At 68.7% G+C, this 56,438-nt stretch carries 55 protein-coding genes and 1 tRNA gene (1 of these 56 running past the window's edge); 20 read left to right on the top strand and 36 right to left on the bottom strand.

What is annotated here, in order from left to right; genetic code table 11:
* The first annotated feature begins 30 nt into the window (after window positions 1-30).
* Entirely contained in the window at window positions 31-303 is a 273-nt protein-coding gene (locus ASE34_RS06665) for a hypothetical protein (protein WP_056279005.1), read from the top strand.
* 63 nt (window positions 304-366) lie between these two features.
* Here ASE34_RS06665 and ychF read toward each other — a convergent pair whose 3' ends face one another.
* Both ychF and ASE34_RS06655 read right to left on the bottom strand, forming a co-directional pair.
* Window positions 367-1,440, bottom strand: coding sequence for a redox-regulated ATPase YchF (gene ychF / locus ASE34_RS06660; RefSeq protein WP_056277996.1), 1,074 nt, complete (start codon window positions 1,438-1,440; stop codon window positions 367-369).
* 50 nt (window positions 1,441-1,490) lie between these two features.
* A complete protein-coding gene (locus ASE34_RS06655) occupies window positions 1,491-2,240 on the bottom strand; it encodes a class I SAM-dependent methyltransferase (protein ID WP_056277992.1) in 750 nt (249 codons plus the stop codon).
* A gap of 59 nt (window positions 2,241-2,299) precedes the next feature.
* Here ASE34_RS06655 and ASE34_RS06650 point away from each other — a divergent pair, with 59 nt between their 5' ends.
* Both ASE34_RS06650 and ASE34_RS06645 read left to right on the top strand, forming a co-directional pair.
* Window positions 2,300-2,893: an exonuclease domain-containing protein gene (locus ASE34_RS06650; RefSeq protein WP_056277988.1), complete on the top strand. Its 594-nt coding sequence runs from the start codon at window positions 2,300-2,302 to the stop codon at window positions 2,891-2,893.
* A gap of 44 nt (window positions 2,894-2,937) precedes the next feature.
* Window positions 2,938-4,290, top strand: a complete 1,353-nt coding sequence (locus ASE34_RS06645; RefSeq protein ID WP_157538224.1) for a DNA recombination protein RmuC — start codon at window positions 2,938-2,940, stop codon at window positions 4,288-4,290.
* A 2-nt stretch (window positions 4,291-4,292) separates the two neighbouring features.
* Here ASE34_RS06645 and ASE34_RS06640 read toward each other — a convergent pair whose 3' ends face one another.
* Both ASE34_RS06640 and glpX read right to left on the bottom strand, forming a co-directional pair.
* Window positions 4,293-4,589 (bottom strand): hypothetical protein, encoded by a 297-nt coding sequence (locus ASE34_RS06640; RefSeq protein WP_056277984.1) that lies wholly within the window; start codon window positions 4,587-4,589, stop codon window positions 4,293-4,295.
* Between the two features lie 170 nt (window positions 4,590-4,759).
* Window positions 4,760-5,746, bottom strand: a complete 987-nt coding sequence (glpX, locus tag ASE34_RS06635) for a class II fructose-bisphosphatase (RefSeq protein ID WP_053095530.1) — start codon at window positions 5,744-5,746, stop codon at window positions 4,760-4,762.
* A 183-nt stretch (window positions 5,747-5,929) separates the two neighbouring features.
* Between glpX and fbaA the strand changes: the two genes are divergently transcribed.
* Entirely contained in the window at window positions 5,930-6,958 is a 1,029-nt protein-coding gene (gene fbaA, locus ASE34_RS06630) for a class II fructose-bisphosphate aldolase (RefSeq protein ID WP_056277981.1), read from the top strand.
* Window positions 6,959-7,020: 62 nt separating this feature from the next.
* On the opposite strand, the gene ASE34_RS06625 is transcribed toward fbaA, so the two are convergent.
* From ASE34_RS06625 to ASE34_RS06615, 3 genes are all read right to left on the bottom strand, one after another.
* Window positions 7,021-7,554 carry a DUF6264 family protein gene (locus ASE34_RS06625; RefSeq protein ID WP_056277979.1) on the bottom strand — a complete coding sequence of 178 codons (534 nt, stop codon included), beginning with the start codon at window positions 7,552-7,554 and terminating at the stop codon, window positions 7,021-7,023.
* Between the two features lie 276 nt (window positions 7,555-7,830).
* Complete coding sequence (locus tag ASE34_RS06620) at window positions 7,831-8,622, bottom strand: IclR family transcriptional regulator (RefSeq protein WP_056277976.1); 792 nt, start codon at window positions 8,620-8,622, stop codon at window positions 7,831-7,833.
* A gap of 2 nt (window positions 8,623-8,624) precedes the next feature.
* A complete protein-coding gene (locus ASE34_RS06615; protein ID WP_053099044.1) occupies window positions 8,625-9,668 on the bottom strand; it encodes a 4-hydroxy-3-methylbut-2-enyl diphosphate reductase in 1,044 nt (347 codons plus the stop codon).
* Between the two features lie 90 nt (window positions 9,669-9,758).
* On the opposite strand from ASE34_RS06615, the gene xseA reads away from it, so the two are divergent.
* From xseA to ASE34_RS06590, 5 genes are read left to right on the top strand one after another with little or no spacing between them, the layout of a single operon-like run.
* Window positions 9,759-11,051 carry an exodeoxyribonuclease VII large subunit gene (xseA, locus tag ASE34_RS06610; RefSeq protein WP_056277973.1) on the top strand — a complete coding sequence of 431 codons (1,293 nt, stop codon included), beginning with the start codon at window positions 9,759-9,761 and terminating at the stop codon, window positions 11,049-11,051.
* A gap of 31 nt (window positions 11,052-11,082) precedes the next feature.
* A complete protein-coding gene (locus ASE34_RS06605) occupies window positions 11,083-11,322 on the top strand; it encodes an exodeoxyribonuclease VII small subunit (protein WP_053095525.1) in 240 nt (79 codons plus the stop codon).
* Window positions 11,319-11,957, top strand: coding sequence for a DUF4245 family protein (locus tag ASE34_RS06600; protein WP_053095524.1), 639 nt, complete (start codon window positions 11,319-11,321; stop codon window positions 11,955-11,957). The genes ASE34_RS06605 and ASE34_RS06600 overlap by 4 nt, the downstream gene beginning before the upstream one ends.
* Before the next feature lie 5 nt (window positions 11,958-11,962).
* On the top strand, window positions 11,963-12,652 hold the full coding sequence (locus ASE34_RS06595; RefSeq protein WP_053095523.1) for a carbonic anhydrase: 690 nt from the start codon (window positions 11,963-11,965) through the stop codon (window positions 12,650-12,652).
* A complete protein-coding gene (locus ASE34_RS06590) occupies window positions 12,649-14,064 on the top strand; it encodes a class II fumarate hydratase (RefSeq protein ID WP_053095522.1) in 1,416 nt (471 codons plus the stop codon). Before ASE34_RS06595 ends, ASE34_RS06590 begins: the two co-directional genes overlap by 4 nt.
* 65 nt (window positions 14,065-14,129) lie before the next feature.
* Here ASE34_RS06590 and ASE34_RS06585 read toward each other — a convergent pair whose 3' ends face one another.
* From ASE34_RS06585 to ASE34_RS06570, 4 genes are all read right to left on the bottom strand, one after another.
* Complete coding sequence (locus ASE34_RS06585) at window positions 14,130-14,336, bottom strand: YbdD/YjiX family protein (protein WP_056277971.1); 207 nt, start codon at window positions 14,334-14,336, stop codon at window positions 14,130-14,132.
* A complete protein-coding gene (locus ASE34_RS06580; protein WP_056277969.1) occupies window positions 14,336-16,567 on the bottom strand; it encodes a carbon starvation CstA family protein in 2,232 nt (743 codons plus the stop codon). Before ASE34_RS06580 ends, ASE34_RS06585 begins: the two co-directional genes overlap by 1 nt.
* A 143-nt stretch (window positions 16,568-16,710) precedes the next feature.
* Complete coding sequence (locus ASE34_RS06575) at window positions 16,711-18,030, bottom strand: PhoH family protein (RefSeq protein WP_053095519.1); 1,320 nt, start codon at window positions 18,028-18,030, stop codon at window positions 16,711-16,713.
* A 260-nt stretch (window positions 18,031-18,290) separates the two neighbouring features.
* On the bottom strand, window positions 18,291-19,070 hold the full coding sequence (locus tag ASE34_RS06570) for an isoprenyl transferase (protein ID WP_056277965.1): 780 nt from the start codon (window positions 19,068-19,070) through the stop codon (window positions 18,291-18,293).
* A 96-nt stretch (window positions 19,071-19,166) separates the two neighbouring features.
* On the opposite strand from ASE34_RS06570, the gene trhA reads away from it, so the two are divergent.
* Window positions 19,167-19,895 carry a PAQR family membrane homeostasis protein TrhA gene (gene trhA / locus ASE34_RS06565; RefSeq protein ID WP_056277963.1) on the top strand — a complete coding sequence of 243 codons (729 nt, stop codon included), beginning with the start codon at window positions 19,167-19,169 and terminating at the stop codon, window positions 19,893-19,895.
* 16 nt (window positions 19,896-19,911) lie between these two features.
* Here the strand turns inward: trhA and ASE34_RS06560 are convergent, their stop codons facing one another.
* On the bottom strand, window positions 19,912-20,196 hold the full coding sequence (locus ASE34_RS06560; protein WP_053095516.1) for a hypothetical protein: 285 nt from the start codon (window positions 20,194-20,196) through the stop codon (window positions 19,912-19,914).
* 69 nt (window positions 20,197-20,265) lie between these two features.
* On the opposite strand from ASE34_RS06560, the gene ASE34_RS06555 reads away from it, so the two are divergent.
* Window positions 20,266-20,652, top strand: coding sequence for a DUF4307 domain-containing protein (locus tag ASE34_RS06555; RefSeq protein ID WP_053095515.1), 387 nt, complete (start codon window positions 20,266-20,268; stop codon window positions 20,650-20,652).
* A gap of 96 nt (window positions 20,653-20,748) precedes the next feature.
* Window positions 20,749-21,237, top strand: coding sequence for a transcription elongation factor GreA (gene greA / locus ASE34_RS06550; RefSeq protein ID WP_053095514.1), 489 nt, complete (start codon window positions 20,749-20,751; stop codon window positions 21,235-21,237).
* 76 nt (window positions 21,238-21,313) lie between these two features.
* Here the strand turns inward: greA and ilvA are convergent, their stop codons facing one another.
* Both ilvA and ASE34_RS06540 read right to left on the bottom strand, forming a co-directional pair.
* Window positions 21,314-22,543: a threonine ammonia-lyase gene (gene ilvA, locus ASE34_RS06545; RefSeq protein ID WP_056277960.1), complete on the bottom strand. Its 1,230-nt coding sequence runs from the start codon at window positions 22,541-22,543 to the stop codon at window positions 21,314-21,316.
* Window positions 22,540-23,736, bottom strand: coding sequence for an AI-2E family transporter (locus ASE34_RS06540; RefSeq protein WP_082297766.1), 1,197 nt, complete (start codon window positions 23,734-23,736; stop codon window positions 22,540-22,542). The genes ilvA and ASE34_RS06540 overlap by 4 nt, the downstream gene beginning before the upstream one ends.
* A 79-nt stretch (window positions 23,737-23,815) precedes the next feature.
* On the opposite strand from ASE34_RS06540, the gene ASE34_RS06535 reads away from it, so the two are divergent.
* Together ASE34_RS06535 and ASE34_RS06530 are read left to right on the top strand one after the other, a co-directional pair.
* Window positions 23,816-25,078: a winged helix-turn-helix domain-containing protein gene (locus ASE34_RS06535; RefSeq protein ID WP_056277957.1), complete on the top strand. Its 1,263-nt coding sequence runs from the start codon at window positions 23,816-23,818 to the stop codon at window positions 25,076-25,078.
* Window positions 25,075-25,560 carry a hypothetical protein gene (locus ASE34_RS06530; RefSeq protein ID WP_056277954.1) on the top strand — a complete coding sequence of 162 codons (486 nt, stop codon included), beginning with the start codon at window positions 25,075-25,077 and terminating at the stop codon, window positions 25,558-25,560. The genes ASE34_RS06535 and ASE34_RS06530 overlap by 4 nt, the downstream gene beginning before the upstream one ends.
* 90 nt (window positions 25,561-25,650) lie before the next feature.
* Here ASE34_RS06530 and ASE34_RS06525 read toward each other — a convergent pair whose 3' ends face one another.
* The 3 genes from ASE34_RS06525 to ASE34_RS06515 form a co-directional block, all read right to left on the bottom strand.
* Window positions 25,651-26,217, bottom strand: coding sequence for a LemA family protein (locus tag ASE34_RS06525; protein ID WP_042542063.1), 567 nt, complete (start codon window positions 26,215-26,217; stop codon window positions 25,651-25,653).
* An 87-nt stretch (window positions 26,218-26,304) separates the two neighbouring features.
* Window positions 26,305-27,618 (bottom strand): D-arabinono-1,4-lactone oxidase, encoded by a 1,314-nt coding sequence (locus tag ASE34_RS06520; RefSeq protein ID WP_056277951.1) that lies wholly within the window; start codon window positions 27,616-27,618, stop codon window positions 26,305-26,307.
* A complete protein-coding gene (locus tag ASE34_RS06515; protein WP_056277950.1) occupies window positions 27,615-28,862 on the bottom strand; it encodes an alanine racemase in 1,248 nt (415 codons plus the stop codon). Before ASE34_RS06515 ends, ASE34_RS06520 begins: the two co-directional genes overlap by 4 nt.
* A gap of 324 nt (window positions 28,863-29,186) precedes the next feature.
* On the opposite strand from ASE34_RS06515, the gene ASE34_RS06510 reads away from it, so the two are divergent.
* Window positions 29,187-29,259 (top strand) — tRNA-Leu (locus ASE34_RS06510).
* Window positions 29,260-29,270: 11 nt separating this feature from the next.
* Here ASE34_RS06510 and ASE34_RS06505 read toward each other — a convergent pair.
* The 11 genes from ASE34_RS06505 to ASE34_RS06455 all read right to left on the bottom strand — a co-directional run bounded on the left by ASE34_RS06505 (window position 29,271) and on the right by ASE34_RS06455 (window position 39,585).
* Window positions 29,271-29,981 (bottom strand): DedA family protein, encoded by a 711-nt coding sequence (locus ASE34_RS06505; RefSeq protein WP_056277947.1) that lies wholly within the window; start codon window positions 29,979-29,981, stop codon window positions 29,271-29,273.
* Window positions 29,978-30,793: a hypothetical protein gene (locus ASE34_RS06500; protein ID WP_056277944.1), complete on the bottom strand. Its 816-nt coding sequence runs from the start codon at window positions 30,791-30,793 to the stop codon at window positions 29,978-29,980. The genes ASE34_RS06505 and ASE34_RS06500 overlap by 4 nt, the downstream gene beginning before the upstream one ends.
* 286 nt (window positions 30,794-31,079) lie before the next feature.
* Window positions 31,080-32,549: an NAD(P)/FAD-dependent oxidoreductase gene (locus tag ASE34_RS06495; protein ID WP_053099042.1), complete on the bottom strand. Its 1,470-nt coding sequence runs from the start codon at window positions 32,547-32,549 to the stop codon at window positions 31,080-31,082.
* A 39-nt stretch (window positions 32,550-32,588) separates the two neighbouring features.
* Complete coding sequence (locus tag ASE34_RS06490) at window positions 32,589-33,881, bottom strand: S8 family serine peptidase (RefSeq protein ID WP_053095506.1); 1,293 nt, start codon at window positions 33,879-33,881, stop codon at window positions 32,589-32,591.
* Entirely contained in the window at window positions 33,878-34,420 is a 543-nt protein-coding gene (locus ASE34_RS06485) for a DUF501 domain-containing protein (protein ID WP_053095505.1), read from the bottom strand. Before ASE34_RS06485 ends, ASE34_RS06490 begins: the two co-directional genes overlap by 4 nt.
* A gap of 68 nt (window positions 34,421-34,488) precedes the next feature.
* Window positions 34,489-35,052 carry an FtsB family cell division protein gene (locus tag ASE34_RS06480; protein WP_082586546.1) on the bottom strand — a complete coding sequence of 188 codons (564 nt, stop codon included), beginning with the start codon at window positions 35,050-35,052 and terminating at the stop codon, window positions 34,489-34,491.
* A 53-nt stretch (window positions 35,053-35,105) separates the two neighbouring features.
* Window positions 35,106-36,386, bottom strand: coding sequence for a phosphopyruvate hydratase (eno, locus tag ASE34_RS06475; protein ID WP_053095504.1), 1,281 nt, complete (start codon window positions 36,384-36,386; stop codon window positions 35,106-35,108).
* A 99-nt stretch (window positions 36,387-36,485) separates the two neighbouring features.
* Window positions 36,486-37,145: an O-methyltransferase gene (locus tag ASE34_RS06470; protein ID WP_053095503.1), complete on the bottom strand. Its 660-nt coding sequence runs from the start codon at window positions 37,143-37,145 to the stop codon at window positions 36,486-36,488.
* 31 nt (window positions 37,146-37,176) lie between these two features.
* Window positions 37,177-38,127: a CPBP family intramembrane glutamic endopeptidase gene (locus tag ASE34_RS06465; protein WP_056277941.1), complete on the bottom strand. Its 951-nt coding sequence runs from the start codon at window positions 38,125-38,127 to the stop codon at window positions 37,177-37,179.
* A gap of 91 nt (window positions 38,128-38,218) precedes the next feature.
* On the bottom strand, window positions 38,219-39,238 hold the full coding sequence (locus ASE34_RS06460; RefSeq protein WP_056277938.1) for a DUF1648 domain-containing protein: 1,020 nt from the start codon (window positions 39,236-39,238) through the stop codon (window positions 38,219-38,221).
* Window positions 39,235-39,585, bottom strand: coding sequence for a GntR family transcriptional regulator (locus ASE34_RS06455; RefSeq protein WP_056277934.1), 351 nt, complete (start codon window positions 39,583-39,585; stop codon window positions 39,235-39,237). The genes ASE34_RS06460 and ASE34_RS06455 overlap by 4 nt, the downstream gene beginning before the upstream one ends.
* A gap of 100 nt (window positions 39,586-39,685) precedes the next feature.
* Here ASE34_RS06455 and ASE34_RS06450 point away from each other — a divergent pair, with 100 nt between their 5' ends.
* Together ASE34_RS06450 and ASE34_RS06445 are read left to right on the top strand one after the other, a co-directional pair.
* Window positions 39,686-40,156 (top strand): PaaI family thioesterase, encoded by a 471-nt coding sequence (locus tag ASE34_RS06450; RefSeq protein WP_056277931.1) that lies wholly within the window; start codon window positions 39,686-39,688, stop codon window positions 40,154-40,156.
* A gap of 48 nt (window positions 40,157-40,204) precedes the next feature.
* Window positions 40,205-41,431: an APC family permease gene (locus ASE34_RS06445; protein ID WP_056277928.1), complete on the top strand. Its 1,227-nt coding sequence runs from the start codon at window positions 40,205-40,207 to the stop codon at window positions 41,429-41,431.
* Here ASE34_RS06445 and ASE34_RS06440 read toward each other — a convergent pair whose 3' ends face one another.
* Window positions 41,432-42,235: an AraC family transcriptional regulator gene (locus ASE34_RS06440; RefSeq protein ID WP_056277925.1), complete on the bottom strand. Its 804-nt coding sequence runs from the start codon at window positions 42,233-42,235 to the stop codon at window positions 41,432-41,434.
* 154 nt (window positions 42,236-42,389) lie between these two features.
* On the opposite strand from ASE34_RS06440, the gene ASE34_RS06435 reads away from it, so the two are divergent.
* The gene (locus ASE34_RS06435; RefSeq protein ID WP_056279003.1) at window positions 42,390-42,914 is read left to right on the top strand and encodes a VOC family protein; all 525 of its coding nucleotides are present in this window, start codon (window positions 42,390-42,392) and stop codon (window positions 42,912-42,914) included.
* On the opposite strand, the gene ASE34_RS06430 is transcribed toward ASE34_RS06435, so the two are convergent.
* The 4 genes from ASE34_RS06430 to ASE34_RS06415 all read right to left on the bottom strand — a co-directional run bounded on the left by ASE34_RS06430 (window position 42,883) and on the right by ASE34_RS06415 (window position 46,931).
* A complete protein-coding gene (locus tag ASE34_RS06430; RefSeq protein WP_082586545.1) occupies window positions 42,883-43,695 on the bottom strand; it encodes an SGNH/GDSL hydrolase family protein in 813 nt (270 codons plus the stop codon). The genes ASE34_RS06435 and ASE34_RS06430 overlap by 32 nt on opposite strands.
* A 53-nt stretch (window positions 43,696-43,748) precedes the next feature.
* Window positions 43,749-44,999 carry a histidine--tRNA ligase gene (locus tag ASE34_RS06425; protein ID WP_056277920.1) on the bottom strand — a complete coding sequence of 417 codons (1,251 nt, stop codon included), beginning with the start codon at window positions 44,997-44,999 and terminating at the stop codon, window positions 43,749-43,751.
* A 65-nt stretch (window positions 45,000-45,064) separates the two neighbouring features.
* The gene (locus ASE34_RS06420; protein WP_053099038.1) at window positions 45,065-45,679 is read right to left on the bottom strand and encodes a MazG family protein; all 615 of its coding nucleotides are present in this window, start codon (window positions 45,677-45,679) and stop codon (window positions 45,065-45,067) included.
* Between the two features lie 85 nt (window positions 45,680-45,764).
* On the bottom strand, window positions 45,765-46,931 hold the full coding sequence (locus tag ASE34_RS06415; RefSeq protein WP_056279001.1) for a Na+/H+ antiporter NhaA: 1,167 nt from the start codon (window positions 46,929-46,931) through the stop codon (window positions 45,765-45,767).
* 86 nt (window positions 46,932-47,017) lie between these two features.
* Here ASE34_RS06415 and ASE34_RS06410 point away from each other — a divergent pair, with 86 nt between their 5' ends.
* Window positions 47,018-49,705, top strand: a complete 2,688-nt coding sequence (locus ASE34_RS06410) for a phosphoenolpyruvate carboxylase (protein WP_056277912.1) — start codon at window positions 47,018-47,020, stop codon at window positions 49,703-49,705.
* 151 nt (window positions 49,706-49,856) lie between these two features.
* On the top strand, window positions 49,857-51,227 hold the full coding sequence (gdhA, locus tag ASE34_RS06405) for an NADP-specific glutamate dehydrogenase (RefSeq protein ID WP_056277909.1): 1,371 nt from the start codon (window positions 49,857-49,859) through the stop codon (window positions 51,225-51,227).
* Window positions 51,228-51,311: 84 nt separating this feature from the next.
* Here gdhA and ASE34_RS06400 read toward each other — a convergent pair whose 3' ends face one another.
* The 3 genes from ASE34_RS06400 to ASE34_RS06390 all read right to left on the bottom strand — a co-directional run.
* Entirely contained in the window at window positions 51,312-52,745 is a 1,434-nt protein-coding gene (locus ASE34_RS06400) for an APC family permease (protein ID WP_082297762.1), read from the bottom strand.
* A 157-nt stretch (window positions 52,746-52,902) separates the two neighbouring features.
* The gene (locus tag ASE34_RS06395; RefSeq protein WP_056277905.1) at window positions 52,903-55,983 is read right to left on the bottom strand and encodes an aminotransferase; all 3,081 of its coding nucleotides are present in this window, start codon (window positions 55,981-55,983) and stop codon (window positions 52,903-52,905) included.
* Window positions 55,980-56,438 carry the 3' portion of a gamma carbonic anhydrase family protein gene (locus tag ASE34_RS06390; RefSeq protein ID WP_056277903.1) on the bottom strand. The gene runs 168 nt beyond the window's last position, so 459 of the gene's 627 nt are visible here — the last part of the coding sequence; the start codon falls outside the window, past its right edge; its stop codon occupies window positions 55,980-55,982. The genes ASE34_RS06395 and ASE34_RS06390 overlap by 4 nt, the downstream gene beginning before the upstream one ends.

The following is a 56,438-nucleotide window of genomic DNA, read 5'->3' as shown; positions in this document are numbered from 1 at the left end:
GCGATTTTCGCCGTCACCCTCGTGGTGGACATGCCGATCACCAAGCTCCATGCGCTGGACGTCATCGCTTTCGCGGCGGACAGCGCCATCCGAGACGCCCGCACCGCGTCCCCTCGGGTACCGCTGTCGCCCGACGCCTGGGCAGAGGTGCAGATCCCACGCTTCGCCGATCCGCCGCCGATCGCCATCGACGTCTGCTCTGACGCAAGCGTCGAAGTCGCGAGCGCTGCCGCCGACCGCCTCACGGAGGCACTGATGCAGGTCGGCTGGACCGTGCGTGCTCGACGTAGCGACGAGATCTGATTCGCACCCCGCGGCTTCGTACGCGCCGGTGCCGATCTCCTCAGCACTCGGGCAGAACCTCGCTCAGTTGTTGAAACGGAACTCCACGACGTCGCCGTCCTGCATGACGTAGTCCTTGCCCTCGAGGCGCGCCTTGCCCTTGGAGCGGGCTTCGACGACGGACCCGGTCTCGACGAGGTCGTCGAACGAGACGATCTCAGCCTTGATGAAGCCCTTCTCGAAGTCGGTGTGGATGACTCCGGCGGCCTGCGGCGCCTTGGATCCCTTGGGGATCGTCCACGCGCGCGCCTCTTTCGGGCCAGCCGTGAGGTAGGTCTGCAGTCCGAGAGTGTCGAAGCCGATGCGGGCGAGCTGGTCGAGACCGGACTCGTCCTGCCCGGTCGACGCGAGCAGCTCTGCGGCATCCTCGGGGTCGAGGTCGATCAGCTCGGACTCGATCTTGGCGTCGAGGAAGATGGCCTTCGCCGGGGCGACCAGCGCGGCGAGCTCCGCCTTGCGGGCGTCGTCGGTGAGCACGCCCTCGTCGACGTTGAAGACGAAGATGACCGGCTTGGCGGTGAGGAGTCCGAGCTCGCGGATCGGCGTCAGATCGATGCCCGCGACGGACAGCAGCACACCACGCTCGAGCGCATCCTTCGCCGCGTTGGCGGTCTCGAGGACGACGGGCTCGATCTTCTTGCCGCGCACCTCCTTCTCGTACCGCGTGATCGCCTTGTCGACGGTCTCGAGGTCGGCCAGCATGAGCTCGGCGTTGATGGTCTCCATGTCGGATGCCGGATTGACCGCACCGTCCACGTGCACGACATCGTCATCTGCGAACCCGCGCACGACCTGGGCGATGGCATCCGCCTCGCGGATGTTCGCGAGGAACTTGTTGCCGAGTCCCTCTCCCTCGCTCGCGCCGCGCACGATGCCGGCGATGTCGACGAACGACACCGCGGCGGGCAGGATGCGCTCGCTGCCGAAGATCTCGGCGAGCTTGTCGAGACGAGGATCGGGCAGGTTCACCACCCCGACGTTCGGCTCGATCGTCGCGAACGGATAGTTCGCCGCGAGCACGTCGTTCTTGGTCAGAGCGTTGAAGAGGGTGGACTTGCCGACATTGGGCAGGCCGACGATTCCGATAGTGAGAGCCACGGGGGTCGAGTCTACCGGTCGCAGATGCGCAGCCCCTGCGGGTGTCGGCGTCAGGCTCGCACGGCGCGGAATGCGTGCGTCACGTAGGGCAGGTCGATCGTCCCCTCACCGTCAAGTCCGAGCTCGTCGAACAGCACGTCCATCTGCCGTGTGATCTCTGAGCGTTCGTCGTTCGACGCCGCGATCAGGTAGCTGCGCGAGCGCGCCATCTGATGCAACTGCGTCCGGTTCATCGCCCGGGTCCACTCCCACTGCTGCTTCTCGATCCCCGTGAAGGGGGCCTCGATGCGCGGGCCGTCGGAGCCGGGTCCGTTGACCATGTCCTCCGCCGGACTGCTGTGCATGATGTCAGTGAGACGGCGCACCCAGTCCGCGCGTTCGTCGCGGATGTTCCAGATCAGCCCCAGCACTCCCCCGGTGCGGACGACTCGTCCGAGTTCGAGGGACGCCGCAGACGGCTCGACCCAGTGCCAGGCCTGACCCAGCACGGCGGCGTCGAGGCTGGCGTCGGGCAGCGGCATCCGTTCGGCTGTTCCCTGGAAAGTCGGAACACCGGGAACGCTGCGCCGCAGTGTCGCGAGCATGGCGGCGTCCGGATCCACGGCGACGACCTCGGCATCCGCGGCCTGCGCGAGCACACGTGTGAGCTTTCCGGTGCCCGCGCCCACGTCGGCGATGCGACGGGAGCCGTGAGGCATCGGATCGAGCATCCACGACACGGCCTCGAAGGGATACTCGGGTCTTCCCGCCTCGTAGTTCGCGGCCTCGGCGCCGAAGGATGTCGCTCGGTCGGTACTCATGTCGCCAGCCTACGGCGCGTCATCCTGGAGCGTCTCGGATGCCGGGAGAGAGTGGGGATGTGCCACTGGATTTCACCGCAATCGACTTCGAGACGGCGAACTCCAGCCCCGCCTCGGCCTGCTCCGTCGGCCTCGTGCGGGTGCGCGACGGCAGGATCGTCGCCACCGCCGGATGGTTGATCCGCCCGCCCGCCGGTCACGACGAGTTCCAGGAGTGGAACACCAAGATCCACGGCATCCGCGCCCACGACGTGATCGACGCGGCCACCTGGGCCGATCAGTTCGACCGCCTGTGCGCCTTCGCCGGCGCCGACGTGCTCGTGGCGCACAACGCGGGCTTCGACCTCAACGTGCTCCGCCGGGCGTCCGAGGCCACCGGCGGCGACTGCCCGCCGTATCGCTCGCTGTGCAGCCTGCAGGTGGCTCGCAAGACCTACGACATCGAGTCGTACCGACTCCCGAAGGCCGCAGAGGCTGCGGGCTTCACCGGCTTCTCGCACCATGACGCGCTTGCGGACGCGCTCGCGTGCGCCCACATCATCATCGACGCCGCTCGCCGACACGGCGCGTCCGACGTCTTCTCCCTGGCGGATGCATTGTCGCTGCGAGTGACCGAGCCGGTCCTCGCCACCCCGGAGCGCGCGGTCGCCTGAGTCGCACCGGACGAATGTCCGTGGCCGAGCGCATCATGGAGCACATGGATGCTCTCACGCTCGTTCTTCTCCTGGTCGCGCTCGCGGCCGGCGCCGCCGTGGGGTGGTTCCTCCGCGGATCGCGCGGAGCAGCAGACCTCGCTCGCGCCGAGGCCGAGCTCGCCGCAGCTCGAGACGATCGCGACCGACAGTACGACCTGTATCGGGATGCCGTCGAGCACGCGAGGCTCGAGCAGCGCGCCGAGGCGCAGCGGGTGCAGCAGCAGAATGCGGTGCTCACCGCTCTCGCTCCCGTGCGCGAGAGTCTCCAGCAGATGCAGCAGAAGGTCTCGGCGATCGAGCAGGAGCGTCATGCGCAGTTCGGATCGCTCGCGGAGCAGCTCAGGCGCGCGCAGGAGTCCGACGAGGCGTTGCGCTCGACGACCGAGTCGCTCGCCGGAGCACTGCGCTCGACCGCCACACGAGGGGTCTGGGGTGAGACGCAGCTGCGACGGGTCGTCGAGGCCGCAGGGCTGATCCGACACGTCGACTTCGATCTGCAGTCCAGCATCTCGTCAGACCGGGGTCAGGGACGGCCCGACATGGTGATCCGTCTCGCCGGCGGCACATCGATCGCGGTCGACGCCAAGGTTCCGCTCGATGCATACCTCGAGGCATCGGCACTGCCGATCGGGGACGCGCATGAGACACAGCGTCGCTCCCACATGCAGAAGCACGTGAAGGCCGTTCGCGCGCACGTGGACGCACTCGCGAAGAAGGCGTACTGGACGGGCCTCGACGCCAGTCCTGAGTTCGTCATCTGCTTCCTGCCGAGCGAGTCGCTGCTCGCCGCAGCCATCGACGAAGACCCGACGCTGCTGGACTACGCATTCACGAAGAAGGTGGCGCTCGCGTCCCCGGTGAATCTGTGGGCCGTGCTCAAGACCGTGGCCTACAGCTGGACGCAGCAAGAGGTGTCGACCGAGGCGCGCGCGCTGCTGAATCTCGGCACCCAGCTCTACGACCGACTCGGCGTCCTCGCGGGGCATGCCGACGATCTGCGCCGCGCACTCGAGCGCACGGTCGACAGCTACAACAGATTCGCGGGTTCGCTCGAGAGCCGTGTGCTCGTGACGGCCAGGCAGTTCCCCGGAATCAGCGCGTCGACGCTCGACTCCGCCCCACCGGCGATCACCGCGCAGACGCGACGCTTCACCTCGGCAGAGCTCATGAGCGGCTCCGGTGCGGAGATCGGCTCCGAGCTCCGCATCCCCCATGCTGCTGACGATGCGTCCGCTGCGCCGGGTACGTCGATCCAGGCCGATGTCGGAAACGTTCGCGGCCGGGTCAGCGACGACGAATCGGCGAACTTGGATTCGGCATCCCGACAGGTCGAGGCGGAAGAGCCCCGCCGCTGAGATCAGGCGACGCCCGGTACGCCGCTGAGCAGCAGGATCACGAGGCCACTGGTCACGACGAAAGCTCCGACCATCCACCAGGAGCTGATCTCGTGCCCCTCGTCGAGGCGCTTGCGGAACAGCACGTCCGCACGTCGAGCGGGATCTGAGACAGCCGTCTTGACGACAGGCGCCGCCGGAGTCGCGATCGGCAGAGGCACTCCGGCCTCGTCGACGTTGATCCGCATGATCCGGCCGGTCGGCGTCGTCACGATCTTGGTCGGCGTGGCCTGGGAACCATTCGTGTGCTGCGTTGTCATCGGTCTGCCCTCCTGTGCCTGCGGTGCCTGGCGGCTCCGTCGACGGCGACAAATCCAGTGTCAATTGTCACACGAACGCACGAGAAAGCTCGGCTCAGCACCGCACAGGCGGTACCGGGTCGGTAACGATGAGGGGCCCGTTCCCGACTCGCGCTCTCAGGTCACGGCAGTCAGAGCCACTTCGAGACGAGGTGCTCCGAGGCGATCCGGCGAAGGGTTCCCGAGGCACCGCGCAGCACGACGCTCTCGGTGTAGATGTAGCCGCCCTCGCGTCGGACGCCGGCCACCAGCTGGCCGTCCGTGACGCCAGTGGCGACGAAGATCGTGTTGTCCCCGCGCACGAGATCGTCGGCCTCGTAGACCTTGTCCATGTCGAGGCCGGCGTCGATTCCGCGCTGGCGCTCATCGTCGTCGCGAGGCCAGAGACGCCCCTGGATGTGACCGCCGAGAGCCTTGATCGCACACGCCGTCACGATTCCCTCGGGGCTGCCGCCCACCCCGACGCACATGTCGGTTCGGGCCGCGTGACGCGCCGCGTTGATCCCGCCGGCGACGTCGCCGTCGCTCATGAGTCGCGTCCCGGCACCGGCATCCCGGATCTCCTGGATCAGCTGCTCGTGACGCGGACGGTTCAGCACCGAGACGACGATCTCGTCCACCGGCTTGCCGAGAGCCCCCGCGAGCTTGCGGATGTTCTCGCCGATCGGCAGGCGGATGTCGACCACTCCGACACCGGCAGGGCCCGTGACGAGCTTGTCCATATAGAAGACGCTGGACGCGTCGAGCATCGATCCGCGATCGGAGACGGCGATGACGGAGAGCGCATTCTGACGTCCTGCTGCGGTCAGCGAGGTGCCATCGATCGGGTCGACCGCGATGTCGCACTCCGGGCCGCTGCCGGTGCCGACCTCTTCGCCGTTGAAGAGCATCGGAGCATTGTCCTTCTCGCCCTCACCGATGACCACTCGCCCCTGAAAGGCCACTGTCCCGAGGAAGGCACGCATCGCATCGACGGCGGCGCCGTCCGCCGCCTCCTTCGCGCCACGACCGATGAACGGAACGGCGCGGATGGCGGCTGCTTCAGTGGCCCGCACCAGCTCCATCGCGAGGTTTCGATCGGGACGAAGGGGGCTGAGATCCGCTGTAAGACTAACCATGCGGTCAGCCTAACCAGTGTGAACGTCTGAAACGGCAGTTTTCGGTCGAGCGACGACGAAGGAATCCCGATTCTTAACACACGGGTAGGAGGGCGTGCTCGCCCGGTCACCGCCGACAGCATCGGGCAGTCAGCCCCGATAGAGTGACTGCTGTCCCGGCTTCCCCAAATCGCAGGAGTTCTCATGCCCGTCGCCACCCCGGATCAGTACGCCGAAATGCTCGACCGCGCGAAGGCCGGCGGCTTCGCGTACCCGGCTTTCAACGTCTCGAGCTCGCAGACCATCAACTCGGTCCTCCAGGGCCTGACCGAGGCAGGTTCCGACGGAATCATCCAGGTCACCACCGGCGGCGCCGACTACTTCGCCGGCCACACGGTCAAGGCCCGCGCGACCGGCGCACTCGCCTTCGCGCGCTTCGCGACCGAGGTCGCGAAGAACTACCCGATCACCGTCGCGCTGCACACCGACCACTGCCCGAAGGATGCTCTCGCCGGCTTCGTCGAGCCGCTGATCTCCGCCTCCGAAGACGAGGTCAAGGCGGGACGCAACCCGATCTTCCAGTCCCACATGTGGGACGGCTCGGCCGTGCCGCTCGCGGAGAACATCGAGATCGCCAAGGATCTCCTGCCCCGCATGAAGAACATCAACGCCATCCTCGAGGTCGAGATCGGCGTCGTCGGCGGCGAGGAAGACGGTGTGGCGCACGAGGGATCCAACGATGCCCTCTACACGACGTTCGCGGACGTCGACCAGGCCGTACAGGCGCTCGGTCTCGGCGAGCAGGGGCGCTACATCGCAGCCCTCACGTTCGGCAACGTCCACGGCGTCTACAAGCCGGGCGGAGTGAAGCTGCGTCCCGAGCTCCTCGGAGAGATCCAGCAGCAGGTCGCCGAGAAGTACAACACCGGCGCGAAGCCGCTCGACCTCGTCTTCCACGGCGGTTCTGGTTCGACCGATGAGGAGATCGCCCTCGCGGTGGCCAACGGCGTCATCAAGATGAACATCGACACCGACACGCAGTACGCCTACACGCGCGCCATCGCGGACTACATGTTCAAGAACTACGACGGTGTGCTCAAGGTCGACGGCGAGGTCGGCAACAAGAAGCAGTATGACCCGCGCGCCTGGGGCAAGATCGCGGAGACGGCCATGGCCGCTCGCGTCGTCGAGTCCACGCGCCAGCTCGGCTCGTACGGCCAGTCCCAGAGCTGATCCAGCCTGACAACGCAGATGCCCCCGACCGAACGGCCGGGGGCATCTCCTGTTTCACGGGGTCATCCACCCGCCGTCTTGGCGACGAAGTCGATGAACGCCGGGTCGTTCATCAGCGGAATCGCGGCGCATACAGACGCCACGAGCAGGGTCACGGCCGCACCGACCAGCGGAACCCACCACGAGAGCTTGCCGGCGCGCAGGCGTCGGATCGACAGGAAAGCGGTGAGCGACCAGCCCACGGCGAGCACTATCGCCGCGACGGTGCCCCAGATCCGGCCCTCAGCGAAGTTGGTGAACTCGCCGTCCACGCCGAGCACCGTCATCATCTGATTCATCGCGGTGGAGAAGTCGAGGTATGACAGTCCTGTCATCACGACATTGATCAGCCCGTAGGCGAGCAGTGCGATGGTCACGAAGCGATCGACGGGACGCGGACGAGCCGCTGCCGATGCGGACGGGACTCGGTCACCGGGAGCGTTCTCGGTCCCGCTCACATCCACAGCCGGCACCTCGCCCAGCGGCGGCAGCCCTGCTGCCCTCCGCTGCTCTTCGAGGGTCGCGATTTCGCCGTACTGAGGACGCTGATCGGTCATTCGGCCATGGTATCCGCCCGGTCTCTGCACGACTCACAGACTGCGGGCGTCAAAAGAATGGCGGCCCCGGAGGAGTGGGGACTCCTCGGGGCCGCGGACTCGGAACGCTGGGGACGCTCGTCATCCAAGTGGGGTGAGGAACGCTGGGGACATTCCTCCACCTGTAGCGCCGATTGCACAGACGACTACACCTCACATGTTAGGAAAGCGCGTGCCCGAGCACCAGAGGCACTTCTTCAGATAGTGAAGAGCATCAGACGGGCGACACATGCTGCGTCAGATCGGCGTCGCCAGACGGGCTGCGCCGCCGCCCAGAGCGTCCGCCCCCAACTGCATGGACAACCGCCTCGCCACGAGCTTGAGCTTCCCGAGCAGGCCGCGATCGAAGCGCGGGTGTCCCACAGGAAGCGAGACGGCGAGTGAGGCTCTGACGCTCGGGGCGATCACGGGAACGGCGATGCAGGTGTTGCCGATGGCATACTCCTCGCGGTCCACGGCGAATCCCGGAGAGCGGTCGAGCTCCGCGATCAGCGCACGCCGGTCACTGATCGTGCGAGACGTGAGTTCCTCCAGCGGATGCCGCGAGAGATAGTCGTCACGCTCCTCTCCGCTCAGATCGCTGAGGATCTGCTTGCCGAGCGCCGTGGCATGCGCGCTCGAATCCAGACCCACCCACAGATCGAGCCGAGGACTGCGCGGGGCATCCACGATGTCGATGAGGTGCACTTCGCCGTCCTGATAGCGGGACAGGTATGCGGAAGCACCCACCTCGTCGGCGGTCTGACGCAGGGCCATGCGGACGTGCGCGAAGAATACGCCCCCGGCGTCGGACTGCAGCCGGAAGGCGGGGAAGTTCTCACCGAGGACCAGACCGTCGGGCTCGCTCACGAGATACCCCTCATGCACCAGTGTGCGCACGAGGTTGTAGGTCGTGCCCGGGGTGAGGCCGGTTCGCATGGCGAGAGTCTTGACCGGCACCGGGCGCGGAGAGTTCGCGACCATGTCGACGAGTCGGAGCGCGCGCTGCACCGAGCCGATCAGCGTCGGCGCCGCCTCTGTGGCGGCCACCGTCAGGCGTTCCCGCTGGAGGAACGGCCTCCCAGCGCACGCGCGTCTCGCTGACCCGCGGCATCCTGTCGCAGCTCCTTGGGCAGGGAGAACATGAGGTCCTCCTCCGCCGTCTTGACCTCTTCGACGTCGCGGTAACCCGCTCCGTCGAGTGCGTCGAGGACCTCACGAACCAGCACCTCGGGCACGGAGGCGCCGGAGGTGACACCGACCGTCGCAACGCCGTCGAGCCACTCCTGCTTGACCTCTTCGGCGTAGTCCACGCGATAGGCGGCCTTCGCGCCGTATTCGAGCGCGACCTCGACGAGGCGCACCGAATTCGACGAGTTCGAGGAACCGACGACGATCACGAGGTCGGCGTTCGCCGCGACCTTCTTGATGGCGACCTGGCGGTTCTGCGTGGCGTAACAGATGTCATCGGACGGCGGATTGTGCATCTCGGGGAACCGGGCCCGCAGTCGGTTCACGGTCTCCATGGTCTCGTCGACCGAGAGCGTGGTCTGCGAGAGCCAGACCACCTTCGAGGGGTCCTTCACCTGCACGGTGTCGGCTTCGGCGGGCGAGTTCACGATGGTCACATGCTCGGGAGCCTCTCCCGCAGTGCCCTCGACCTCCTCGTGCCCCTCGTGGCCGATGAGCAGGATCTCGAAATCGTCGCGGGCGAAACGCACTGCCTCGCGGTGAACCTTGGTGACCAGCGGGCAGGTCGCGTCGATGGCGTGCAGGCCGCGGTCCGACGCCGCCTCGACGACCGCGGGCGAGACTCCGTGCGCACTGAAGACGACGTGAGCGCCCTCGGGAACCTCGTCGACCTCCTCGACGAAGATCGCGCCCTTCTCCTCGAGCTCGGTGACGACGTGGATGTTGTGCACGATCTGCTTGCGCACGTAGACCGGCGCGCCGTAGCGCTCGAGCGCCTTCTCGACGGCGACCACAGCCCGGTCGACGCCGGCGCAGTATCCGCGCGGAGCGGCGAGCAGAACACGCTTGTTGCCGACGACCGGGTTATCCTGAAGCCGCCCGGCCGCCCCACGTACTCGGGGGATGCGCGGCAGAGGCAGATGAACGGCAGTCGAGGTCACCCTTGAATTCTACCGCCGAGAACCTGAGCAGGAGCGGGAAGGGGCACCGAGCGCATGACGGTCTTCGAAGCATCGACGCGTCCTGGCGAGACTCCGCCGGCGGATGCGGTCGCCCCGCGCGACTCCTCGGCCGACGCACCGACCTCGGTCGCACGCCTGAACGCGACGATCCGCGACTTCGTGGCGCGCTGGAACACGGTGTGGGTCGAAGGCGAGATCACCTCCTGGAACGTGCGCGGGGGCAACATCTTCGCCCGGCTCAAGGACACCCGCTCCGACGCGCAGATCTCCATCAGGATCTGGTCGAGTGTGCGCCCGCGGATCCCCGGCGATCTGGCTGTCGGCGACCATGTCGTCGCCGCCGTCAAGGCCGACTACTTCGTCAAGGCCGGCGATTTCAGCTTCGCCGTCTCGGCGATGAAGCACGTGGGCCTCGGCGATCAGCTGGAGAAGCTGGAGAAGCTGCGACTGCAGCTGCGCCAGGAGGGCCTGTTCGACGCCTCGCGCAAGAAGCGCCTCCCGTTCCTCCCCCATGTGATCGGCCTGATCACGGGAGAGAAGTCGGATGCCGAGAAGGACGTGCACCGCAACGCCGAGTTGCGTTGGCCCCAGGTGCGCTTCCGCACGGAGTATGCGGCTGTTCAGGGCGACCGGTGCGTCCCCGAGACCCTCGCCGCTCTGGCACGACTGGACGCCGACCCGGATGTCGACGTGATCGTCATCGCCCGCGGCGGCGGCGATCCGCAAACGCTGCTCGGATTCAGTGACGAACGACTCGTCCGGGCTGTGGCCGCGGCAACGACTCCGATCGTCAGCGCGATCGGACACGAGAACGATCATCCGCTTCTGGACGACGTGGCCGACCTGCGCGCATCGACTCCGACGGATGCCGCGAAGCGCGTCGTACCCGACGTCAGCGAGCAGCGGGCGCTGATCGCGCAGCTGCGATCCCGAGCCACGACCCGACTGACGCAGCGGCTGTCGCACGACATCGCACAGCTCGAGCAGCTGCGGTCCCGTCCCTCGCTGCGCTCCCCCGACCCGATCATCGAGTCGCGTTCTCAGGACGTGTGGCTGCTGCTTTCGCGGGGACGCGACACGATCACCCGTCAGCACGATGCGGCCGGCCGTGCGACGAGCGAGCTGCGAGCCTCACTGCGGGCGCTCTCCCCCGCGGCCACGCTGTCGCGCGGCTATGCGATCGCCCATCTCGAGGGCGGAGTGATCCTCCGCGACGCCGCCGACGCTCCGGCCGGCAGCAGCCTGACGATCACGGTCGACCGCGGCTCCGTCGCGGCCCGTTCCGAGGGCGAGATCGCGGAAGCACCGGTGCCCCGCTCCGGATGAGCGGGTCCCGCGTACCGCGTAGGATGGAGGCGTGAGTGCGCCGAACGACACCCCTGTGGACACGCTGTCATTCGAGGCCGCTCGCGATGAGCTCGTGAAGGTCGTCTCCGAGCTCGAACAGGGCGCTCCGACCCTCGAGCAGTCGCTCGCTCTCTGGGAGCGCGGCGAGGCCCTGGCGGCCCGCTGTGAGGAATGGCTGCTCGGCGCCAAGCGTCGCCTCGAGGCCGCCCGTGCGACGTCGACCGGTGCCGCCGACGGAGACGACTCATGAGCAAGCCCGCTCCCATCGTCGCCGAACTGGGCCGGCCGGAGACCCCCGAAGAGACGGCGGCCCGCAAGGCCGCGTCGAGCAAGGCCTATCGCTCGAGCCAGACGGTGCGCAGCCTGGTGGCCGCTCTGATCGTCACGCTGGCCATCGTCACGGTGATCGTGCTCGCAGTTCCCCGTGGCGAACCCGCGACCGCCCAGAAGATCGACGTGGTCGGCGTAGCCGCGGACGTGGAGTCCACCATGGATCGCCCGGTGATCGTGCCCGACCTGGCCGACTTCTGGAGAGTCAACACGGCCGAGCTCACGAGCGGCGCGACGACGGTCTGGGATGTCACCCTCGCCCCGTCAGCCGAGGATGAGCGCGGATTCATCAAGCTGGCACAGGCCTTCGATGCTGACGCAGCCTGGGCCCCGCAGCGCCTCAACGGAACCGCGCCGACGGACACGACGTCGATCGGCGGGCTGGAGTGGGACGTCTACGACCTCGGCGATGCCGGTGCGAAGCAGAACATCACCTATGCGATCGGCACCCAGGCGGGTGACGACTACCTGCTGCTCTACGGCTCACGCTCCGCCGACTCCACCGCCGAGCTCGCCGAGTCCCTCGTCCCCCAGATCCGCGACCTCTCGGAGTAGCCCTCATGACAGACACGCTCACGCCCGCCGCCGCCTGGAAGCAGATGCAGGAGGGCAACCAGCGATTCGTCGATGACGCCCCGCGGCACCCGAATCAGGATGTCGCCCGACGCAAGCACCTGGCTGCGGCGCAGCATCCTGTCGCCACCCTGTTCGGATGCTCCGACTCCCGGCTGGCCGCGGAGATCATCTTCGACCTGGGGCTCGGCGACCTGTTCGTCGTCCGCAATGCCGGTCAGGTGATCGGCGAGTCGATCGTCGCGAGCCTCGAGTACGCGGTCGCGGTGCTGAACGTCCCCCTGATCGTCGTGCTCGCACACGACTCGTGCGGTGCTGTGCGCGCCGCCATCGACGGCACCGCGATCGACGCGGCGCCGCTGCCGCCGCACATCTGGAAGCTCATCGCACCGATCGTGCCTGCGGCCCGGAAGGTGCTCGTCGAGAGTGGCGGGACCACGGTCGCCGAGATCGACGCCGACCTGGTCGGCCAGGAGCACCTGCGCAACACGGTCCGCGACCTGCTGCAGTCGTCCGAGGTGATCTCCCACGCCGTCGCCGAGGGTCGTCTGGGCATCGTCGGCGCCAACTACCGTCTGGCCGAGGGAACCGCGATTCCCGTCATCACGGTCGGACTCGACACAGACGGAAACGACACCGAGGGGCACAGCCCCGCAACCAAGGAGGGTTCGGAATGACCGACCAGCACAGCGGCGCAGACGCGCAGGGCTACCGCATCGAGCACGACACGATGGGCGAGGTGCGTGTTCCCGTGAACGCCCTCTACGGCGCACAGACGCAGCGCGCCGTCGAGAACTTCCCGATCTCGGGCAAGGGCCTCGAATCCACGCAGATCGCCGCCCTCGCGCGCATCAAGAAGGCCGCCGCGCTCGCGAACAAGGAGCTGGGCACGCTCGATGGGGCCATCGCGGACGCGATCGCCCAGGCCGCCGACGAGGTCGCATCCGGTGCACATGACGGCGAGTTCCCCGTCGACACCTACCAGACGGGCTCCGGCACGTCGTCGAACATGAACATGAACGAGGTGCTCGCGACGCTCGCGACGCGCATCCTCGGTGCGGATGTGCACCCGAACGACCATGTGAACGCCTCGCAGTCGTCGAACGACGTGTTCCCGACCTCGGTGCACATCGCTGTCACGCAGGCGCTCATCGACACCCTCATCCCCGCGCTCGACCACCTCGCCGTCGCCTTCGAGGCGAAGGCCGAGCTGTGGAAGGACGCGGTGAAATCGGGTCGCACGCACCTCATGGACGCCACGCCCGTCACCCTGGGCCAGGAGTTCGGCGGCTACGCCCGTCAGATGCGCCTCGGCATCGAGCGCGTGCAGTCGGCGCTCCCCCGCGTCGCCGAGGTCCCGCTCGGCGGCACCGCCACCGGCACCGGCATCAACACCCCGCTCGGATTCCCGCAGAAGGTCATCGAGCTCCTCGCGGCCGAGACCGAGCTTCCGATCACCGAGGCCAAGGATCACTTCGAGGCACAGGCCAACCGCGACGGTCTCGTCGAGGCGTCCGGCGCGCTGCGCACGATCGCCGTCTCGCTGACCAAGATCAACAACGACCTGCGCTGGATGGGCTCCGGCCCCAACACCGGACTCGGCGAACTGCACATCCCCGACCTGCAGCCGGGTTCCTCGATCATGCCCGGAAAGGTGAACCCGGTCGTCCCCGAGGCCGTGCTGATGGTGTGCGCACGAGTGATCGGCAACGACGCGACCGTCGCCTGGGCCGGAGCATCCGGCTCGTTCGAGCTCAACGTCGCGATCCCGGTCATGGGCACCGCCGTTCTCGAGTCGATCCGTCTGCTCGCCAACGCCTCGCGCGTGCTCGCCGACAAGACCGTCGACGGACTGCAGGCGAACCTCGACCGCGCCGCGGCTTTCGCCGGAATGAGCCCGTCGATCGTCACCCCGCTCAACAAGCTCATCGGCTACGAGGCTGCGGCGAAGATCGCCAAGCACTCGGTCGCGAAGGGCATCACGGTGCGCGACGCCGTGATCGACCTCGGCTATGTCGAGCGCGGGGACCTGACGCTCGAGCAGCTCGACGAGAAGCTCGACCTGCTGTCGATGACCCACCCGGGTTGATCACCGGATACTGACACGACGGATGCCGCAGGGACTCGTTCCCTGCGGCATCCGTCGTCTGCCCCTCAGCAGCACCGGGCTCCGGGGTCGGCATCCTGCTGGGCGTAGTGCGCCCGCCAGAACTCGCGCTCGGTGAGCGGCTCTCGCTCGGGATGCCGCTCCCGTTCGTGCGCGACGTAGGCCGTGTACCGCGACTGCCCTGTCACGCCGTTCATGTACCAGGCGACGGAGTGCCAGATCCTGCGCGCCGCGTCGGTCACCGCCACAGACATCAGTGCCCCCTCGTCGGCTGGGCGGACGAGGGCAGCGCGTTCCACTCCTTCTCGACCGCGCGCTCCTCCGGTGAGGCGATGAGGCCTGCCGGAGCGAACCGACGCGACGGCACCTCCGGGTCCTCGTGGTCGATGATCGGCCCGGGTCGCACCGCCTGGATGACCTTGACGATCGAGATCGTGATGACGATCACAGACAGCACCAGGAAAGTCACCGACAGGATGCCCTGGATCATCGTGTTGCGCACCACCGCCTCCATCGCGGCGACGCTGGTCGCCGTGCCGAACGACGTCTCGCCCGCAGCCAGCGCGTTGCGGAAGGCGACGTGATTGGCGAAGTAGCCGACCTGCGGCACGCTCGAGAAGATCTTCTGCAGCGACGCCGTGACGGTGACGACCGTCACGAATGCCAGCGGCAGAGCGACCACCCAGAGAACCGTGAACGTGCGCCTGCGGGCGACGATGGTGAGCACCACGGCGAGCGCGATGGCCGCCAGCAGCTGGTTGGCGATGCCGAACAACGGGAACAGGGTGTTGATGCCGCCGAGAGGGTCCGTGACGCCCATGATCAGCACCGCGCCCCAGCCCGCGACCATCACCGCCGTGCAGATCCAGGCCCCGACCCGCCACGACGTGTCCTTGAAACGGGGGATGACGTTGCCGACCGAGTCTTGCAGCATGAATCGCGCGACACGGGTGCCGGCATCCACCGCGGTCAGGATGAACAGCGCCTCGAACATGATCGCGAAGTGATACCAGAACGCCATCATCCCGGTGCCGCCGATCCACTGCTGCATGATGTGCGCGAGGCCGAGAGCGAGGGTCGGCGCACCGCCGGTGCGGGAGACGATCGACTCCTCCCCCACAGCCTCCGCCGTGCTCGTGAGCATCTCGGGCGTCAGGTTCACACCCGTCAGCCCGAGGCTGTTGACGAACTGCACGGCGCCTTCGACGGTGCCGAGGGTCGCGGCCGGCGAGGAGTTCATCGCGAAGTACAGACCACGGTCGATCGAGATCGCGGCGACGAGCGCCATGATCGCGACGAACGACTCCATGAGCATGCCGCCGTAGCCGATGAAGCGGGTCTGCTTCTCCTTCTCGATCATCTTCGGCGTGGTTCCCGACGCGATGAGCGCATGGAATCCGCTCAGCGCCCCGCAGGCGATCGTCACGAACAGGAACGGGAAGAGGGATCCTGCCCAGACGGGCCCCGTCTCCCCCGCAGCGAATTCACTGAAGGCCGGGACGGTGATCTCGGGCCGCACGAAGAGAATCGCGACGGCGAGTGCCACGATCACGCCGATCTTCATGAAGGTCGAGAGGTAGTCGCGCGGAGCGAGCAGCATCCACACCGGCAGCACCGCGGCGATGAAGCCGTAGATGATGATCCCCCACGCGATCGTCGTGCGGTCGAGGGTGAAGACCGCCTGACCCCAGTCGGTCTCGGCGACCATCCCGCCGCCGATGATCGCCGCCATCAGCAGCACGAACCCGATGAGCGACACCTCGGTGATCTTGCCTGGTCGGATCCACCGGAGGTACGCGCCCATGAATAGGGCGATCGGGATCGTCATGGCCACGGAGAACACGCCCCAGGGGCTCTCGCCGAGGGCGTTCACCACGACGAGAGCGAGGATCGCCGTGATGATGATCATGATGAGGAGTGTGGCGACGATGGCCGCCGTGCCGCCGAATCGACCGAGCTCATCGCGGGCCATCTGGCCGAGAGAGCGCCCGCCCCGGCGCATCGAGAAGAACATCACGAGGTAGTCCTGCACGGCACCTGCCAGGACGACTCCGACGATGATCCAGATCGTGCCCGGCAGGTAGCCCATCTGCGCGGCGAGCACGGGTCCCACGAGAGGGCCGGCACCCGCGATCGCGGCGAAGTGGTGTCCGAACAGCACTCGACGGTCGGTCGCGACGTAGTCCTTGCCGTCCGCCTTGTACTCGGCGGGTGTCGCGCGCCGGTCGTTCGGCTTGACGAGGTTGCGCTCGATGAACTTCGAGTAGAAACGGTAGAAGACGAGATAGGTGCAGACCGCCGCGAACACGAACCAGATCGCGTTCACCGTCTCGCCTCTGACGATGGCGAGCATCGTCCAGGCGACACCGCCCAGCAGCGCGATCGCCGCCCAGAGGACGATCTTCAGCGGTGTCCAGCGCGGCTTCTCATCGACAGCCACCGGGGGAAGCGAGTGGTCTTCGACAGTCTTCGTTGTGTCACTCATGGCGCATCACTCCATCGTCTGCGTTCGGTGCCACGAGCGTAATCCGACGACCACGCCGACGGAAGCGAATCGCCGACGCATCCGCCGGAACATGCGACAGCGGATGCCGTGACACCACGGCATCCGCTGTCGGACCACTCAGGTCAGCTGAGTTCGCCCCCTTCGAGAAGCTCGGTCACCAGGGCGGCGATCGCGGAGCGCTCGGACCGCATCAGCGTCACGTGGGCGAACAGGTCATGCCCCTTGAGCGTCTCGATCACGCTGGCGATGCCGTCATGACGGCCGACACGGAGGTTGTCGCGCTGGCCGACGTCGTGGGTCAGGATCACGCGCGAGTTCTGCCCCATGCGGCTGAGGACGGTCAGCAGCACGTTGCGCTCGAGCGACTGCGCCTCGTCGACGATCACGAACGCGTCGTGCAGCGACCGACCGCGGATGTGCGTGAGCGGGAGCACCTCGAGAATGCCCCGTTCGACGACCTCCTCCATGACGTTGCCTGACACGACCGAACCGAGCGTGTCGAACACCGCCTGCCCCCACGGGCCCATCTTCTCGCCCTGATCGCCGGGCAGGTAGCCGAGCTCCTGGCCTCCGACGGCGAACAGCGGGCGGAAGACGATGATCTTCTTCTGCTGCTGTCGTTCGAGCACCGCCTCGAGGCCGGCGCAGAGAGCCAGGGCGGACTTTCCGGTGCCCGCGCGCCCGCCCAGCGAGACGATGCCGATGTCCGGGTCGGTGAGCAGGTCGATCGCGATCCGCTGCTCGGCGGACCGCCCGTGCATGCCGAAGATGTCGCGGTCGCCGCGGACGAGCTTGTACTCGCCGTCTCCCGTGATCCTGCCGAGTGCGGAACCGCGCTCGGAGTGGATGATGAGCCCGGTGTTCACTGGCAGGCCCCTCGCATCTTCGCTGATGCCCACCTCGCTCTCGTAGAGATCGCTGATCTCGTCACCGGACAGGTCGAGGGTGGTGATTCCGGTCCATCCCGAATCGACGGCCTGCTCGGCGAGGTACTCCTCGGCACGCAGACCGAGCGAGGCCGCCTTGACGCGCATCGGGAGGTCCTTCGAGACGATCGTGACGTCCTGACCGTCCTGCGCGAGGTTCATCGCGACCGAGAGGATGCGGGTGTCGTTGTCGCTCAGCCGGATGCCGGCCGGGAGCACCGAGGAGTCCGTGTTGGCCAGCTCGACCCGAAGCGTGCCGCCCTCGCCGACCTCGACGGGGAAGTCCAGCCGTCCGTGCTCGACACGAAGGTCATCGAGGTGGCGAAGCGCCTGACGGGCGAAGTATCCGATCTCCGGGTCGTGCCGCTTGCCTTCGAGTTCGGTGATGACCACCACCGGAAGGACGACCGAGTGCTCGGCGAACCGGAAGAACGCCTGCGGATCGCTCAGCAGGACGGACGTGTCGAGCACATAGGTCCGAAGATCCTGATCAGGACCCTCCGCCCCCGCTCGCATCGTCGTCTTACGGGTGGACTGCTGCGCGGTGCTGGTGGACTGCTGCGCTGTACGTGAGGTCACGACCCACTCCCGACCCGGGGAACTCCCGGTTATTCGAACGAGTCGACCAGGGGGTCACGAGTCGTCATCCTGAGGCCGACCCGACGGGCACCTTGCCCGATGCCTAGAAGCTACGACCAGCCGCCGACATTTGACGAACTCGACACGCCACGAGTTCGTTACGTGTTGGTTAACGCGGGGTGGCGTCGTCGGCGAGGTCAGCGGCCGAAGCGCCGGTCGCGGTCGGCGAAGTCGCGGATCGCGCGGAGGAAGTCGACCTGTCGCAGGTCCGGCCCGAGCGCCTCCACGAAGTAGAACTCGCTGTGGGCGCTCTGCCAGAGCAGGAAGTCGCTCAGACGCTGCTCGCCGCTCGTGCGGATGACGAGATCGGGGTCCGGCTGGCCGCCGGTGTACAGATGCTCCCCGATCATCTCGGGGGTCAGATGAGCGGCGAGGTCCTCGATCGTGCCGCCGGACGCCTGATGCGCCGTGACGATGCTGCGCACCGCATCGACGATCTCGTTGCGTCCGCCGTAGCCGACCGCGAGGTTGACGTGGAGGCCGGTGTGGTCGCGCGTGCGCTCCTGTGCGTCGTCCAGCACCTTCGCGAGCTCCGCGGGAAGGATGTCGGAGCGTCCGACGTGCTTCACACGCCAATTGCCCTCGCGCGACAGTGCCTCTGCGAGCTCGGCGATGATCTCGATCAGATCGGCGAGCTCGGCGGAGTCGCGCTTTCGCAGGTTGTCGCTGGACAGGAGATACAGCGACACGACCCGAACCCCGAGTTCATCGCACCAGCCGAGGAACTCGCGCATCTTGGCGGCACCCGCCCTGTGTCCCTCCGCGGGAGTCTCGTAGCCGAGCTGCCTGGCCCAGCGCCGATTGCCGTCGATCATCATGGCGACGTGATGGGGAACGGTCTCCGGATCGAGATGGCGGCGCAGCCGGCTGGTGTAGAGGCGGTACAGCGGCCCCCGCCCCTGACCATCGCGTGTCATCACCTCCCTACGCTATCGTGTCGGCGTCGGCGGACCCAGGGCCGACGCTCAGGATATGTACGCTCGCCTGCATGGGAGCCCGCATAGAGTGAAGGCGTGAGCACTCCCGACTCCTCGGTACCTGACGTCCCCCAGCTGCCCCTCCTGGAGGAGGCGGCGCACGACGCCGCCGTCGAGATCAAGCCGACCTGGCGCGGCTGGATCCACGCGGCCACGTTCCCCGTCGCGATCGTCGCCGGGGTGGTGCTGATCACCGTCGCGCAGGGCGGCGCGGCCAAGTGGGCCGCCGCCGTGTTCATGGCCACCTCGCTGCTGCTCTTCGGCAACTCCGCTCTCTATCACCGGATCGACTGGAGCCCGAAGGTCAAGGTGATCCTCAAGCGGATCGACCACGCGAACATCCTGCTGCTGATCGCCGGCACCTATACGCCGCTCGCCGTGCTCGCGCTGCCCCCTCAGAAGGGCGCCCTGCTGCTCGTGTTCGTGTGGAGCGGGGCGCTTCTCGGCATCCTGTTCCGGGTGTTCTGGATCAATGCTCCGCGGTGGCTGTACGTCGCCCTCTACCTGCTTCTGGGCTGGGCTGCGGTGATGTACCTCGCCGACCTCTTCGTCGCGAACGCCACGATGATGGTGCTCGTCATCGTCGGAGGGCTCCTCTACACGGGCGGCGCGGTCGTCTACGCGATCAAGAAGCCCAACCCGTGGCCCGGCCATTTCGGGTTCCACGAGATCTTCCACGTATGCACGGTGCTCGCTTTCCTGTGCCACTGGATCGCGTGTCTGCTCATCGCCCTCGCACCGCTGTCCCCGTCACTCGGGGCCTGACCCGCCGAAGGCTCGGTCAGCGCTTCTCGGGGTCGTCGTCGCCCTCGCGCACGATCGGCAGGTCGGCATCCGTCTCGGTCGCCTCGTCAGCCGCCCGCGCGGCCTCTTCGGCGTCGAGCTCATCCCTGACCTCTTCGCGGTAGCGGACCCGACGGATGCGACGGTTCATGTCGAGGATCAGCAGGATCACCGCGATCAGGATGATCACGACGGCGGCGAAGCCGACGAATCCGGGCGTGACCAGCTCCGGTGCCACCGTCATCGTGGGCGTCGGCATCGGTGTCTCGGTCAGAGCGAGCATGGAGTCTGCCTTTCATGCGCAGGTCGCATAACCTGGAGTTACCAGCCTAACGACCGGAAGACCCACCCCGTGACGACCGCACAACAGCTCGATGACCGCTACGGTCGCACCCGCTCCCGCCGGGGGCCATGGATCGTCCTGATCGCCATCGCGGCACTTCTCGTCGGCGCGTTCGGCTGGATGATCGTCGCGGCGCAGATGAACGCGGTCGACTCCGACGATCTCGGCTTCGATCTGGTGGATGAGCACAGCGTCACCGTGCGCTTCCAGATCACCGGGGTGCAGGGCAAGGACGTGGCCTGCATCGTCGAGGCGCTCGACGAGGAGTTCGGGGTCGTCGGCTGGAAGGTCGTCGAGATCCCCGCCGGCGACGCCCATTCGCAGGCGCTCTCTGCCACGGTTCCCACCGTCTCGAGCGCCACGACAGGTTTGGTGAACAGCTGCTGGGTCGCTTAGACTCGAGCCAGACAGATGACGCCCTGGCACCGTGCCGGGGCGTCTTGGCATATCCCCCGCGGAACGTCGCCGGGTACCTAACGAAGGAGCTTCGTCATGTCTACTGACGCTCAGGTTCCCTTCCTCACGCAGGAAGCGTATGACCGGCTCGTCGCCGAGCTCGAGCACCTCTCCACCACAGGTCGCGAAGAGATCGCCAAGCGCATCGAAGCGGCACGCGAAGAGGGCGACCTCAAGGAGAACGGCGGTTACCACGCCGCCAAGGACGAGCAGGGCAAGCAGGAGGCGCGGATCCGCACCCTCGAGAACCTTCTCAAGACCGCCAAGGTCGGCGAGGCGCCCGCGAGCCGCGGCATCGTCGAGCCCGGCACGGTCGTGACGGCCGTGGTCGCCGGTGGCGAAGAGGTCTTCCTCCTCGGCAGCCGTGAGATCGCCGTGGGCAGCGACCTCGACGTGTACAGCGAGGCCAGCCCGCTCGGACAGGCGATCCTCGGACTCAAGGTCGGCGAGAAGTCCTCGTACGAGGCGCCGAACGGCCGCGCGATCTCGGTCGAGATCGTGAACGTCGAGACCTACACCGGCTGACGCGCTCCGATCACGCGCGCGTTCCGCGACGACAGAAGGCCCCGTCCGAATGGACGGGGCCTTCTGTCGTCGCGGGTCAGTCCGGAACGATCATCGGCTGGAAGCCGGCACGACGGAGGATGTCGAGGGTGTGCTCGGAATGCTCGGTGCCCCGCGTCTCGACGCTGAGCTCGAGGAAGACCTCGCTGATCTGCAGCCCGTGCCCGTGACGGGTGTGCATCGCCTCGATCACGTTGGCGCCGGCCTCCGCGATCAGCTCGGACACCCGCGCCAGCTGACCGGGACGGTCGGGCAGCGGGATGCGGATCGTCAGGTACCGGCCGGATGCCGCCAGACCGTGAGAGACCACGCGCTGCAGCAGCAGCGGGTCGATGTTGCCACCGGAGACCACGGCCATGGTCTTGCCGCTGGCCTTCACCTTGCCGGCGAGGATCGCGGCGACTCCGACGGCACCCGCCGGCTCCGCGATCACCTTGGACTGCTCGAGCAGCACGAGGATGGCGCGTGCGAGGTCGTCGTCCGTCACCGTGACGACCTCGTCGACGAGGTCCTTGATGATCTCGAACGGGATGGCGCCGGGGCGCGCGACCAGGATGCCGTCGGCGATCGTGGGCTTCGTCTCGATGTCGACCGGGTATCCCGCTTCGAGCGAGGGAAGCATCGCCGCGGCGTTCTCGGCCTGGACGCCGATGATGCGGACGGTGCGGCCCATCTCGGCGGCCTTCGCCTTCACCGCGGCGGCGACACCGGCGATCAGGCCTCCCCCGCCGATCCCCAGCACGATCGTGTCGACGTCCGGAGCATCCTCGAGCAGCTCGAGCCCGAGCGTGCCCTGGCCGATGACGACATCGCGGTGGTCGAACGGATGGATGATCACCGCTCCCGTGCGCTCGGCGAACTCGGCGGCGAGCCGCAGCGACGTCGCGACCGTCTCTCCCTCGAGCACGACCTCGGCGCCGTAGCTCCTGGTCGCCAGCAGCTTGGGCACCGGGATGCCGATCGGCACGAAGATGGTCGCCGGGATTCCGAGGGTCTGCGCCGCGAGGGCGACGCCCTGCGCGTGATTGCCGGCGGAGGCCGCGACCACGCCGCGCGCGCGCTCTTCGGCACTCAGCTGGGAGAGGCGATATGCGGATCCCCGGATCTTGAAGGACCCCGTTCGCTGCAGGTTCTCCATCTTGAGTACGACCGGCGCTCCGAGGACATCCGACAGAGCGCGCGAAGGCAACGTCGGCGTCCGCGTGATCACCTCAGCCAGACTCTGAGCTGCCTTCTCGAACTCGTCCAGGCTGGGGACTGCGCTCATCGATTCCTCCGTCTCCGCTCGCGCGGAACTGTGCTCCAGATTAGGTCTGCGTTCGGGACGTCGCCGGTCTTCCACGACCCCGTGCTGACGGTCACCGCTGCGACGTTGACGAACGCTGCGAGAGGCACCGCGAACAGCGCTCCGGGGATGCCGCCGACCATCGAGCCGCCGGCGACGACGAGCACGACCGCGAGCGGGTGCACCTTCACCGCGGAGCCCATCAGGATCGGCTGCAGGATGTGCCCCTCGAGCTGCTGCACGCCGAGCACGACGGCCAGCATCGCCAGAGCGATCCACGGCCCGTTGTAGACGAGGGCCAGCAGGACCGCGATCGCGCCGGTCACGACCGCACCGACGATCGGCACGAAGGATCCGAGGAAGACGAGCACGGCGACCGGTATCGCCAGCGGGACGCCGAGCAGAGCGGCACCCACGCCGATGCCGACCGCGTCGATCGCGGCCACCAGCAGCTGCGTGCGGGCGTAGTTGACGATCGTCGCGAAGCCGTTGCTCGCGGCCGCGTCGGCGGCAGGTCGCGCCGCGCGCGGGAACAGGCGCAGCGTCCAGCGCCAGATCCCCCGACCGTCGGCGAGCAGGCAGATCAGGATGAACAGTGAGAGGACCGCTCCGGTCACCACATGCGCGGCGGTCGTGCCGACCGCGAGAGCCCCGTTGAGGAGCGTCTGCGTCTGCTCGTTGATGATGCCGAGGCCCTGATCGATGTAGTCCTGGATCTGCGTCTCACTCAGGTGCAGCGGTCCGTTGAGAAGGAACTGCCGGAATTCCTCGATCGCCTGGGAACTCCGCGCCTGCACGTCGGGCAGCTGGGCGCGGACCTGCCAGATGACGAGCCAGAGCAGTAGGGAGACGATCGCGAGCGTGCCGATGATCGACAGCGCCACTGCCAGCCAGCGCGGGAACCGGTGGCGCAGCATCCACTGGAATCCCGGCCACAGCAGAGCCGTGATGAGGATGCCGACCATGAGCGGGATCACGAGGAGCTTCAGCTCGATCACGAGCCAGATGAATCCGGCCACCACCGCTGCGATCAGCAGGATGCGCCAGGAATATGCGGCCGTGATGCGGAGTCCTCGCGGGACGGCTTCATCGGCCTCGGTGGTCACCGTGCGATCCGGCGAGACCGGGCGCGGACGGAAGAGGTCTCTCAGCCGTGGACGCAGCTCTTCGCTCATCGCCCAAGTCTACGGCGCGGGCGCCGCGCGTCCGGACGTACGAGGCCCGGATGTCGGCGCTCGGAGATACCCTGACGAGGTGACCGAGACCCTCAGCTCCGCCCAGGCCCGTCGCATCGCGCTGGCCGCGCAGGGCTTCTCCCGCGCACGCCCCGCATCGGTGTCGGCCCGGCACATCCACCGGGTGATGGATCGGCTGGGCGTGCTGCAGATCGACTCGGTCAACGTGTTCGCGAGGTCGCACTACATGCCGCTGTTCTCGCGTCTGGGAGCCTACGATCCGGCGCTGTTCGATCGGGTGTTCCACTCCCGGACCACCCACTACGTCGAGTACATGGCTCATGAGGCGACGTTCATCCCCATCGAGGATTGGCCGCTGTGGCGATTCCGGATGGATCACTTCCGCGCTCGATGGGCGGCGGCCGACTCGTGGATGAGCCTGAACACGCGGACGCTGCGCTGGGTGCAGGACGAGCTCAGGGCGCGGGGCCCACTGCGACCGGCGGATCTCCGAGAAGATGCGCCCCGCGAGCGCGGCACATGGTGGGACTGGGATGACGTCAAGCTCGCGCTCGAGCACCTGTGGCGCACCGGGGACGTCGCGATCAGCGGTCGGAAGGGTTTCGAGCGCAGCTACGCTCTCGCCGAGCAGGTGATCCCCGACGCCATCCTGTCGCGCCACGTGCCGCGGGACGATGCGATCCGCGAGCTCACACGTCGGGCGGCGCGCTCGTCGGGAGTCGCGACGCAGTCGGATCTCGCCGACTACCACCGCATCCGCGATCGCGCGGCGGTCTCGCAGTCGATCGCCGATCTGGTCGACACGGGCGAGCTGCTCCCGGTGTCGGTGCGGGGCTGGGACCGCGGTGGGCGCCCGCTCCCGAGCTGGCGACATCGGGATGCCGTGCTGCCGCGCCGCATCGACGCGTCAGCGCTGCTGACACCGTTCGATCCCGTCGTCTGGTTCCGCGACAGAGCGCTGCGCGCCTTCGAGCTCGACTACAGGATCGAGATCTACGTCCCCGCCGACAAGCGGCGATACGGCTACTACTCGCTGCCCGTGCTCGTCGGCGACCGGATCGTGGCCCGCGTCGATCTGAAGGCCGACCGCGCGACGTCGACGCTTCAGGTGCAGTCGGCCTGGTGGGAACCTCAGGCCAGGCCTGACGCCGACGCTGAGCGGATCGCCGCAGAGCTGGCCCTCGCAGCGGAATGGCAGGGCCTCGCGCATGTCTCGGTCTCGCGGTGGGGCACCGCGGCAGAGGCTCTTCACGCCGCACTCTCGGTTCGCCCGGACACGTCCGTGCGTCGCCATGTGCACGCGAGAGAGGTGCCCTCGTGAACCGCCGCAGGGCATGGGCGATCGGCGGCGTCGGTGCCGCTCTCGTCGTCGTGGTGGCGGCATCATGGCTGTGGCTGTCATCCGGCGATGTGTCCCCTGCTGCCGGTCCCCCGGCGACGAGCAGCGCACCGACGCCTGAGATCGATGTGCGCACGACCGCACAGCAGGCGCTGGACGACCACCTCGAGGAGTGCACGTCTGCGGAGGCCTCCGATGACGCCGTTCCCGACGGATGCGGGATCAGGATCCCCTGGGGCACCGAGTTCGCCTCGGTCGACGACGTCCGGTTCCGCATAGAGCAGCTGCCGGTCCTGGAGCTCACGGACGGTGGATTCGTCGCCGACGGGGGCGTCCTCGTCGCCACCGTGTCTGGCACAGGTCAGGACGGCAGTCCGAGGACCGAGACGTATCGCACGGACTCCTGGACGCTCCGCGGTGGCGTGACCGTCGAGGGTGACGCTGTGGAGCTCGACGTCTGGTGAGCGTCGCTCAGGCCCCGCGATCGACTCGCCACGGGCAGCCGGACATGCAGAAGGCCCGATGCGCTGGTGCGCATCGGGCCTTGTGACACATCAGAACTGCACGCGTGGCGGTTCGGAGATCGCGCCGCTGTCGGCGACCTCGAAGAACTCGCGCTCGGTGAATCCGAGTCCCTTGGCGAAGAGATTGTTGGGGAAGACCTTGATCTTGGTGTTCAGCTCGCGGACCCCGCCGTTGTAGAAGCGGCGCGCAGCCTGGATCTTGTCCTCGGTGTCGACGAGGGCCTGCTGCACCTGAAGGAAGTTCTGGCTCGCCTGCAGCTGCGGATAGGCCTCGGCGACCGCGAACAGGCTGCGGAGCGCCTGCTGCAGATGACCTTCGGCGATGCCCGCCTCGCCGGGGCTGCCGGCAGACAGCGTCTCCGCTCGCGCACGCGTGACGTTCTCGAACACCGCCTTCTCGTGCGAGGCGTAGCCCTTCACCGTCTCGATGAGGTTGGGTATCAGATCCGCTCTGCGCTTCAGCTGAACCGTGATGCCGCTCCAGGCCTCGTCGACGCGGACGTTGAGCTGCACCAGCGAGTTGTAGGTCGCCCAGAGGTAGATTCCGATGAGCAGAATCACACCGACGACGATCAGTACCGGCACGAGCCATTCCATCAGAGGCCCACCCTTCCTCGTGTTTGTCTCATCCTATCGGCGCAGCCTGCGCGTCGACTGGGTGTGCGACGGTCAGCTGCAGCCCCGTCATGCGCCGAGAACGCGATCCAGGTATCGGTTCGTGAATCGGCGATCCGGGTCGAGCCGGTCGCGCACGGCGGTGAAGTCGTCGAACCGCGGATAGCGCTCTCGCAGCTGCTCGGCGGTCAGCGTGTGCAGCTTGCCCCAGTGGGGGCGTCCGCCGTGCTCGAGCATGATCTGTTCCACGGCCTCGAAGTACACCGACGGATCGGCGCGCCAGTAGCGGTGGACCGCGATGTACCCCGTGGCCCTGCCGTACGCCGTCGACAGCCACCTGTCGTCGCCCGCCGCGAAGCGCACCTCGATCGGGAATTCGATGCGCCATCCTCGTCGCTCGATGAGCTCGCGCACAGCGCGGAAGGCCGGCACGACGTTCTCGACGGGCAGCGCGTACTCCATCTCGCGGAACCGCACCGTGCGGCTCTGTGTCAGGACGCGGTGCGACAGCTCGGTGTAGCGCCGGTCGCCCGTGAGCTTCACCGCGAGCCTGTTGAACGGCGGAGTGATGACGGGTGCCACCTGCCCGGCGGCGCATACCGCCCGGTATACGCCGTTCGAGAGCAGGGTCTCATCGATCCAGCGCCCTACGACGGGGAGAGGCTGCCGCCGAGTCGACTCCGGCAGTCTGGTCTGTCTCTTGGTCAGAGCGATGTCCGTGTGCGGGAACCAGTAGAACTCGAAGTGGTCCGATTCCTCGACCCGACTGTGCAGGGTCTCGAGAACGTCGTCGAGAGGCGCTGGCTCGTCGACTGCCTCCAGGAGGAGGTTCGGCACGCACTGCAGCGTGATGTCGACCAGGATCCCGAGCGCGCCGAGCCCCAGTGTGACCGCGGGCAGCAGATCGGTGTTCTGCCTCTCGTCCACTCTCAGGAACTCGCCGGCTGCGGTCACCATGGTCGCCGCGACGACCTGTGTGGCGAGTCCTCCGAACCCGGACCCGGTCCCATGGGTCCCGGTCGAGATCGCGCCGGAGATGGACTGACGGTCGATGTCGCCGAGGTTCTCCATGGCGAGACCGAACGGCGCAAGCAGTGAGGGGATGCGGTGCAGCCGGGTTCCCGCGAGCAGGGTCGCGCGGCCGGTGGACGCGTCGGCCGATACGAGTCCTTGCATGTCGTCGAGTTCCAGGAGCACCCCGGGGGCGACGGCGATGCCCGTGAAGCTGTGCCCCGCTCCGACCGCCTTCACGGTGAGACCTTGCGACACAGCCGCCCGGACGGCGCGCTGCACGCCTTCCGGCGTGCGCGGGCGCTCGACGCGAAGCGGCTTCACCTGCGCCGACCGCCCCCAGTTCTGCCAGGTTCCGCCGATCCGGGTCACAGGAACGCCTTCCCCTCGCCGCGATACGTGGGAAGCTCGTCGACGATCTCGTCGCCGGAGACGAGCTGGTAGCTGTCGATGCGCTCGGCAGGCTCGCCGCTCTTCGCGTGGCGGAACCAGACCCGATCGCCCACTCCGAGGTGCTGGGCCTCTCGCCCCTGCAGCGGTGTCTGCACCTCGCCCGCGGCCTCGCGCGACAGAGTGCGCAGTCCCTGCGGCCAGACGGGCGACGGCTGTCGCGACGTCACGGCGGGGCCCGAGGCGATCCATCCGCCACCGAGCACGGTCGCGATGTCGGCGGCCGGCCGCCGCACCACGTCGAACGCGAACGCCGACGCCGGTGCCGGGCGGAAGGATCGATACCCGTCGAAGAGGTGCCCTCCGAGCAGTCCGCTGCCGGCACTCGCCTCGGTCAGCGATTCGTCGCTGCCGGTGAACTCGAGGGAGCCGGTCCCTCCGCCGTTGAGGAACTCGAGAGGGGCGATCTCCGAGAGTGCGCCGACGATCGCGGCTCGTCGGTCTCGCAGTTCTGACCGGGAGCGCGCCTGCATCAGACGGATCACCGGCGCGTCCGGTCCCGCGTTGTCGCCCTGCCCGGCGATCTGGGCCTCGTACATCTGCAGGCCGACGAGCGTGAAGCCGGGGCGGCGGACGATCGTGCGAGCGAAGGCCGCCACCTCTCCCGGAGTGAACAGCGCGGACCTGCGGACGCCGATATGACCGAGCGCCGCCGATCGCAGTGAGGCGTCCGCGTCGATCGCGACACGGATGTCGGGGCGATGGCCGGCAGGCGCGACGCTGTCGACGATGTCGAGATGCGCCGGGTCGTCGACCATGAGCGTGATGCGCCGAGCCGCCTCTTCGGATTCGAAGAGCTGCGCGAGTCCCGCGCGATCGACCGTCGGGTAGCCGATCACGATGTCGTCATGGGTCTCGGCGAGCCAGAGCGCTTCGGCGAGGGTGAACGCGAGAATCCCCCGGTAGCCGGGAAGCTGCAGCACCGCGTCGAGAACCGAGCGCACGCGCACCGACTTCGAGGCGACGCGGATCGGCAGTCCGCCCGCACGGACCAGCAGATCCAGGGCGTTGTGCCGGAGCGCTTCTCTGTCGATCACCGCCACGGGAGCAGAGAGGTGGCCGGTCGCCGCAGACAGGCGCGGCCAGTACCGTGACGGGTCGTGCCACTCGGGGGAGACTGCGTTTCGTCCCTGATCGGGGCTCATATCGGCGATGAGGTCGAGCACTCCCCCACCCTATGTCCAGCGCGGACGCGGATTCATGCTTTCTGAGATCGAGTCGCAGCGCAGTCGTACGGCCACGTCCGGAATCCCGGTACTTTAGCCGCAATGCTCGTAATGAACATCCACGGTCGCCGTCTCTATCACTGAGGCCGTCATTCGTGGCGGCTCACCGGCCGTGCCCGGCCGGTTGCCGGGGGGTAGCGATGCTGTCTCAGCAGCATCACAGGGAGACGGGCGCTGGGACGCCCGTCTCCCTTCGCCCTGTCCGTGCGGGATGCGGCGCCGGAGCGGCCGATATACCCGTGTAATCTGAGCCAGTCACATGGAGCCCCCGTAGCCCAATGGCAGAGGCAGGCGACTTAAAATCGCTTCAGTCTGGGTTCGAGTCCCAGCGGGGGCACAGCGCGCTTCTCAGCCATCCGCGCGTCCATCTGCCGCGCCGCGGGTCTGTCCGTTCGCGGATGCCGACCCGCGCGCCTCACGGATTCGGCGCAGGACCAGCACACCGACGGCGATCGCCAGCGCTGAATACACGGCGTAGTCGAGATACCCGAGCAGGTGCTCGAGCTGCTCGTGCTGGGTTCCCAGCAGGGCACCCACCCCGATGAGCAGAGTGTTCCACAGGCCGCTGCCCACGATGGTGTAGACGCTGAATCGCGCCAGGTTCATCCGCGTGGCACCCGCAGGGATCGAGATCAGGCTGCGGACTCCGGGGACCATCCGCCCCACGAGCACCGTCCACCCTCCGCTTCGCTGGAACCAGGCCACTCCCCGGTCCAGATCGCCGCGGCTGACCAGCTTGGTGGCCGCGAGAAGCCGCACGGCCCGCTCGATGCCGATGGCCGCCCCGAGCCAGTAGAGCAGGAGCGCCCCGATCCATGAGGCGAGGGTGCTCCACACGATCAGCCAGCCGAGCGTGAGGTCGCCGCTCTGACTCAGGTAGCCGGCGAACGGGAGAATCACCTCGCTCGGAATGGGCGGGACGAGCACCTCGAGGAACACCAGCACGCCCACCCCGATGTCGCCGAGCTGGGTGAGGACGTCGGCGGCGAACCCGGTGAGGCCGGAGAATCCGTGATCCGACGGCGATGACTCGGCGGCCGCCATGATCGCGCCGCTCATCGGCCGAACAGATCGCCGATTCCGGGGATGCCCAGGTCGCCGAGCCGCTGACCCCATTCGCTCGCGGCGTCGCCGAGGCCCGAGACGGTCTCACCGGCCGATCCGAGAACACCCTCAGCGGCTCCCGCGAGCTCCTCGCCGCCGAGTCCGCTCGCGATCGCCTCGACGTCGACACCCTGCGCGAGCGCGTCGAAGTCGACACCGAGCCCGGCCGCCTGCTCGAGAAGGGGGGCGGCGACGGCACTGCCGACGGCGCCGACCGCCACGATGCCCAACGCGCCCACGGCGGCGCCGCCGACGGCACCGGCAGCGCCGAACCCGCGCACCCGCGACAGGATGCCGCGCATGCGTCCGGGGTGCGCCGCCTCGGAGCGCCCGGCCGCACGTGCGAGATCCTCCGGCGAGGACGAGGTCGGGCGTTCGCCGGGCGCGAGCTCCGTGCTCATGCGCTCCTGCACCTGCGCGCGCTGCGCCGGCGTCAGCCGCGCGAACGCCTCGCGATGGATCTGCTCGATGCGGTGCGGATCGGCGGTCTCGAGCAGGTAGTCGTACCGTGCGATCGCGGCCCGGTCGGCATCCGACCCCGATCCGGCTGCACGGGAGGCGGAGGCGGCACCGGCAGGAGGCGGAGAGTACGGGTCACGCGACGTCCGGTGCACCGGCGGAGGAGAGTATCGATCATTCTCCGGGTGACGCCGTCCGGGCGCGGGAGGCGTCTGCCCCCGCGAGCCGTCGCGATCCGTGCGGGATCCGCTCTCGTCGAGATCGAGGGCGCGAGCGGCCATCCCGAGCAGTCGGTTGAGTTTTCCCATGGTGACGATTCCTTCGTGGTGTGGACGACCACGGGTCTCGACAGCGGTGCGGTGAGGGGTCCTTGGCCGTCCGCGGATACGGACGCCAGGTCTCCTCCACCCTCACGGGCCGGTGGGCCGGGACACGACCTCGTATCCGTAATGACGACACCACCGCAGACGGGAGTACTCCCCTTGCGCTGCCGACGGTAGCAAGCGCGCCTATGAACGGGGTGCGAGACACGCCCCGTCGGCGGAGACGACGAACGCCCCGACTCCGGAGGAATCGGGGCGTTCGAGGAGAGGACTACTTGGCGGCAGCCGTCTCGGCGGTCTTCTTGGCGGCCGGCTTCTTGGCACCGGTCTTCTGGCCGGCGGGCTTCTCGTCAGCAGCCTTGTCGACGGCGGTCGCCTGCGCGGCCGGAGCCGTGACGGCGGGAGCCGGCGCATCGGCGGCCGGACGCGGGCGAGCGGCGAACTCCTCGAAGACATAGCGCGGGTTCTGGACCGTCTCGAGGTTCACCAGGTCGCGACCGAGCCACAGGTTGTTCCACCAGCCCCACACCACGCGGAACTTGCGCTCCCACGTGGGCATCGCGAGGCCGTGGTATCCACGGTGGGCGACCCAGGCGACGAACCCCTTGAGGGCGATCTTGCCGGACTGGAAGACACCGTTGTAGAGCCCGAGGCCCGCGACGGCGCCGAGGTTCTTGTGGAAGTACTCCTTCGGGTCCTCGCCACGCAGCACGGCGACGATGTTCTTCGCGAGGAGCTTCGCCTGACGGACGGCGTGCTGGGCGTTCGGCACGCAGAAGCCGCCGACGCCACCACCGGACAGGTCGGGGACGGCAGAGACATCACCGGCGGCCCAGGCCCCGGGAACGAAGGCCTCGGGGGTGCCGACACGGAGGTCTGCACGGGTCTGGATGCGGCCGCGCTCCTCGATCGGGAGGTCGCCACCGCGCACCACCGTCGGGTTCGCCATGACACCGGCGGTCCAGACGATCAGATCGGTGGGGATGACCTCACCCGTCGACAGCTCGACGTTGCCGTCGACCGCGCTGGTGAGCTGCGTGTCGAGGTGCACGTTGGCGCCGCGCTTCGCGAGGTCCTTGAGCACCCACTCGCTCGTCTGCAGCGAGACCTCGGGCATGATGCGCCCCATCGCCTCGATGAGGTGGAAGTGGGTGTCGTCGAAGGTCAGCTGCGGGTACTTGCTGACCAGCGACGAGGCGAGCGAGCGCAGCTCGGCGAACACCTCGATGCCGGCGAAGCCACCGCCGACGACGACGACGGAGAGCAGGCGATCACGCGCGGGGCCCGCAGGCAGCGACGCCGCCTTGTCGAAGTTCGACATCAGGCGGTCACGGATCGCGACGGCCTCCTCGATCGTCTTCAGGCCGATCGCGTTGTCTGCGATGCCCGGGATCGGGAAGGTGCGCGAGACGGCACCCGCGGTCACCACGATCTGGTCGTACGCGAACTCGTACGGCTCACCCACGGGAGGCGTGATCGTCGCGACCTTCTCGGCGTGGTTGATTCCGGTCACCTTGGCGGTGAGCACGTTCGTGCGCTTGAGGTGACGACGGTGGGCGACCACCGAGTGTCGGGCTTCGATCGAGCCGGCGGCCACCTCGGGGAGGAACGGCTGGTACGTCATGTACGGCAGCGGGTCGACCATGGTGACGTCTGCTTCACCCTTGCGAAGGTGCTTCTCCAGCTTCCACGCCGTGTAGAAGCCTGCATAGCCTCCACCGACGATCAGAATCTTGGGCACAGTGCTGTTCTGAGGCACAGGGGGACAACTCCTCGGGAGTCAGGAATGTGGCGTGCGTGCGCGCGCCGATCGGATGCGCCGGGCAGCTGCGGTGACGCCAAGCGCTATCAGGATACCAGGGACTGTGAGCGCGATGAGCGGCAGGGTACCGTAGCGCAGCGATTCAGCGCTGGGAAGCAGCGGTGAACCGGCTTCCGTCGGCGCGTCCGCATCCGGCAGAGGCGGGACCTCGACCGGCGCGGCGGTGGGTTCCGGCTGCGGGACGGTCTCCGCCCGACGGAACAGGCGGACCCACTCGGCGAGGTCTCCCATGGGGTTCTCGGAGACCTTGGGCACGTCCCCGCTGATCGCCGCCTCGGCATCCACCAGACCATAGCCGTAGAGGGGGTCGGGAGGATCCGCCATGCCGGGGACCTCGATCGCCGTCTTGATGATGCGGTTGATGACGTTGGCGGCATCGAGCTCGGGATGCGCGGACCGGACGAGGGCCGCGATGCCCGCGACGATGGGCGCCGCACCGCTGGTGCCGCTCCAGGGCACGACCGTGCCGTCCGCCGAGACGCCGCGCAGGCCCTCGCTGGGTGCCGCGATGCCGATGGTGATCCCCTGCGTCGAGGCTTCGATGCTCGCCGTGCCCGTCTGATCGACTCCGCCGACCGTGAGCACGCCGGGGATCGTCGCGGGGGCGCCGATGATGTCGGTGCCGCTCCCCCGATTGCCCGCCGCGACCACGACCACGACGTCGTTCTCGAAGGCGTAGAGGAACGCGTCGTCCCAACTCTTGTCCCAGTCCAGCGTGTTCGTGGTGAACGAGAGGTTGATGATGTCCGCCCCGTGATCGACCGCCCAGCGCATCGCCTTCGCCACCTGCTCGGTGAACGGCACGGCGGCAGCTGCGCCGAACCCCACGGAGATCGAGAGCAGATCGGCTTCGGGGGCGACGCCGATCATGCCCTTGCCGTCGGCCGCGCCGCGCCCGGCGGCGAGGGATGCGACCCACGAGCCGTGATTGCCGTCGATGGCACCCACCGGGGTGCGCCCGTCGGGTGTCCCGGTGCCGGACACGTCCGTGCCGCCGACGACGGCCCCGTCGAACACTCCCGGGACCTTGGCGATCCCGGTATCGATGACGGCGATGGTCACTCCGTCGCCGCGGGTGGTCTGCCAGGCGTCTCGGATCCCGGCGCCATCGAGCCAGTATTCGGCGGCGCGCACCGGATCGGCAGGATCATCGGGCACCGGCGGCGGCGTCGCCGCTGCGCCGAGGAGCAGGACGGATGCCACGATCGTCGCCACCGCGACGCCGTTGCGCAGCATCCGCGGCGGCCTCATTCGGTCGACGCCTCGACGTCGCGCAGGGCCGCACCCGGGGCGTCGCACCGGCACTTCTCGGGAGACCACGTCGAACGCTCGAGCGCCACGTCACCGATCGGGTTCACGCCGGGGCCGGCCGCGAGAGCGTGACCGGCCAGAGCGTGCAGGCACTTGACGCGCGTGGGCATGCCGCCCGCCGAGATGCCGTCGATCTCAGTGACCTCGCCGAACTGCGCACGATCGGCGAGGTAGGCCTCGTGCGCCGCGAGGTAGGCCGCCGCGACCCCGTCGTCCTCGGCGAGGAGCGCCGCGAGCTCCGGCATGACCTGCGTGGCCTCGAGAGTCGACATGGCCGCAGTCGCGGCAGGGTGGGTGAGGTAGTAGAAGGTGGGGAACGGCGTTCCGTCCGGCAGCCTCGGCGTGGTGGCGACGACCGTGGGGTTGCCGCAGACGCAACGGGCTGCGATGCCGACGACGCCGCGAGCGGTTCTCCCCAACTGGGCCGACACCACGGCGAGTTCGGCGGTCGTGGGGGCGGGGAATGGCGGCGTGGTCACCCGACCAGCGTACGGGAGCCGACCGGGAGGATGCTCGGAGCACACGCCCCGTGCGGCGGCGGCGCAGGTCAGCGGGCGACTGCGGCCGTGTCGCTGAGTCCGGCGGACGTCAGAGTGCGCAGGAGCTGCGGCATCCAGTCGGAGGGCGTCTCCTCGAGCGTGTCGCTGACCGGGCCCTGCTGCTGCGGAAGCGCGGCGGGGTCGAGGTCGTTGTCGATCAGGTACACGACCTCGCCGGGCTTGACGTAATACAGGCGCTCACGCGCCTGGGTGGTGATGTACGCCGGGTCGTTCCAGCGTTCACGCTCTTTCTCGAGCGCGGCGATCTGGTCTTCGGAGACCTGGATCGACTGCTCCAGAGCCGAGATCTTCTGCCTCTGATCGATGAAGGTGCCGAGGGTCGGCACCAGCACCCACGCGCCGAGGACCACGAGAGACAGCATGATGACCGAGAAGGCCGACAGGCGGATGCCGGAGGCCCACTCGCGCACATCGACCCTGCGGTCCTGCGCGCCTCTGCTCGCCGCACCCCGGGGCGTCCGACCCGCGGTGCGCCGTGCGGGCGACGGCGGCGCTGAGGCGGGCCGGGTCGACCCCGGAGACGCCGAAGGAGGAGCCGGTCGTCGTGCCACGGCTCCTCCTTCGTTCGAGCCGCTCAGGCGGCTTCTGTCTGTCTCAGCTGTGTTCAGCCCTGGTAGCGCGGGAACGCGGAGCGGCCGGCGAAGACAGCCGCGTCGCCCAGCTCTTCCTCGATGCGCAGAAGCTGATTGTACTTCGCGACGCGCTCGCTGCGAGCAGGCGCACCCGCCTTGATCTGACCCGCGTTCGTCGCGACCACGAGGTCGGCGATCGTCGTGTCCTCGGTCTCACCCGAGCGGTGCGACAGCATGGCGGTGTAACCCGAGCGCTGCGCCAGGCTGACCGCGTCGAACGTCTCGGTGAGCGTTCCGATCTGGTTGACCTTCACGAGCAGCGAGTTGGCGACGCCGCGCTTGATGCCGTCAGCCAGACGCGTCGGGTTGGTGACGAACAGGTCGTCTCCGACGAGCTGGACCTTCGAGCCGAGAGCGTCGGTGAGGAGCTTCCAGTTGTCCCAGTCGTCCTCGGCGAGGGCGTCCTCGATCGTGACGATCGGGAAGTCGTTGACCAGACCCTGGTAGTACTCGATCAGCTCGGGGCCGGTCCAGTCCTTGTTGTCGAGGCGGTACACGCCGTCGCTGAAGAACTCGGTCGCTGCGACGTCGAGGCCGAGCGCGATCTCGGTGCCCGGCTTGAAGCCGGCCTTCTCGATCGCCTTGACGAGGAAGTCGAGACCCTCGCGGTTGCTGGGCAGGTCGGGGGCGAAGCCGCCCTCGTCGCCGAGGCCCGTCGCGTAGCCGGCGGCCTTCAGCTCGCCGCGCAGCACGTGGTAGGTCTCGACACCCCAGCGAAGCGCCTCGGAGTACGTCTCGGCGCCGATCGGCGCGAGGAAGAACTCCTGCATGTCGATGCCGTTGTCGGCGTGCTCGCCGCCGTTGATCACGTTGAAGAGCGGCACGGGCAGCACGTGCGCGTTGGGGCCGCCCAGGTAGCGGAACAGGGGCAGATCGGCCGAGTCGGCCGCGGCCTTCGCGACGGCGAGGCTGACGCCGAGGATCGCGTTGGCGCCGGTGCGCTGCTTGTTCTCGGTGCCGTCGGTCTCGATCAGGATCTCGTCGACGATGCGCTGCTCGCTCGCCTCGATGCCCTCGAGCGCCGGTCCGAGTTCGTCGATGATGGCGTCGACGGCCTTGAGCACGCCCTTGCCGCCATAACGGCTCTTGTCGCCGTCGCGCAGCTCGTACGCCTCGAATGCGCCGGTGGATGCACCCGACGGGACGGCTGCCCGCTGGACTACGCCGTCGTCGAGGAGCACCTCCACCTCAACGGTCGGGTTTCCGCGCGAGTCGAGAATCTCGCGTGCGCCTACAGCCTCGATCAGTGCCACTGATGTGCTCCTTGCTCAGAGAAAAGGTGTGTGGAGCGTCGTCGATCCGCGCCCAGTCTAGCCCGCCCGAACCTCAGCACCCGGGTCGGGGTCGGAGGTTCACACGACGACAGCGAGCGCGACGCCATCCCAGCCTTTGACACCGACCGTCTGCAGCGCGGTGGCGTCGAAGCGCGGGTCCTCGCCCAGCATCCGCAGTGCATCCCTGGTGCCGACGACCTTGGGGTCGGCCGCATCGTCGCGCACGATCTCACCCTCCCGTCCGATGTTGTCGAGCACGATCACGGTTCCGGGATGGCCCAGTTTCGCGGCCCAGTCGAGGTAGACCGTGTTCGACTCCTTGTCGGCGTCGATGAAGACCAGGTCGAAGCCGCCGACCAGCGTGGGGAGCACGTCGGCACCTCGGCCGATCCGGATGTCGACGCGGTCTCCGACGCCGGCGGCATCGATGCTCGCGCGGGCCACGGCGGCGTTGTCCGCTTCGGCCTCGACGGTGATCACCCGCCCCTCGGGACCCACCGCCCGTGCGAGCCAGATCGTCGAGTACCCGCCGAGCGTTCCGATCTCCAGCACGCGGCGAGCGCCGCTGATGCGGGCGAGGAGGTTGAGGAGCTTGCCGCCGACCGGCGCGACCTCGATCTCGGGAAGACCGGCATCGTGCTGAGCGGCCAGCGCCGCCTCCAGCTGCGGATCATGACCGACGAGGAGATCAGCGAGATAGGCGTCGGCATTCGACCAGGCGGCGGGAGTGGATTCCATGCCCTCAGCAAACCGTGAGCCCCGAAGAGCGTCAAGAGGGTTGCGGACCCCTCCCGGCTCGGGGAGCGGACAGCAGCCGCCCGGGCGCGCCCGCGAGCTCGGGCTGACGACGGAACTGGCCCGTGAGTGCCAATGCGGCGATCACCGCCGCCGCGACGATCCATCCCGCGACGCCGAGAGGTCCGGCGAGTGCGAGATCGGGCTGCGATGCGGCGAAGATGAGGACGAGTCCGGCGGCCGCGTTCAGCGAGCCGTGCGCGAGGACGGCGGGCCAGACCGATGCGGAGCGCAGACGCAGCCAGCCCAGCAGCACACCCCAGGCCATGCAGCCGCCGATCATGAACAGCACGCCGGTGATGTCGGTGCGCCCGAAGTTGTAGCCCAGCAGGATCACCGGGCTGTGCCAGAAGCCCCAGATCGCTCCGCTGATGAGGAGTGCCGGCCACGTGCCGAGCGGTCGCAGGGCCGGGACGAGCCACCCGCGCCAGCCGAGTTCTTCGCCGAACGCCAGCACACTGTTGATCAGGGCGCCGACAGGGATCATCACGATCTGCGAGATCACGATGAGCTCGATCGGGGGCATCGGCGCACCGGCGGGCAGCGACCTCGCGATCTCAGCGGAGAACGCCGAGAACGTCGGGTCGAGCTGCACCCATCCGAAGGCCGCCGCGACCACGATGCCGAGCACGACGAGAACCGGAGGGACGAGCCAGCCCGCCACCATCAGCCAGACGACCCGCCTCGCCGGGCGCAGGGGCCAGATGCCCAGGAAGCGGAGCCGCTCCCCCGGTGCCGGCACACGCAGGGCGAAGGTGACCACGAGCGCGGCGAGCGCGGGGGTCAGCATCATCACGGGCAGCAGGAACCAGGTGCTGGGCTCGGCGAGGCCGTCGCCCAGCCACAGCGGCAGGGCGACGAGCCAGGCGAGCCCGCACGCGAGCGCGACGAAGAGGACGACGGATGCGGCTCTGATGCGGGTCATGGATTGACTCCCGGTTCGGTGTCGATGTGCTGTTCGGTGTCGATGTGCTGTTCGGTGTCGATGTGCTGTTCGGTGTCGATGTGCGGTGCGATCATCGGGATGCTGCGGAAGCGAGGACGGATGCCGCTGTGGAGGCGTCATCGACGGTGACGACGAACACGCGACCGTCTGTGCGGGTGATCTCGAGGGCCTCGCCGGTGCGCAGCACGAATCCGCGCCGCCCGTCGGTGCCGATTCGGTAGCCCCAGCCGCCGAACTCGGCGAACGGGTCGACCTGCACCGCGCGAGCGCTGGCGATGTCGGCCGCGGCGATCTCGAGACGCGGCCATCCGGCGACGGAGCGCACCCGAAGGCCAGCGGTGCTCGCCCGCACCCGGAACGACAGACCCGTCGCCACGACGATGACGAGGACCGCAGTGATGCCCGCCACGATCCACCCGGCGGCGATGCCCCGGGCGAGCAGCAGCACGCTCACGGCGACCGTGAAGAAGACGCTGATCCCGAGGACGACCTGGCCACTGCGGGCCACGTTCACGGTCTTCATCCACACGGCGCGCTCGTGGTCGGCGAGAGGGAGAGGTGCCGCCGGATCCGCGGACGCGACGGATGCGACGGGCACCTTCGGCTGCGCGAACCATCCGATCACCCCGAGGCCGGCGGCGATCGCGACGATGACCGGGACCCAGAGGGTGATGTCGGGCGCCTCGGTCGCATCGGAGAGCCCTCGCTGGGAGCCGGTCGTCGTGATCGCGAGCATGGACATCAGGCCCGCCATCGCGAGGCCGGCCGCTCCGAGCAGACGGGCGGTCGTCGACCACTGCGACTGGGGAAGCGGCCCGCCCGAGCCCCGTGGGGGCAGCCTGTGCGAGACCAGGACGATGATCGCGAACATCGCCACGATCCCTCCGCCCAGGCCGATCAGCATGACCAGTGGCGTCCACCGCGGCGCGAAGCCATCGGCCCCGTCGAGGCCCCAGTGGATCGCCGCAGGATCGGGGATGTCGGGCAGCCACGCCAGGACGATGACGGCGGCGAGCACGATCAGAGCGGCGGGGACGATGACCCCGACCCACCAGAAGGCGGTGCGGGCGCGGCGGATCTCGGGGGTCATGCGTCGGTCTCCTTGATGAGCGCGGCCAGTGTCGAGGAAGAGAGTCCGAGGGCTGCGGCGCGGGCGACGAGCGCGGCGATGTCCTGTGAGAGCTCGGCGAGCGGAGATGCAGCAGCGGACACCACCGCTCCCCTGCCACGGCGCAGATCGATCAGCCCCTCGTCGCGCAGCTGCTGATAGGCACGGAGAACGGTGTGCAGGTTGATCTCGAGCGCCTCGGCGAGTTCACGGGCTGCAGGCAGCCGGTCACCCGGCACGAGACGTCCGGCGAGGACATCGGCGCGAACGGATGCCGCGACCTGATCGAAGAGCGGCCGAGCGCTGTCGGCGTCGATGCGGATCAGCATCCCGTCCTCCAATCTTCTAGTAGTTCTACATAAACTATAACAACTGTCGCAACCCTCCAGCGAGCTTTGTCCGGATCAGGCCGTCGGCCACACTGACCTCATGCGCATCACTCCCCGTCGTCTCGCCACGGGCATGAGCCTGTGGGTCCCCAATCTGTTCAGCGGCATCCGCATCCGCCGCTTCAGCGAGGACTGGACGCACGCCACGGTCGAGCTGCACGTCAACGTGTTCACCCGCAATTACGTGAAGACGGCATTCGGCGGCTCGATGTCCGCGATGACGGACCCGTACTTCTTCATGCTCGTGATGCATCAGCTCGGCCGGGACTATGTCGTCTGGGACACCCGGGGCGAGATCGAGTTCGTCAAGCCCGGGCGCGGGGTGCTGACCGCCGAGTTCGAGGTCAGCCGCGAGCGGGCCGAGGAGATCCGCGAGCGGGCGCACGGCGGTGCGAAGGTGCTCGAGTGGTTCGAGACCGTCATCACCGACCGCGACGGAGACGTCGTCGCCAGAGTCCGCCGACAGGTCTACATCCGCGAGAAGCAGCGCGTCACCTCCGCTCGGGGCTGACGGCGACGGCGATACCGGACGTTCACCCGGACGTGCCACGATGACGGGATGCCCCTCGCCCGCCGCCTGACACTGGTCGACGCCGTCGCGATCGGTCTCGGTTCGATGATCGGCGCCGGCGTGTTCTCCGTGTGGGCACCGGCCATGGGAGTCGCCGGAAGCGGCATCCTGATCGCCCTGGCGATCGCCGCGATCGTCGCCTACTGCAACGCGACCGCCTCGGCGCAGCTCGCCGCCGCGCATCCCGTCGCCGGCGGCACCTACGCGTACGCCCGCGCCGAGATCGGCCCGTGGTGGGGATTCGTCGCCGGATGGAGCTTCGTGATCGGCAAGATCGCCAGCTGCGCGGCGATGGCCATGACCTTCGCCGCCTACGCCGCACCGGACGGCTGGCAGGTGCCGGTCGCCGTCGCTGCCGTCGTCGCTCTCGCGGCGGTCAACTGCTTCGGCGTGACGCGAACCGCCCTCGTCACGCGCATCCTCGTCGTGTGCTCGCTGCTCGGACTCGCTGTGGTGGTCGCGGTGGGCCTCGGCGGTTCCTCGTCTACCGCCCCGGCTCCCCTTCCGGATGCCTCCGCGTACGGGGTGCTGCAGGGCGCAGGCCTGCTCTTCTTCGCGTTCGCGGGATACGCGCGCATCGCGACGATGGGCGAAGAGGTCGTCGACCCCGCCCGGACGATCCCCCGGGCGATCGCCCTGGCCCTCGGCGGCACGGTCGTCGTCTACACGCTCGTCGCGATCACGGTCGTGATCGTGCTCGGCGGCGACGCGGTCACGAGCACCACCCCTCTCGCCGATGTCGTCACGGCCTCGGCGTGGACCGCTCTCGCTCCTGTCGTCCGCGTGGCCGCGGCCGCCGCCTCGCTCGGAGCTCTGCTCGCCCTCCTGACCGGCATCGGTCGCACCACACTGGCGATGGCCCGCGAAGAGGATCTGCCGCGCTTCCTCGCGAAGGTCGACGAGCGTTGGCACGTACCCCGTCGGGCCGAGATCACGATCGCGGTCATCATCGTGGTGATCGTGCTCGTCGCCGATCTGCGCGACGCGATCGGCTTCTCCTCGTTCGGTGTGCTGCTGTACTACCTCATCGCCAATGCGGCGGCCTTCCGCCAGCGCACTGCGGCTCGCCGCTATCCGCGGGTGCTGCAGGTCGTCGGTGCGCTCGGGTGCCTCGTGCTCGTGAACACGCTGCCGGTGGTGGCTCCGGTGGCGGGTACCGCGGTCGTGCTGGTCGGTGTGCTCTATCGGATGATCCGGCTGCGGCTCGCGCGCTGATCAGGGTGGCGCGGCAGCGCTCCGAACGTCCTGCGCGGAGGACGCCCGGTACGCGCGGGGCGCGATTCCGAGCACGTTCCGGAAGTCGCGGGTGAGATGGGCGTGATCCGCGTACCCCAGGTCGGCGGCGAGATCCGCCAGATCGACCGTTGGGTGCAGACGCAGGTGCTCCGCGGCCTCCTGCAGCCTGCGGCGCCGGATCATGGCGGCCGGCGACACTCCGACGTGACGATGGGCGAGGCGCTGCAGCGTGCGCAGCGAGACCGCGAGTCGGGTCGCGGCCTCCTCGACCGAGTCGGCCGCGCCCTCCTCCATGAGCACCTCGACCAGCGCGTTCGCATGCCTCGCACTGTCGTCGAGGGGTCCGACCCGACGAGCGAGCCACTCCGAGAACACCGCGACGGCGCGTTCGCGGTGCCCCTCCCCCGACGCCATCGCAGCACTGACCCCGTCCGCGAGCTCGGGAGCGACGACCGGCTGCTCGGAATCGACGAGTGCGGCAGGGTCGTCGATGAGGGCCGCGACAGCTGCGGGTCGCAGCAGGGCGCCCACTGCCCAGCCCGTGCCGGTCAGCTCGCGATGCGAAGCCCGTGTCGTCGCCCCGGACAGACTCACGTCACCGTTCTCGACGACGAGGTTCAGCGCCGGGTAGCCGACGATCTCCTGGCGAGACGATCGAGCGGGCTCGATGCTCCACTCGGGAATCCAGAACCACACCGCGAGGTCCCGCGCGGCGGTCGCAGGCGGCAGACGATGGAAGTCCGGCAGCCGGGCCGGATACAGCACACCGCGGGTCGCACGCATCGCTAGCCGCCCGCGAGGATCGTCACAGTGACCCGCATGGCGGACACGGTCGGTCCGAGGTCGTCGACGTCCATGCCTCGACCCTATGACCCGGCGCACGATCGTGTCGCGCAAGTTCAAGCGCGCGTCTGCGACTGCTCCCTACTGTGGCTGCATGAGCACCGAGAACAGGACCGGCGTGACCGGCGAGCACACCACGGACGGCCGACCGAACAGCGCGACCTCCCTCACTCCCTTCCTCGCGGTCCCCCGGGCACGGGAGGCGATCGAGTTCTACCGGGACGTCTTCGGCGCTCGCGTCATCGATGTCACGGAGTTCGGCGGTGTCGTCGCCCATGCGGACCTCGACTTCGGGTTCGGCCACCTGCAGCTGGGCGAGCCGAGCCCCGACTATCATCTGGTTTCTGCGCCGTCGGGAGACGACGACTGCTACTCGATGGGACTCTATGTCTCGGACGTCGACGCCGTCGTCGAGCGTGCCGTCGCCGCGGGCGCAACCGTGCGCGAGGCTCCGTCGGCGTTCGTGTCGGGAGACCGATTCGCCAGCATCCGGGATCCGTTCGGCGTGCGATGGTCGGTGATGACCCGGGTCGAAGACCTCTCGGACGAGGAGAGCGCACGGCGGGTCGCCGACTGGGCGGCGTCCTTCAGTGCTGCCCCGTCTGACGGCGCGAGCTGAGCGCGGTCTCGGCAGCCCGACACGCGGCCGGGAGCAGTGCCTCCGCCGTGCGCCGATAGCCGAGCGGACTCGGGTGGAAGCGATCGAGGCTGAACATCGCCTCCGGATCGTCGAAGAACATCGGGCCGACGGCGCGGCGGAGGTCGACGGGGTGCGCGCCCTCGGCACGAGCGGCCTCGGCCTGTACCCTGGCGAGTCGACGGGACATGCTCGACATCAGGCGCCGCAGAGGCTGCGGTACCGGGCGGAGGGCTCCGAGATCGGGACAGGTGCCGACCACGATCTCCGTACCCCGAGCACGCAGCCGTCGGACGGCCTCCCGCAGGTGCTGCGTCGAGACGGCGACGGGGATGCGGTGCGTCACGTCGTTGCCCCCGACCACGATCACGGCGACATGCGGGGCGTAGTCCTCGGGCAGCGCGTCGAGCTGGGCGGCGAGGTCGGGCGATTCGGACCCGACGACGGCGGCCGTGCGCAGATGGACCGGTCGTCGCATCCGTCGCGCCAGACCCTTGGCGAGTCGTCCGCCCAGTGTCTCCTTGCGCCGCTCGGCGCCGAGGCCCGCCGCCAGCGAGTCTCCGAGCACGAGCAGATCGATCGGCATGCCGTCGAGCGAACGACGCCAGACGCGGTCGGCGTCGATCGACTCCTCACCGAGCGGCTTGCCGATGCGTCGACGTGCGATCGCGGCCTGTCGGGTGAGGACGACCCGGATTCCGGCGGCGGCCACCGCGGTGGCGACACCCACCGCCGCGACGGCGACGAACGGCGGTCGGCTCATGTCCCGATTCGACCGGAACGGCGTGAACGCCGAGTGAACGGCATCCGCCGAACTCAGGAGAGGGGCTTGAGCTCCAGCTCCGAGGTGCCCGACGAGACGGTCGCGAACTCCGTGTATCCGTCGGCGGCCGAGCGCTCGAGCAGGGCTTTCACGTTCTTCGTGCGTCGTTCCAGCCGCACTCGCGCCCCGGAGCCCACGAGACCCGCCTTGTGCATGACGAGCTCGGCGACCGGCACGTCGGCGTCGTGGATGAGCACGACGGCGCGCTCGCCGGCATCCGCGCCCGCCGTCACGAGGTCGACGAGGCGCTCGAAGCCCAGCGAGAACCCGACGGCAGGGACCTGCTGGCCGAGGAAGCGGCCGATCATGCCGTCATAGCGACCGCCGCCGCCGAGCGAGTACGACACCGAAGGGTGGGCCAGCTCGAAGATCGTGCCCGTGTAGTAGCCCATGCCGCGCACGAGGAACGGGTCGAAGACCAGCGGGATGTCGGTCGCGCCTCGGCCGGCGGCGACGGCCTCGCCGATCGCGACGAGGTGTCCGACGATCTCGTCGGGGGCACCGTCGGGAAGCGCCTTGCGGATCTGACGTTCGCCGAAGGGGTTGTACTCCATGGTCTGCGGGCGCAGGAGGAAGGCTTCGAACGCGTCGACGGCCGATGGCGCCGAACCGCGCTCGCGCAGCTCGGCGGCGACGCCGTCGGGCCCGATCTTGTCGAGCTTGTCGATCGTGATGAGGACCCCGGGACGTTCGTCGCCCGTGAAGCCGAAGCTGTCGAGCATCCAGTCCAGCGCACGGCGGTCGTTGATGCGCACGGTGGCGCCCTCGAGACCCAGTGCGTCGACCGCATCGAGCGAGGCGACCATGAGCTCGGCCTCCGCGCGCGACGAGTCGTCGCCGATGATGTCGATGTCGCACTGCACGAACTGGCGGTAGCGCCCCTTCTGCGGTCGCTCAGCACGCCAGACCGGACCGATCTGGATCGCGCGGAACACACCGGGGAGCTGAGCGCGATTGCTCGCGTAGAAGCGCGCGAGCGGAACCGTGAGGTCGTATCGCAGACCGAGGTCGGCCAGGGCGCCCTGGTCGTCGGCGGCGTCGCGGATGGCATCCGCATCGAGGCCGCGGCGCAGCACGTTGTAGGCGAGCTTCTCGTTGTCGCCGCCGATGCCGGCGTGCAGTCGCGAGTACTCCTCGAGCGCCGGGGTCTCGATCTCGTCGAACCCGTGCGAGCGGTAACGATCACGGATCACGGAGAGGACGCGCTCGCGGCGAGCCTTGTCGGCGGGGAGGATGTCGCGCATTCCGCGCGGCGGGTTCACAGTAGCCACGCCTCCATCTTTCCAGGTCGGCGGGCCAGGCCGTGGACTCAGGCTTCGGATTCCGCCTCGCGGACCTCGGCCTCGACCGCTCGGAGCCGTTCGCGCAGCGCTCGTTCGGCATCCCAGCCCTCGGCGCGCGCGACCGCCACGAGGCGGAGAAGTGCGTCGCCGAGCTCTGCTTCCGAGGAGGGCGCCGGTCCAGCCCCGTCCGCGTCGGTCCGGGCGACGACGACGCCGGCCCCCTCGGCTCGACCGGCGACCTTCTGTGCCAGCGCGAGCGCCGGCATACCGCGCGGGATCCCGTCGAGGACGCTGCGTCTCGCGCGTTTCTCCGCCGCCTTCGCGGCGTTCCAGTGCACCAGGACCTCTTCAGGGGTCGTCGCGACCTCGTCCGCGAAGACGTGAGGATGCCGCCGCACCATCTTCTCGGTGAGCGTGGCCGCGACATCGTCGATGTCGAACGGGTCGTCGGGGTCCTGCGCAGCGATCGCGGCGTGGAACAGCACCTGCCAGAGCAGGTCGCCGAGCTCCTCACGCAGGTCGGCCCGTGAGCCGTCCTCGACGGCGTCGATCACCTCGTGCGACTCCTCGATGAGATACGGCACGAGATCACGATGGGTGATCTGCTGCGACCAGACGCAGCGATCCCGGACCTCGCGCATCGTCTCGGCTGCGGCGCGCAGCGGGTCTCGGGCGGGCTCTGCACTCACCGGTCCTCCTTCGAACGCCACTCGGGTCGCCTCGCGGTCACGAGGTCACGGCGCCGCGTCGTCGGTACGTACGGGCGCGGAGTGACACGATCACACCCGAGAGCACGAGAGCCACGAGCGAGCCGACGAGCACACCGAGGATGGCCTGATCGCGGGTGCCGGCGTCGGCCGCGAAGGCGAGGTTGGCGAGCAGAAGCGAGACGGTGAAGCCGATGCCGCCCAGCGCACCGGCGGCGAAGATGTCGGCGAACGGCAGGGCCGGCGCCGCGCCTCGGGGCCGGATCCGCATCGCGAGCCACCCGAACAGGGAGATGCCGATGATCTTTCCGACGGGCAGCGCCACGACGATCCCCCAGAAGGCGGGAGAGAGCTCCGACGGTGCGAGGGCGGGGATCACCACGAAGGCGGCGACGAACGCGAAGATCGGCAGGATCGCGCCGTTCACGGTCGGTTCGAGCACGTGCCTGGTGCGCGCGGCAGGAACGGGCGACATCACGAGCCCGAGCATCACGCCGGCGATGGTGGCGTGGATGCCCGACGAGGCCACCAGGCCCCAGGCGACGACGCCGACGATGATCATCGCGACGGCCACCGCCGGATGCCCCTTGGCGTGGAGCAGTCTGCTGAGCAGCCAGAACGCGACGACGGCGGCGACGACGAGCGCGAGGAACAGCCACTGCACGTCGTGCGCGAAGAGGACCGCGATGAAGATGATGCCGATGATGTCGTCGAGGATCGCGAGCGCGAGCAGGAAGACGCGGACGTTCGACGGAAGCCCCCGTCCGAACATCGCGAGCACGCCGAGCGCGAAGGCGATGTCGGTCGCCGTCGGGATGGGCCAGCCCGTGGCGGTCGCGGAGTCGCCCGCGATGAGCAGATAGACAGCGATCGGCACCAGCACACCGCCGGCGGCAGCGATGGCCGGCTGCACGGCCTTGCTGGGCGAATCGAGCTCGCCGTGGGTGAGCTCGTGCCGCAGCTCGATCGCCACCACGAGGAAGAACACGGCGAGAAGCCCGTCGGACACCCAGTGCTCGATCGAGAGGTCGAGCACTGTGCCGGGCACGGCGATGTGGAAGTCGAGCACCGCGGCGAGCGCATCATGCGAGGGAAGATTCGCCAGCAGGATGCCGAGCCCTGCCGCGACGAGGAGCAGGACAGCAGGGAACTGCTGGCCACGGAGAGGGTTCGCGGAGATGCGCATCGCCCCCATGGTAATTGCGAGCGCCCCGCACGTCTCACATCGTCATGCGTTCAGAGCACGACCCCGACCCGGGATACTCTCGAACGGTGACCCCCGAACACGCCTTCCCCGAGCCCACTGACACCTCGGCCATCCGCATCATCGGCCGTTTCGAAGCGGGCCGCGGCATTCCGGATGCCATGCGCACCGATGTCAGAATGCTCGGCGCCCTTCTCGGCCAGGTACTGCGCGAAGCAGGCGGTGACGACCTCTTCGAGGACGTCGAGCGGCTGCGGCTGGCGACGATCCAGGCCTATGACGAAGAGACCTCCGACGCCTTCGATCGGGCGGCCGCGATCGCCGAGTCGTTCAGCATCGCGCGCGCCGACGAGGTCGCCCGGGCGTTCACCTGCTACTTCCACCTCGTCAATCTCGCCGAGGAGCACCAGCGCGTGCGGGTGCTCCGTGAGCGCGCCGGCCAGCCGGGCCGCGAGGATGCGGCCGACACCGTCGCCACCGCCTATGCGCGTCTGAAGACGGAGGTCGGTGACGACGAGGCGCTCCGCCGTCTCGAGGGCCTGCGCTTCCACCCGGTGTTCACCGCCCACCCGACCGAGGCACGCCGTCGCGCGGTGTCGTCGAGCATCCGCCGCCTCTCCGAGCTGCTCACCCAGCACGACGCCGCGAGCGAGGGCGGGTCGGAGGAGCACCGCGCGCGCCGGAGGATGCTGGAGGAGATCGACACCCTCTGGCGCACCGCGCCGCTCCGCGCCGAGAAGCCCTCGCCGACCGACGAGGTGCGCACGGTAATGGGCGTGTTCGACGAGACGCTGTTCACCACCGTGCCGCACGTGTACCGGCGCATCGACGACGCACTCCGCGGCGACGACTCCGGCTCGAGCGCTCCGGTCGTGCCCGCGTTCGTGCGCATCGGGTCCTGGGTCGGCGGCGACCGCGACGGCAACCCGTTCGTGACCGCATCCGTCACCCGTGAGGCGTCGCAGATCGCGTCCGACCACGTGCTGCGCGGACTGGAGCGCGCACTCGAGCGCATCGGCCGCGCCCTCACGCTCGACGCCGAGGACACCCCTGCGAGCGCCGGAGTCACGGCGCTGTGGGAGGCCTTCGCCGCCGCTGAGCCGCGCGTCGCCGAGGAGCTGGGCGCCCGCTCCCCCGGTGAGCCGCACCGCCGCGTGCTGCTCGCCCTCGCCCACCGTGTCGCGGCCACCCGCCGCGGCGAGGAGCAGCGCTACTCGCGCCCCGAGGAGCTGCTCGACGACCTGCGCACGGTGCAGTCGTCGCTGGCGGATGCGGGCGCGAAGCGCCATGCGTTCGGCGGCGTGCAGCACCTCATCTGGCAGGTGGAGACCTACGGCTTCCATCTGACCGAGCTCGAGGTGCGTCAGCACTCGCAGGTGCATCGCAAGGCGCTCTCGGAGCTCTCCAGCGGCGACGCGATCAGCGCGCAGACCGAGGAGGTGCTCGAGGTCTTCCGCGTGATCGCCGAGATCCAGCGCGACCGCGGCCTGCGGGCTGCCGGCCGCTATGTCGTGTCGTTCACTCAGTCGGCGTCCGACCTCGCGAACGTGTATGCGCTCGCGAGGCACGCGCTGGGCGACGACGCGCCCGTGCTCGACGTCGTTCCCCTGTTCGAGACCTTCGCCGACCTGCAGGCCGCGCCCGCCATCCTCGCGGAGGCCGTGACGTTCCCGGAGTTCCAGGAACGCCTCGCCACGACGGGCAACCGGCTCGAGGTCATGCTCGGCTACTCCGACTCGTCGAAGGACGTCGGCCCGGTCGCCGCGAACCTCGCCCTGTACGAGGCGCAGGAGAAGATCGCGCAGTGGGCCAAGGACTCCGACATCGAACTGACCCTGTTCCATGGTCGCGGCGGTGCTCTGGGCCGAGGCGGCGGACCCGCCAACTCGGCCATCCTCGCTCAGCCGCCGCACTCGGTCGACGGTCGCTTCAAGCTCACCGAGCAGGGCGAGGTCATCTTCGCGCGCTACGGCGAGCCGGCCATCGCGATGCGCCACATCGATCAGGTCGCCGCGGCGACGCTGCTCGCCTCGTCTCCGTCCGTCGAGAAGCACGCGAGCGACGCCGCCGCACGCTTCGCCGACATCGCCGCCGTCATGGACACCTCGTCGCGCGAGCGCTTCTTCTCGCTCGTCAAGGCGGAGGGCTTCGCCCCCTGGTTCGCCACGGTCACCCCTCTCGAGGAGATCGGCCTGCTCGCCCTGGGCTCCCGCCCGGCTCGACGCGGGCTGTCGGTCGAGTCGCTGGAAGACCTGCGCGCGATCCCGTGGGTCTTCGCCTGGACCCAGGCCCGCATCAACCTCGCCGGCTGGTTCGGACTCGGAACCGCTCTCGCCGCCGTCGGCGACGAGGCCCGTCTCGCCGAGGCCTATCGCGACTGGCCGCTGCTGCGCACCATGATCGACAACGTCGCCATGAGCCTCGCGAAGACCGATGAGCGCATCGCCCGCCAGTACCTCGCCCTCGGCGATCGGGACGATCTCGCGCAGCTCGTGCTCGACGAGCTGTCGCTGACGCGCGAGTGGGTCATCCGTCTCACCGGCGGCGTGGGCCTGCTCGAGAACAAGCCGATCCTGCAGCGCGCCGTGCAGCTGCGCACTCCGTACGTCGACGCCCTGTCGCTGCTGCAGCTGCGCGCCCTCCGCGCACTGCGCGACCCGGCCGAGGCGACCGGCTCGGGTGCCGACGACGAGCAGCGGCGACTGCTGCTGCTCTCGGTGAGCGGCGTCGCGGCGGGCCTCCAGAACACCGGGTGACCCCCGCGTCGTCGTCCCCGAACAAGCGCATGCCGGTGTGAAGGTGCTCACCTCGGCGTGCCCGCTAGAGTGAAAACTTCGCCGTATCCGGCGCACCCTCACGCGACACGATCGCACGCAGCACCATCCCCCGATCAGAAAGCTCTTTCGCGTGACCTCTCCGTCTTCCGTCGACTTCCATCCGCTCGCCGACGACGTGCAGCCCGTGTTCGACACGGTGCTCGCCCGCAGCCCGCACGAGCCCGAGTTCCAGCAGGCCGTGCACGAGGTGCTGAACTCGATCGCACCGGTGCTCGCGCGCAACCCGCAGTACGTCGACGGCGGCATCCTCGAGCGTCTGGTGGAGCCGGAGCGGCAGATCCTGTTCCGCGTGCCGTGGGTCGACGATGCCGGGCGTCTGCAGGTCAACCGCGGCTACCGGATCCAGTTCTCCTCGGTGCTCGGACCGTACAAGGGCGGCCTGCGCTTCCACCCGTCGGTCAACCTGTCGATCATCAAGTTCCTCGGGTTCGAGCAGATCTTCAAGAACGCACTGACCGGCCAGGGCATCGGCGGCGGCAAGGGCGGATCCGACTTCGACCCGCACGGCAGGTCGGATGCCGAGATCATGCGCTTCTGCCAGTCGTTCATGAACGAGCTCTACCGTCACCTCGGCGAGCACACCGACGTCCCCGCCGGCGACATCGGCGTCGGCGGTCGCGAGATCGGCTACCTGTTCGGCCAGTACCGCAAGATCACCAACCGCCACGAGTCCGGCATGTTCACCGGCAAGGGCACCGGCTGGGGTGGCGCAGAGGTGCGCACCGAGGCGACCGGCTACGGCGCGGTGTTCTTCGCACAGGAGATGCTCGGCGTGCACAGCGACTCGCTCGACGGCAAGCGCGTCGGCGTCTCGGGCTCGGGCAACGTCGCGATCTACGCGATCCAGAAGGCATCCCAGCTCGGCGCGACCGCCGTCACGGCATCCGACTCGTCGGGGTACGTCGTCGACGACGCCGGCATCGACGTCGACCTGCTGCGCCAGATCAAGGAGGTCGAGCGCGCGCGCATCGTCGAGTACGCCCACCGTCGCCCCGGCGCCCGATTCATCGAAGGCGGCAGCGTCTGGGAGGTCCCGGTCGACATCGCCGTGCCGTCGGCGACCCAGAACGAACTCGACCTCCACGCCGCCGAGACCCTGATCGCCAACGGCGTGCGAGCGGTCTCGGAAGGCGCGAACATGCCCTGCGTCCCCGCTGCCGTCGATGCGTTCCAGAGCGCCGGAGTCCTCTTCGCGCCGGGCAAGGCCGCGAACGCGGGAGGCGTCGCCACCTCCGCTCTCGAGATGAGCCAGAACGCGTCTCGCCAGCGGTGGAGCTTCGACGCGAGCGAGAACAAGCTGCGCGAGATCATGGCGGACATCCACCGCGCCGCGTTCGACGCCGCGGAGCGCTACGACGTGGCCGGCGACTATGTCGCCGGGGCGAACATCGCGGGCTTCGAGCGCGTCGCGGGCGCGATGCTCGCCCAGGGCGTGATCTGACCGGAGTCGCACCCACTGCGCACGACACAAGAGCCGCCTCCCTCCCGGGCAGGCGGCTCTTGCGCGTCTCTACGCCTGAGGTGCTCAGTTCTCGTCGACCGGCACCTTCACGACCTTGTTGAACCCGGTCACCGCCTGGTTCTCATCGAACGCGACCACCTTCTTGCGGAACCCCTTCGTGATCACGGCGAGGTAGATCAGGCCGAGAGCGGTCCAGATGAGTCCCCCTGTCAGGGCGTCGGAGTGCAGGTTCACCCACAGCAGACCCGTGAGGAGCATGCCGATGCCCGGCATCACGATGTACGAGAAGATGTCGCGCGGTGTGTGGCGCCGCCCCTTGCGCACGGCGAACCAGGCGATCACCGAGATGTTGACGAAGGTGAACGCGATCAGGGCGCCGTAGTTGATCCACGCCGCGATCAGCTCGAGGGTGAACGGGATCGCGAGCAGCGAGATCGCGCCGACCAGCACGATGTTGAAGGTGGGCGTGTGGGTGCGCGGGTTGATGTAGCCGAAGGCCTTCTGCGGAAGGACGTTGTTGCGACCCATCACGAGCAGCATCCGCGAGACGGATGCGTGCGAGGCGAGACCCGAGGCGAGCGTGGCGCAGAAGCCGGCGGCGGTCAGCACGGCCATGAGCACGTTGCCCCCGACGAGGTTTCCGATGATCGGCAGCGTCGAATCCTCGACATACTGCATGTCGCCACCGGGTGCGAACTCGTTCCAGTCGGGGAAGCGCAGCTGCGTGACGTACGCGGCGACGAGGAAGATCGCGCCGCCGAGCAGCACGGTCAGCAGGATCGCCTTGGGCATCGTCTTCGGATCCTTCGCCTCCTCGGCGTACATCGTCACGGCGTCGAACCCGATGAACGAGAAGCAGACGATCGTCGCGCCCATGAGCACCGCGCCGATCGTCGCACCGTCGTGGATGAAGGGCGCGGCCGATGCGATCGTGCCCGCTCCTTCGCCGCGCATCAGCTGCGCGACGACCATGACGACGAACACGACCATCACGACGATCGAGAACACGAGCAGGATCATGTTCATGTTCGAGGTGCCGCGCATCGTCATGTAGATGATGCTCGTGACGAGGATGCAGTACAGCACGACCCAGATCCAGCCGGGGATGTCGGGGAAGAGCGCTTCGAGGTAGCTGCGGATGATGAGGCAGTTGACCATCGGGAGCAGCACATAGTCGATGAGCGAGGTCCAGCCGACCATGAACCCGAGGTTCGGGTGGATCGACTCGCGGACGTACGTGTACGCAGACCCGGCGCTCGGGATGGCGCGGGAGATCTTGCCGTAGCTGATGGCGGTGAACACCATCACGACGAGGGCGACGAGGTAGGCCGCGGGGACGACGTTGTCGGTGTCGCGAGCCACCATGCCGAACGTGTCGAAGACGACGGTCGGTGTCATGTAGCCGAGTCCGAGACCGACGATCGCCCAGAGGCCGAGATTGCGGCGGAGGGTTCCTCCGCCCTGCGCGAGCGGCTTCGTCTTGATGGGCGTGACCATGAGTACTCCTTCGGGAACAGCGCATGGGCCGGACTTCGGGCGGTCCGACACTGACGCTCAGTATGTACCCCGGAGATTCGTCAGCGGAAGAGCGGATCTGATTCGAAATACGCATTTAACATGCCGAGAACCGACTCGATTCGAAGACCCCGCTCGATCACCAGCCCTCGGTGAGCACGCGGTCGAGCATCGCGACGACATGGTCGGCGCTCTCGACCGACAGACAGAGCGGGGGTTTGATCTTCAGCACGTTCGAGCGCTCCGAGGTGGTGAGCACGATCACGCCGAGCTCGCGAAGCCTCTCGCAGATCGCGGCCGCCTCGGCCGCCGCCGGGTGCAGGGTCTCGGGGTCGCGCACGAGCTCGACCCCGAGATACAGCCCCTGCCCGTGCACGGGCCCGACGATCGGATGCCGTTGCGCGAGTGCACGGAGCGACTCCGCCAGATGCCGACCGACGTCGAGCGCGTTGCGTTGCAGGTCGTCCTCGACCATGGCATCGAGGACTGCGAGGCCGACGCTGCTGCTGAGCGTGCTGCCACCGCCCGAGGAGAAGAACTGGCCCTGCTCGCTCAGCGCGTCGGCGATCCTCTTCGAAGTGATCACGCCGCCGATCGGGAAGCCGTTGCCCATCGGCTTCGCGATCGTGACGATGTCGGGGATCACTCCGGACTGCTCGAATCCCCAGAACGTGGATCCCATGCGCCCGAAGCCCACCTGCACCTCGTCGGCGATGCACAGGCCACCGTGTGAACGCACGAGGTCGTACGCTCCGGTCAGATATCCGTCGGGGAGGACCACCCCGCCCGCGTTGCCGAGCACGGACTCGCACACGAACCCGGCCGGATCCCGGCCCTCGACGCTGAGCCGGTCGAGGTCGGCGGCGAGGTCGGCGAGGTACCTGTCCGCCGAGTCCTGGCCGCGGTGCGTGCCGCGGAACGAGTTGGGCACATCGGCGACGTGCACCCAGTCGGGACGCGTCGCGAGCGCATCAGGATTGTCATAGGCGCTGGTGGTGACCGCATCGCTCGCCATCGTCCACCCGTGATAGGCCTCTCGCAGCGCGACGACGGTTCGTCGGCCGGTGGCCGCCTGCGCGAGACGGATGCCGAGGTCCACCGCCTCCGATCCGCTGTTCACGAGCAGTACGGTGTCGAGGCCGCTCCCCTCGGGCATCAGCGCGATGAGTCGCTCGCTGTACTCGGCGAGGCCGCGGAACAGGAACCTGGAGTTCGTGGCGAGAGTCTTCAGCTGGCGGTTCGCCGCCGCCGCGACTCGCGGGTGCCCGTGGCCGAGCCCGGCGACGTTGTTCACCATGTCGATGTAGCTGCGACCGGTCGTGTCGACGAGGTGGTGCCGCCAGCCTCGCTCGATCTGCGGCGGGTGCTCGTAATAGCGCTCCTGTGCGGCCGCGAAGATGCGCTCGCGGCGCTCGAGCTCCTGACCGGCCTCGTCGCGCTGCGCGGCGGACCGGAGGCCCAGCAGCGGAGCGGGGTCCGCGGTGAAGCGACGCCAGGCCGCGACGCGTTCCGGGGTGACGAGCCGCGCGGCGATCGGCGGATTCGGCAGCGGGGAGCGGAGCGGCGGAGCATCCCCTCGCGTCAGCCCGATGACCATCGTGCGGTTCTCGAAGGATGCGGCGAGCCTGCCGATGCTCTCGCCCCTCTCGACTCTCCCGCTGCGATTCGGCTCGATGTCGGTGCCACGGAGCGCGAGCCTCCACCCGCCGTCGAGCTCGATGCGCACCCCGTCGTCGGTGATCTTCAGCTCCCCCGCGGTCGGTGCGACCAGTCGCGACGACGGACCGGGGGCGACATGCACCTCCGTCTCCACCGGCCAGGTGGCGGCTGCGCTCACGGCGTCGACGGTCGTCCGGGTGAGCCGGAAGACGCCGTAGGGAACCACGGCAGCGCGAGCACCCGCCGCGTGGGCCTCGGCCACGAGAATCGCCTCGGCATCCGGATGCGACCAGCGCCCTGCATCGAGCCCCTCGGCTTCGATGCCCGGATCGACCAGGAGGACTCGGCCGTCGAGATCGGGAAGCAGCATCGACAGTTCCCGGCGGGAAGCGTCGGGTACGTCGGGAGCGTCAGGCACGTCGGGAGCGTCCCCCGGAATCTCGGCATCCGGAATCTCAGCATCCGGAGCCCCCGCATCCGGAGTCCCCGCATCAGGAGTCTCATCCGAAGTCCCAGCATCCGACATCTCGAACTCCGGAGACGCGAACCCGAGCCGCGCGAGCACGTGCTCGGACATCTCGGCGAGCGGAACGGCGGTCGCCGCGTCGAAGATGGCCTGCTCCCCCTCGATCCTCTCGCGGGCGTAGTCGTTGTCCCCGTCGATCGCGAGCTGACGCCAGCCGCTCGCGACGAGCAGCGCTGCTCTCAGCACGACGAGGGGCCACACCGCGACCGCCTCGTCGCGAGTGAGCGGGGCATCGGCGTGGAACGCCGCGACGGTGTCGAGTGCGCGAAGCGGGCGCTCCGGCTCATGGTGCAGCATCGACGAGACGCAGACAGTCAGTTCCGCGACGCGCCAACCGAGACCCAGGTCTCCCAGATCGAGCACCGTGTGCGGGTGCAGCCGCGAGTCGGCACCGCGCATTCCGGTGACGTTGTCGTCGGTCAGGTCGCCGTGGATCGGCTGCACAGGCAGGCCGGCAGCGACGGTCGAGACAGCGGCGTGAGCCTCATCGGCTGCCGTGCGCACGCGCACGCGCAGTTCGGCCTCGGTCACTGCCGGGGCCAGCGCGATGATCTGCTCGTACGCGACGCGCATGTCCCACATCTGCTCACGGTCGAGCCCCGGATGCACGAGACCTGCGAGCGCGTTCACGGATGCCGCAGCCAGCGTGCCGAACTCCCTCAGCACGACGGGAGCGAGATAGCCCGCGTCGACCATCGGCTCGCCCTCGGCGAACTCGCTGCGCCGCACCGCAAATCCTCGCCAGCGCTGGGTGAGCTCACCGTCGAGCCCGGGGAGCACGGTGGGAACACGAACGCCGGCTGCGCGGTAGGCGTCGAGCGCCGCATGCTGCGCGGCTCTCGCGTCGTCGCCGAACACCGGGTTGTCGACGCGCAGCACGCTGCGTGATCCGTCCGGCTCGATCAGGACGAAGTTCCGGTCCTGGTTGCTACCGAGCTCGCTCGCCTGGGCGTCGACCCCGTAGCAGTCGCGAGCGATCAGCGCGGCGTCCTCCGCGCTGATGTCCGGTCGGACGAGCCCTGCCCCGTCACTCACCCTCGGCCCGCCGCGTGGCCGTGGGCATCGAGACGCACGTCGTCGGCATGCCGGGCCAGGGAACTGCCGTACCGCTCGGTCAGCTGAACCATCAGGTCGGGGGTGTCGCGGTCCACGCCGAAGACGTGCCCCGGGAAGTCGAGCTCGGGCTGGGCCGCGGAGATCTCCTCCTCGCGGTCGGGAGAGAGGAGCTGGACGGGATCCCCGACCGCGACCCAGCCGATCGGCACGACGGTGCCGGACGGCAGCACCGCCCGCCGGTGCACGATGGCGTTCACGCGCACCTCGCACCGGTCCCCGACCAGCGCGCCGTTGAAGATCCGGGCGCCCGACGCGAGGAAGACCTCTTCGCCGACGGTCGCACCCGCGATGCTCGCGAGGGTTCCGACGAGCGTGTGCGAGCCGATGTGCACGGCGTTCGCGGCCGTCGCCCTGATGAGCGCGTTCTCCATCAC

This window comes from Microbacterium sp. Root280D1, assembly GCF_001428975.1.
Lineage (GTDB): Bacteria > Actinomycetota > Actinomycetes > Actinomycetales > Microbacteriaceae > Microbacterium.
Note: the sequence above shows the minus strand (reverse complement) of the source record. Positions and strands in the feature narration are given on the sequence as shown.

Excerpts from the sequence above, each read along its gene's own strand:
- ASE34_RS06665 (WP_056279005.1), top strand. The coding sequence starts at position 31 with ATGCCGATCACCAAGCTCCATGCGCTGGACGTCATCGCTTTCGCGGCG.
- ASE34_RS06655 (WP_056277992.1), bottom strand. The coding sequence starts at position 2,240 with ATGAGTACCGACCGAGCGACATCCTTCGGCGCCGAGGCCGCGAACTAC.
- ASE34_RS06645 (WP_157538224.1), top strand. The coding sequence starts at position 2,938 with ATGGATGCTCTCACGCTCGTTCTTCTCCTGGTCGCGCTCGCGGCCGGC.
- ASE34_RS06640 (WP_056277984.1), bottom strand. The coding sequence starts at position 4,589 with ATGACAACGCAGCACACGAATGGTTCCCAGGCCACGCCGACCAAGATC.
- glpX (WP_053095530.1), bottom strand. The coding sequence starts at position 5,746 with ATGGTTAGTCTTACAGCGGATCTCAGCCCCCTTCGTCCCGATCGAAAC.
- fbaA (WP_056277981.1), top strand. The coding sequence starts at position 5,930 with ATGCCCGTCGCCACCCCGGATCAGTACGCCGAAATGCTCGACCGCGCG.
- ASE34_RS06625 (WP_056277979.1), bottom strand. The coding sequence starts at position 7,554 with ATGACCGATCAGCGTCCTCAGTACGGCGAAATCGCGACCCTCGAAGAG.
- xseA (WP_056277973.1), top strand. The coding sequence starts at position 9,759 with ATGACGGTCTTCGAAGCATCGACGCGTCCTGGCGAGACTCCGCCGGCG.
- ASE34_RS06600 (WP_053095524.1), top strand. The coding sequence starts at position 11,319 with ATGAGCAAGCCCGCTCCCATCGTCGCCGAACTGGGCCGGCCGGAGACC.
- ASE34_RS06595 (WP_053095523.1), top strand. The coding sequence starts at position 11,963 with ATGACAGACACGCTCACGCCCGCCGCCGCCTGGAAGCAGATGCAGGAG.
- ASE34_RS06590 (WP_053095522.1), top strand. The coding sequence starts at position 12,649 with ATGACCGACCAGCACAGCGGCGCAGACGCGCAGGGCTACCGCATCGAG.
- ASE34_RS06585 (WP_056277971.1), bottom strand. The coding sequence starts at position 14,336 with ATGTCTGTGGCGGTGACCGACGCGGCGCGCAGGATCTGGCACTCCGTC.
- ASE34_RS06580 (WP_056277969.1), bottom strand. The coding sequence starts at position 16,567 with ATGAGTGACACAACGAAGACTGTCGAAGACCACTCGCTTCCCCCGGTG.
- ASE34_RS06575 (WP_053095519.1), bottom strand. The coding sequence starts at position 18,030 with ATGCGAGCGGGGGCGGAGGGTCCTGATCAGGATCTTCGGACCTATGTG.
- ASE34_RS06570 (WP_056277965.1), bottom strand. The coding sequence starts at position 19,070 with ATGACACGCGATGGTCAGGGGCGGGGGCCGCTGTACCGCCTCTACACC.
- ASE34_RS06560 (WP_053095516.1), bottom strand. The coding sequence starts at position 20,196 with ATGCTCGCTCTGACCGAGACACCGATGCCGACGCCCACGATGACGGTG.
- greA (WP_053095514.1), top strand. The coding sequence starts at position 20,749 with ATGTCTACTGACGCTCAGGTTCCCTTCCTCACGCAGGAAGCGTATGAC.
- ilvA (WP_056277960.1), bottom strand. The coding sequence starts at position 22,543 with ATGAGCGCAGTCCCCAGCCTGGACGAGTTCGAGAAGGCAGCTCAGAGT.
- ASE34_RS06540 (WP_082297766.1), bottom strand. The coding sequence starts at position 23,736 with ATGAGCGAAGAGCTGCGTCCACGGCTGAGAGACCTCTTCCGTCCGCGC.
- ASE34_RS06525 (WP_042542063.1), bottom strand. The coding sequence starts at position 26,217 with ATGGAATGGCTCGTGCCGGTACTGATCGTCGTCGGTGTGATTCTGCTC.
- ASE34_RS06505 (WP_056277947.1), bottom strand. The coding sequence starts at position 29,981 with ATGAGCGGCGCGATCATGGCGGCCGCCGAGTCATCGCCGTCGGATCAC.
- ASE34_RS06500 (WP_056277944.1), bottom strand. The coding sequence starts at position 30,793 with ATGGGAAAACTCAACCGACTGCTCGGGATGGCCGCTCGCGCCCTCGAT.
- ASE34_RS06490 (WP_053095506.1), bottom strand. The coding sequence starts at position 33,881 with ATGAGGCCGCCGCGGATGCTGCGCAACGGCGTCGCGGTGGCGACGATC.
- ASE34_RS06470 (WP_053095503.1), bottom strand. The coding sequence starts at position 37,145 with ATGGAATCCACTCCCGCCGCCTGGTCGAATGCCGACGCCTATCTCGCT.
- ASE34_RS06465 (WP_056277941.1), bottom strand. The coding sequence starts at position 38,127 with ATGACCCGCATCAGAGCCGCATCCGTCGTCCTCTTCGTCGCGCTCGCG.
- ASE34_RS06460 (WP_056277938.1), bottom strand. The coding sequence starts at position 39,238 with ATGACCCCCGAGATCCGCCGCGCCCGCACCGCCTTCTGGTGGGTCGGG.
- ASE34_RS06455 (WP_056277934.1), bottom strand. The coding sequence starts at position 39,585 with ATGCTGATCCGCATCGACGCCGACAGCGCTCGGCCGCTCTTCGATCAG.
- ASE34_RS06450 (WP_056277931.1), top strand. The coding sequence starts at position 39,686 with ATGCGCATCACTCCCCGTCGTCTCGCCACGGGCATGAGCCTGTGGGTC.
- ASE34_RS06445 (WP_056277928.1), top strand. The coding sequence starts at position 40,205 with ATGCCCCTCGCCCGCCGCCTGACACTGGTCGACGCCGTCGCGATCGGT.
- ASE34_RS06440 (WP_056277925.1), bottom strand. The coding sequence starts at position 42,235 with ATGCGTGCGACCCGCGGTGTGCTGTATCCGGCCCGGCTGCCGGACTTC.
- ASE34_RS06435 (WP_056279003.1), top strand. The coding sequence starts at position 42,390 with ATGAGCACCGAGAACAGGACCGGCGTGACCGGCGAGCACACCACGGAC.
- ASE34_RS06430 (WP_082586545.1), bottom strand. The coding sequence starts at position 43,695 with ATGAGCCGACCGCCGTTCGTCGCCGTCGCGGCGGTGGGTGTCGCCACC.
- ASE34_RS06425 (WP_056277920.1), bottom strand. The coding sequence starts at position 44,999 with ATGCGCGACATCCTCCCCGCCGACAAGGCTCGCCGCGAGCGCGTCCTC.
- ASE34_RS06420 (WP_053099038.1), bottom strand. The coding sequence starts at position 45,679 with ATGCGCGAGGTCCGGGATCGCTGCGTCTGGTCGCAGCAGATCACCCAT.
- ASE34_RS06415 (WP_056279001.1), bottom strand. The coding sequence starts at position 46,931 with ATGCGCATCTCCGCGAACCCTCTCCGTGGCCAGCAGTTCCCTGCTGTC.
- ASE34_RS06400 (WP_082297762.1), bottom strand. The coding sequence starts at position 52,745 with ATGGTCACGCCCATCAAGACGAAGCCGCTCGCGCAGGGCGGAGGAACC.